Annotated in this window: 53 protein-coding genes, 2 tRNA genes and 1 pseudogene (1 of these 56 running past the window's edge); 38 read left to right on the top strand and 18 right to left on the bottom strand. The window is 59.5% G+C overall.

What is annotated here, in order from left to right; genetic code table 11:
- The 15 genes and pseudogenes from C2846_RS18675 to tal all read left to right on the top strand — a co-directional run.
- Positions 1-651: pseudogene (locus tag C2846_RS18675) on the top strand (hypothetical protein); the annotation flags it as partial.
- 5 nt (positions 652-656) lie between these two features.
- A complete protein-coding gene (locus C2846_RS14830; protein ID WP_165443835.1) occupies positions 657-3,752 on the top strand; it encodes a hypothetical protein in 3,096 nt (1,031 codons plus the stop codon).
- A complete protein-coding gene (locus tag C2846_RS14835; RefSeq protein ID WP_119701820.1) occupies positions 3,752-5,071 on the top strand; it encodes a T6SS immunity protein Tli4 family protein in 1,320 nt (439 codons plus the stop codon). Before C2846_RS14830 ends, C2846_RS14835 begins: the two co-directional genes overlap by 1 nt.
- Positions 5,068-6,414: a T6SS immunity protein Tli4 family protein gene (locus C2846_RS14840; RefSeq protein WP_131038225.1), complete on the top strand. Its 1,347-nt coding sequence runs from the start codon at positions 5,068-5,070 to the stop codon at positions 6,412-6,414. The genes C2846_RS14835 and C2846_RS14840 overlap by 4 nt, the downstream gene beginning before the upstream one ends.
- Positions 6,411-7,328 carry a formylglycine-generating enzyme family protein gene (locus tag C2846_RS14845; RefSeq protein WP_119701822.1) on the top strand — a complete coding sequence of 306 codons (918 nt, stop codon included), beginning with the start codon at positions 6,411-6,413 and terminating at the stop codon, positions 7,326-7,328. The genes C2846_RS14840 and C2846_RS14845 overlap by 4 nt, the downstream gene beginning before the upstream one ends.
- A 107-nt stretch (positions 7,329-7,435) precedes the next feature.
- Positions 7,436-7,558, top strand: coding sequence for a type VI secretion protein (locus C2846_RS14850; RefSeq protein WP_095625696.1), 123 nt, complete (start codon positions 7,436-7,438; stop codon positions 7,556-7,558).
- Between the two features lie 21 nt (positions 7,559-7,579).
- A complete protein-coding gene (gene tagH / locus C2846_RS14855; RefSeq protein ID WP_119701823.1) occupies positions 7,580-8,779 on the top strand; it encodes a type VI secretion system-associated FHA domain protein TagH in 1,200 nt (399 codons plus the stop codon).
- A gap of 5 nt (positions 8,780-8,784) precedes the next feature.
- Positions 8,785-9,264 (top strand): type VI secretion system lipoprotein TssJ, encoded by a 480-nt coding sequence (tssJ, locus tag C2846_RS14860; protein WP_080050236.1) that lies wholly within the window; start codon positions 8,785-8,787, stop codon positions 9,262-9,264.
- Positions 9,265-9,267: 3 nt separating this feature from the next.
- Entirely contained in the window at positions 9,268-10,599 is a 1,332-nt protein-coding gene (gene tssK, locus C2846_RS14865) for a type VI secretion system baseplate subunit TssK (RefSeq protein WP_119701824.1), read from the top strand.
- A 4-nt stretch (positions 10,600-10,603) separates the two neighbouring features.
- A complete protein-coding gene (icmH, locus tag C2846_RS14870; protein WP_080050234.1) occupies positions 10,604-11,488 on the top strand; it encodes a type IVB secretion system protein IcmH/DotU in 885 nt (294 codons plus the stop codon).
- Entirely contained in the window at positions 11,485-14,922 is a 3,438-nt protein-coding gene (tssM, locus tag C2846_RS14875; protein WP_240638211.1) for a type VI secretion system membrane subunit TssM, read from the top strand. The genes icmH and tssM overlap by 4 nt, the downstream gene beginning before the upstream one ends.
- Complete coding sequence (locus tag C2846_RS14880) at positions 14,922-15,650, top strand: PP2C family protein-serine/threonine phosphatase (RefSeq protein ID WP_080050232.1); 729 nt, start codon at positions 14,922-14,924, stop codon at positions 15,648-15,650. Before tssM ends, C2846_RS14880 begins: the two co-directional genes overlap by 1 nt.
- Positions 15,647-16,648 carry a serine/threonine-protein kinase gene (locus C2846_RS14885; RefSeq protein ID WP_420849058.1) on the top strand — a complete coding sequence of 334 codons (1,002 nt, stop codon included), beginning with the start codon at positions 15,647-15,649 and terminating at the stop codon, positions 16,646-16,648. Before C2846_RS14880 ends, C2846_RS14885 begins: the two co-directional genes overlap by 4 nt.
- An 80-nt stretch (positions 16,649-16,728) precedes the next feature.
- Complete coding sequence (dusA, locus tag C2846_RS14890) at positions 16,729-17,754, top strand: tRNA dihydrouridine(20/20a) synthase DusA (protein WP_080050230.1); 1,026 nt, start codon at positions 16,729-16,731, stop codon at positions 17,752-17,754.
- A gap of 197 nt (positions 17,755-17,951) precedes the next feature.
- Positions 17,952-18,899: a transaldolase gene (tal, locus tag C2846_RS14895; RefSeq protein ID WP_080050229.1), complete on the top strand. Its 948-nt coding sequence runs from the start codon at positions 17,952-17,954 to the stop codon at positions 18,897-18,899.
- Positions 18,900-18,972: 73 nt separating this feature from the next.
- Here the strand turns inward: tal and rssC are convergent, their stop codons facing one another.
- Positions 18,973-19,467 carry an anti-sigma factor antagonist RssC gene (gene rssC / locus C2846_RS14900; protein ID WP_080051711.1) on the bottom strand — a complete coding sequence of 165 codons (495 nt, stop codon included), beginning with the start codon at positions 19,465-19,467 and terminating at the stop codon, positions 18,973-18,975.
- A 2-nt stretch (positions 19,468-19,469) separates the two neighbouring features.
- A complete protein-coding gene (locus C2846_RS14905; protein WP_080050228.1) occupies positions 19,470-20,657 on the bottom strand; it encodes a SpoIIE family protein phosphatase in 1,188 nt (395 codons plus the stop codon).
- A gap of 209 nt (positions 20,658-20,866) precedes the next feature.
- Here C2846_RS14905 and C2846_RS14910 point away from each other — a divergent pair, with 209 nt between their 5' ends.
- Positions 20,867-21,172 (top strand): PilZ domain-containing protein, encoded by a 306-nt coding sequence (locus C2846_RS14910; RefSeq protein WP_080050227.1) that lies wholly within the window; start codon positions 20,867-20,869, stop codon positions 21,170-21,172.
- A 6-nt stretch (positions 21,173-21,178) separates the two neighbouring features.
- On the opposite strand, the gene C2846_RS14915 is transcribed toward C2846_RS14910, so the two are convergent.
- A complete protein-coding gene (locus C2846_RS14915) occupies positions 21,179-21,904 on the bottom strand; it encodes an MlaA family lipoprotein (RefSeq protein WP_080050226.1) in 726 nt (241 codons plus the stop codon).
- A gap of 258 nt (positions 21,905-22,162) precedes the next feature.
- Between C2846_RS14915 and C2846_RS14920 the strand changes: the two genes are divergently transcribed.
- Positions 22,163-22,720 carry a hypothetical protein gene (locus tag C2846_RS14920; RefSeq protein WP_119701826.1) on the top strand — a complete coding sequence of 186 codons (558 nt, stop codon included), beginning with the start codon at positions 22,163-22,165 and terminating at the stop codon, positions 22,718-22,720.
- A gap of 61 nt (positions 22,721-22,781) precedes the next feature.
- Positions 22,782-23,063 (top strand): DUF4404 family protein, encoded by a 282-nt coding sequence (locus C2846_RS14925; protein WP_119701827.1) that lies wholly within the window; start codon positions 22,782-22,784, stop codon positions 23,061-23,063.
- A 9-nt stretch (positions 23,064-23,072) separates the two neighbouring features.
- Here the strand turns inward: C2846_RS14925 and queF are convergent, their stop codons facing one another.
- From queF to C2846_RS14940, 3 genes are all read right to left on the bottom strand, one after another.
- The gene (queF, locus tag C2846_RS14930) at positions 23,073-23,909 is read right to left on the bottom strand and encodes an NADPH-dependent 7-cyano-7-deazaguanine reductase QueF (RefSeq protein ID WP_119701828.1); all 837 of its coding nucleotides are present in this window, start codon (positions 23,907-23,909) and stop codon (positions 23,073-23,075) included.
- Between the two features lie 70 nt (positions 23,910-23,979).
- Positions 23,980-24,756 (bottom strand): ABC transporter permease, encoded by a 777-nt coding sequence (locus C2846_RS14935; RefSeq protein WP_080050222.1) that lies wholly within the window; start codon positions 24,754-24,756, stop codon positions 23,980-23,982.
- Positions 24,756-25,688 carry an ABC transporter ATP-binding protein gene (locus tag C2846_RS14940; RefSeq protein ID WP_080050221.1) on the bottom strand — a complete coding sequence of 311 codons (933 nt, stop codon included), beginning with the start codon at positions 25,686-25,688 and terminating at the stop codon, positions 24,756-24,758. Before C2846_RS14940 ends, C2846_RS14935 begins: the two co-directional genes overlap by 1 nt.
- A 205-nt stretch (positions 25,689-25,893) precedes the next feature.
- On the opposite strand from C2846_RS14940, the gene C2846_RS14945 reads away from it, so the two are divergent.
- The 4 genes from C2846_RS14945 (at position 25,894) to soxR (ending at position 31,031) form a co-directional block, all read left to right on the top strand.
- Positions 25,894-27,207: a spinster family MFS transporter gene (locus C2846_RS14945; RefSeq protein ID WP_080050220.1), complete on the top strand. Its 1,314-nt coding sequence runs from the start codon at positions 25,894-25,896 to the stop codon at positions 27,205-27,207.
- A gap of 123 nt (positions 27,208-27,330) precedes the next feature.
- Complete coding sequence (locus C2846_RS14950; RefSeq protein WP_119701882.1) at positions 27,331-29,802, top strand: acyl-CoA dehydrogenase; 2,472 nt, start codon at positions 27,331-27,333, stop codon at positions 29,800-29,802.
- Positions 29,803-29,879: 77 nt separating this feature from the next.
- Positions 29,880-30,278 (top strand): PA2817 family protein, encoded by a 399-nt coding sequence (locus tag C2846_RS14955; RefSeq protein WP_080050219.1) that lies wholly within the window; start codon positions 29,880-29,882, stop codon positions 30,276-30,278.
- 276 nt (positions 30,279-30,554) lie between these two features.
- Positions 30,555-31,031: a redox-sensitive transcriptional activator SoxR gene (soxR, locus tag C2846_RS14960; protein ID WP_119701829.1), complete on the top strand. Its 477-nt coding sequence runs from the start codon at positions 30,555-30,557 to the stop codon at positions 31,029-31,031.
- A gap of 65 nt (positions 31,032-31,096) precedes the next feature.
- On the opposite strand, the gene C2846_RS14965 is transcribed toward soxR, so the two are convergent.
- Positions 31,097-31,172, bottom strand: a tRNA-Gly gene (locus tag C2846_RS14965).
- 16 nt (positions 31,173-31,188) lie between these two features.
- A tRNA-Glu gene (locus tag C2846_RS14970) sits at positions 31,189-31,264 on the bottom strand.
- Between the two features lie 255 nt (positions 31,265-31,519).
- On the opposite strand from C2846_RS14970, the gene C2846_RS14975 reads away from it, so the two are divergent.
- Both C2846_RS14975 and C2846_RS14980 read left to right on the top strand, forming a co-directional pair.
- Entirely contained in the window at positions 31,520-32,290 is a 771-nt protein-coding gene (locus C2846_RS14975; RefSeq protein ID WP_131038226.1) for a hypothetical protein, read from the top strand.
- Positions 32,291-32,492: 202 nt separating this feature from the next.
- Positions 32,493-33,176 (top strand): glutathione S-transferase family protein, encoded by a 684-nt coding sequence (locus C2846_RS14980; RefSeq protein ID WP_080050215.1) that lies wholly within the window; start codon positions 32,493-32,495, stop codon positions 33,174-33,176.
- Here C2846_RS14980 and C2846_RS14985 read toward each other — a convergent pair.
- Positions 33,150-34,049, bottom strand: a complete 900-nt coding sequence (locus C2846_RS14985; protein WP_119701831.1) for an ATP-binding protein — start codon at positions 34,047-34,049, stop codon at positions 33,150-33,152. The genes C2846_RS14980 and C2846_RS14985 overlap by 27 nt on opposite strands.
- Before the next feature lie 134 nt (positions 34,050-34,183).
- Here C2846_RS14985 and C2846_RS14990 point away from each other — a divergent pair, with 134 nt between their 5' ends.
- A complete protein-coding gene (locus C2846_RS14990) occupies positions 34,184-36,526 on the top strand; it encodes an ATP-binding protein (protein ID WP_080050213.1) in 2,343 nt (780 codons plus the stop codon).
- 44 nt (positions 36,527-36,570) lie between these two features.
- Here C2846_RS14990 and C2846_RS14995 read toward each other — a convergent pair whose 3' ends face one another.
- Both C2846_RS14995 and msrB read right to left on the bottom strand, forming a co-directional pair.
- Positions 36,571-37,065 carry a glutathione peroxidase gene (locus C2846_RS14995; RefSeq protein WP_080050212.1) on the bottom strand — a complete coding sequence of 165 codons (495 nt, stop codon included), beginning with the start codon at positions 37,063-37,065 and terminating at the stop codon, positions 36,571-36,573.
- A 44-nt stretch (positions 37,066-37,109) separates the two neighbouring features.
- On the bottom strand, positions 37,110-37,502 hold the full coding sequence (gene msrB / locus C2846_RS15000) for a peptide-methionine (R)-S-oxide reductase MsrB (RefSeq protein ID WP_080050211.1): 393 nt from the start codon (positions 37,500-37,502) through the stop codon (positions 37,110-37,112).
- 110 nt (positions 37,503-37,612) lie between these two features.
- Here msrB and C2846_RS15005 point away from each other — a divergent pair, with 110 nt between their 5' ends.
- The 3 genes from C2846_RS15005 (at position 37,613) to htpX (ending at position 40,283) form a co-directional block, all read left to right on the top strand.
- On the top strand, positions 37,613-38,824 hold the full coding sequence (locus tag C2846_RS15005) for a pyridoxal phosphate-dependent aminotransferase (protein WP_080050210.1): 1,212 nt from the start codon (positions 37,613-37,615) through the stop codon (positions 38,822-38,824).
- 8 nt (positions 38,825-38,832) lie between these two features.
- Positions 38,833-39,276 (top strand): hypothetical protein, encoded by a 444-nt coding sequence (locus tag C2846_RS15010; protein ID WP_119701832.1) that lies wholly within the window; start codon positions 38,833-38,835, stop codon positions 39,274-39,276.
- Positions 39,277-39,392: 116 nt separating this feature from the next.
- Positions 39,393-40,283, top strand: coding sequence for a protease HtpX (gene htpX, locus C2846_RS15015; RefSeq protein WP_080050208.1), 891 nt, complete (start codon positions 39,393-39,395; stop codon positions 40,281-40,283).
- A 101-nt stretch (positions 40,284-40,384) separates the two neighbouring features.
- On the opposite strand, the gene C2846_RS15020 is transcribed toward htpX, so the two are convergent.
- Positions 40,385-41,515 (bottom strand): ATP-NAD kinase family protein, encoded by a 1,131-nt coding sequence (locus C2846_RS15020; RefSeq protein ID WP_119701833.1) that lies wholly within the window; start codon positions 41,513-41,515, stop codon positions 40,385-40,387.
- A gap of 88 nt (positions 41,516-41,603) precedes the next feature.
- Here C2846_RS15020 and C2846_RS15025 point away from each other — a divergent pair, with 88 nt between their 5' ends.
- Positions 41,604-41,819, top strand: a complete 216-nt coding sequence (locus tag C2846_RS15025) for a PA1571 family protein (RefSeq protein ID WP_131038227.1) — start codon at positions 41,604-41,606, stop codon at positions 41,817-41,819.
- Here C2846_RS15025 and pdxB read toward each other — a convergent pair.
- The gene (gene pdxB / locus C2846_RS15030) at positions 41,809-42,957 is read right to left on the bottom strand and encodes a 4-phosphoerythronate dehydrogenase PdxB (protein WP_119701834.1); all 1,149 of its coding nucleotides are present in this window, start codon (positions 42,955-42,957) and stop codon (positions 41,809-41,811) included. The genes C2846_RS15025 and pdxB overlap by 11 nt on opposite strands.
- A gap of 562 nt (positions 42,958-43,519) precedes the next feature.
- Here pdxB and C2846_RS15035 point away from each other — a divergent pair.
- Positions 43,520-44,431, top strand: coding sequence for an alpha/beta fold hydrolase (locus C2846_RS15035; protein WP_119701835.1), 912 nt, complete (start codon positions 43,520-43,522; stop codon positions 44,429-44,431).
- A 1-nt stretch (position 44,432) separates the two neighbouring features.
- Here the strand turns inward: C2846_RS15035 and C2846_RS15040 are convergent, their stop codons facing one another.
- The gene (locus C2846_RS15040; protein ID WP_080050204.1) at positions 44,433-44,969 is read right to left on the bottom strand and encodes an elongation factor P hydroxylase; all 537 of its coding nucleotides are present in this window, start codon (positions 44,967-44,969) and stop codon (positions 44,433-44,435) included.
- A gap of 226 nt (positions 44,970-45,195) precedes the next feature.
- Between C2846_RS15040 and C2846_RS15045 the strand changes: the two genes are divergently transcribed.
- Both C2846_RS15045 and C2846_RS15050 read left to right on the top strand, forming a co-directional pair.
- The gene (locus C2846_RS15045; RefSeq protein WP_080050203.1) at positions 45,196-46,608 is read left to right on the top strand and encodes an MATE family efflux transporter; all 1,413 of its coding nucleotides are present in this window, start codon (positions 45,196-45,198) and stop codon (positions 46,606-46,608) included.
- 65 nt (positions 46,609-46,673) lie between these two features.
- Complete coding sequence (locus C2846_RS15050; protein WP_080050202.1) at positions 46,674-47,747, top strand: DUF3080 family protein; 1,074 nt, start codon at positions 46,674-46,676, stop codon at positions 47,745-47,747.
- A gap of 9 nt (positions 47,748-47,756) precedes the next feature.
- Here C2846_RS15050 and tusA read toward each other — a convergent pair whose 3' ends face one another.
- Complete coding sequence (gene tusA, locus C2846_RS15055) at positions 47,757-47,999, bottom strand: sulfurtransferase TusA (protein WP_080050201.1); 243 nt, start codon at positions 47,997-47,999, stop codon at positions 47,757-47,759.
- 132 nt (positions 48,000-48,131) lie between these two features.
- On the opposite strand from tusA, the gene C2846_RS15060 reads away from it, so the two are divergent.
- A complete protein-coding gene (locus C2846_RS15060) occupies positions 48,132-48,416 on the top strand; it encodes an antibiotic biosynthesis monooxygenase family protein (protein ID WP_080050200.1) in 285 nt (94 codons plus the stop codon).
- 19 nt (positions 48,417-48,435) lie between these two features.
- Here the strand turns inward: C2846_RS15060 and rlmM are convergent, their stop codons facing one another.
- Positions 48,436-49,500, bottom strand: a complete 1,065-nt coding sequence (gene rlmM / locus C2846_RS15065; RefSeq protein WP_080050199.1) for a 23S rRNA (cytidine(2498)-2'-O)-methyltransferase RlmM — start codon at positions 49,498-49,500, stop codon at positions 48,436-48,438.
- A gap of 159 nt (positions 49,501-49,659) precedes the next feature.
- On the opposite strand from rlmM, the gene C2846_RS15070 reads away from it, so the two are divergent.
- The 4 genes from C2846_RS15070 to C2846_RS15085 all read left to right on the top strand — a co-directional run bounded on the left by C2846_RS15070 (position 49,660) and on the right by C2846_RS15085 (position 53,401).
- Positions 49,660-50,598, top strand: a complete 939-nt coding sequence (locus C2846_RS15070) for a LysR family transcriptional regulator (protein ID WP_119701837.1) — start codon at positions 49,660-49,662, stop codon at positions 50,596-50,598.
- A gap of 164 nt (positions 50,599-50,762) precedes the next feature.
- Positions 50,763-51,623 (top strand): poly(ethylene terephthalate) hydrolase family protein, encoded by an 861-nt coding sequence (locus tag C2846_RS15075; protein ID WP_080050197.1) that lies wholly within the window; start codon positions 50,763-50,765, stop codon positions 51,621-51,623.
- Between the two features lie 200 nt (positions 51,624-51,823).
- Positions 51,824-52,582 carry an SDR family oxidoreductase gene (locus C2846_RS15080; RefSeq protein WP_080050196.1) on the top strand — a complete coding sequence of 253 codons (759 nt, stop codon included), beginning with the start codon at positions 51,824-51,826 and terminating at the stop codon, positions 52,580-52,582.
- 195 nt (positions 52,583-52,777) lie between these two features.
- Complete coding sequence (locus tag C2846_RS15085) at positions 52,778-53,401, top strand: QsdR family transcriptional regulator (RefSeq protein ID WP_131038228.1); 624 nt, start codon at positions 52,778-52,780, stop codon at positions 53,399-53,401.
- Between the two features lie 10 nt (positions 53,402-53,411).
- Here the strand turns inward: C2846_RS15085 and C2846_RS15090 are convergent, their stop codons facing one another.
- Positions 53,412-55,010, bottom strand: a complete 1,599-nt coding sequence (locus tag C2846_RS15090; protein ID WP_080050194.1) for an ATP-binding protein — start codon at positions 55,008-55,010, stop codon at positions 53,412-53,414.
- On the bottom strand, positions 55,007-55,723 hold the full coding sequence (locus C2846_RS15095; RefSeq protein WP_080051708.1) for a response regulator: 717 nt from the start codon (positions 55,721-55,723) through the stop codon (positions 55,007-55,009). The genes C2846_RS15090 and C2846_RS15095 overlap by 4 nt, the downstream gene beginning before the upstream one ends.
- 439 nt (positions 55,724-56,162) lie before the next feature.
- On the opposite strand from C2846_RS15095, the gene C2846_RS15100 reads away from it, so the two are divergent.
- On the top strand, positions 56,163-57,671 hold the 5' portion of the coding sequence (locus C2846_RS15100; protein ID WP_080050193.1) for a ribonucleoside-diphosphate reductase subunit alpha. 1,374 nt of this gene lie beyond the right edge of the window; only the first 1,509 of its 2,883 coding nucleotides appear in the window; its start codon is at positions 56,163-56,165; its stop codon lies off the right edge, out of view.

Here is a 57,671-nt window from a genome sequence, read left to right on the forward strand (position 1 = left end):
AGTGGCGTGACCCTGAACGGGCCCGGTATTCGGATCAACTCCGGCGGTGCGGCTGGGCGGGGTTCGGGGCTGGCAATCAAGCTGCCTGAGCGTCCGGGTGAAACGAACGCCAGTCAACATGGGGCTCTTAACGATCCGGCACAGGCCAACCTGGCATTGCTATACCAGTCAGTAGTACCAGAACCACGTGAGATGCGTTTTGACATTCGTCTGAAGGACAAACCCGGCGAAGACGGCTATGCCCTGGCACACACACCCTGGCGTATCGTCCGCGCCAGCAAGCCAGGCTGGCGCACGTTCGGGCGTCTGAGCGACGATGATATTATCGCCCGCGGCGACACTGACGATAACGGTCGCATCATTCTCTCGGACGCAGAACAAGAGTCACTCTCTCTGGCCTATCAACAGACCCCGGGCAATCTATGGCTGCTCTATCCGGGGCAGTACGTTGCCCTGGCGGTGCACGTGGATGCAGGCTGGAGCGACCAACAGCGCGAGGCACTGGCATTGGCCAGTATGGATTTCAGTCATACCCCACACACTGATCCGCAGCACGCAATGGCCTGTCTCGACCAGACCTGTGCCCGTGACACCCTGGAGCTTGACGACAACAGTCCACTATTTGAAAAACTCAAGGCATTCAAGGGATGAGTCAAATGAATGGAATCCGCTCACGCCAACTGGACCAGCTCAATACAGCAGAAGGTGAGCCGCTGTGCGCCACCTCGGCCCCAGACTGGTTTATTCGTCCGGACCCACAGTATGGCGCGCCATACGCCCACAAACGCGCCGGCAACAATGTCAGGTTCTTCACCAACGGCGATGACTATTTCAAAGATGTCGCCGCCGCAATCAGCAATGCCAGGCACTCGATTTACATCAGTGGCTGGCAAATCAACTACGAGGTGTGCCTCGACGGCGACAAGCGCCTGTGGGACTGCCTGGCTGAAGCGCTGCGCAAGAACGAGAAACCTGATATTTACCTGATGCCCTGGCTGTCGCCTAAAGCCGGCGTGGATACCGGTGATCTTGAAACCATGTTGGCCAGTTTTTTGCTCAATGCTGGGCTGGAGCAACGCAAGGTCTGGTGCATGCCGGCCATACAGCAAAGCGATATGGATAGGCTGGCTACCTTTTTCTCGCACCACCAAAAAATGGTCGTGATCGACAACCAGATTGCCTATGTCGGCGGCATCGACCTTGCCTACGGACGCCGTGACGACAACAACTTCCGCCTTGCCGCAGACGGGCGCAGTGAACGTGAGCTGTACAACCCCTGCATCCCCCCGTTGCGAGAAATCCCTGCGCATCAGCAATACCCCTACATGACCACCGCAGAGCTGGTTGGCGCCGCACTGATGGAAGGCGACACCCTCAGCCGAGTGCAACGCTGGATCGGTCTGCGCCTTGATAACGATCACGTTGACGCCGTACGCCAACGCAAACAGGCGGCCCTGAACTGGCTTAAGGATCGGCTCAAGGGAGGCCTGCGCCTGTTCGGCGTTGGCGCCGCCTATACAACAGGGGGAGCTCTAGACATGGCGCGCTTCCTACGTGAGCATCTGGAAGATGAAGAACTCAGACAGCACCTGCCCCCGGAATTCAGCCAGTTGGAGCAAGACCTGCTGGACTGGGCAAACGAAGTTGAGCAGCAGTCAGGCGAATACAGCCAGACGCTGCAGATCAGAGGCAACACGCTATTCAATCAGTGGGTAGAGCAAAGCGGCGCTGGCGCATTCTTTACCTGGTTTAACAACACCCCGCCAGAACGGCTGACAGCCCAGGCACTGGAGCAGTTCGACGCAATCGCCACACCTTTTTTGCTCTACCTGCACAGCACACTCGACCGTATGAGTGATGCGCAGCAAGGCCAGCCCTATTCCTATCTTGCAGACCCGGCAGTACGGTTGCTGCCCCCTGGCGGCCGCACACTCGACCCAGCACGCCAACCCCGCATGCCCTGGCATGATGTACAGGTACGCCTTGAAGGAACGGCAGTAGAAGACTTCTCACGCAATTTCATCGAGCGCTGGAATAGCCTGCAAGCGCGCTTCGAGGGCACCACACAGACCATGCCAGCCTTGCTTGCGGGTGGCCTGGGGCTAGTAAGCCGCAATCTGGCTCCGCAACCATTCCGACCACACTACCTGCCACCGGCACAACCCGTGGCCGCACAGGGCAGCCTGTTTGCCCAGGTATTGCGCAGCACGCCCTACCGCCAATTGCGCGAAGAGCGTCAAGGAGCCCTGCAAGCCCATGCCAGTCGTCTGCCGCAGACCACCGAAGGCTTTGCCTTACCAGACGCCCGTCAGGCCAACTGCCTGCAGGCCATGCTGCAAGCCATCGCCGGCGCACAGCAGTTCATCTACATCGAAAACCAGTTCTTCCAGAGTGATTTCGGTGAGATCGACTACGCCACGCCCCCCAAGGACGAGCACGAGGAAGCAGCCAGGCCAGCCACCCAGGATGAAGAAGACCCATGGCAGGACGGCCCCATGCAAAGCCTGATGGACATTGAGAAGCTGCCCGACTATCCGCGCTATGCCGCACGGCTGGGGCTGGAAGGTCGCTTTGAGGACAATGCCAGCCGCCTGCAGCACCTCAACTACTACGCCCTGGCGGAAATGATCCACAACCGTGATGCGGATGAGTTTGTCAGTGCGCTCTTGAAAGTGCTCAACAACCGCAGCCTGGTACGCGCCATTAACGACATGCAGCGTCCCCAGCCGAAAATTCTGAACACCATTTGCGAGGCCTTGGCTACACGTATAGAAGCCGCCATCGAAATGGGTGAGGACTTCCATGTCTATATGGTCCTGCCGGTTTACCCGGAAGGCCCGCTGAATGACATCACCCTGATGACCCAGATCCACCTGACCATGCAGAGCCTGTCCCTGGGCAGTCACAGCCTCGTGCGTCGAATTCAGCGGGCGATGGCAATGAAGGCACAAATGGACAGTGGAATCCCGGAAGACGTAGCCAGTGATAACATCGACAAACATCAGCGCCGTGGAGAGGCCTGGAAGGTTTTCGAGCGAGAAGACTGGAAACGTTATCTCACCCTGCTCAATTTACGAACCTGGGAAGATTTCAACGGTCATCCGGTGACCGAACAGATTTATGTGCACAGCAAGCTGCTGATTGCTGATGACCGCGTCGCTATTCTCGGTAGCGCCAATATCAATGACCGCAGTCAACTGGGTGACCGCGACTCCGAATTGGCCGTGGTGATCTCAGGCCGCCAGGCCCAGATCAGCCAGCTCAACGGCTGCACACCTCAGCCCATCTGCCGCGAAGTGCAACAACTGCGTATTGCTCTGTGGCGTAAGCTCTTTGCCCTGGACGTCACCCAGGATCAGGTTCCGGTGGCGCCGGCAATGCAACTGGAACCTATGCTGGAGCTGCCTGCCGCACCAGCGACCTGGCAGGCGATTCAACAGCAAGCAATGGACAATGCAACTGCCTATCGAGAAGCATTCATACACATACCTGGAAACCACGCCTCAATCTGGCCAACCTGGCCGGATAACAATTCTGGCTCCATGCCCTTCGAGCCTGCATTCTGGGAAAGCCCTATCGCTGCAAAGCCACCGAAGGATGTCGCCGGCTTCATCACCGAGCTGCCCATCTACTGGACCCGCCGTGAAAATAATGACTCCGGGTTCAACTTAAGTGTTCTGGCCCACCACGACAAAACCGAGCAGAAGACTCTACAAGCGTCTGTTTCAAGCGTTTCCGAAGGAACCACATAATGCGCTATTTGATTGTGCCCGTACTGTTTGGTTTGACATCTGTCAGCTGGGCCGATGCTCCAGACCCAGCCTTGCCAGCCGACTGGCAAACCCAATGCTTCGGCCGGGTGCAATTTTCCATGCCCGCGCACCTGGCCTGGTATAACCAGCAGGCTCAGTCACCTGCATTCTATAAGGGAAGCCAACCCACCCCGGCAATCTGGCGGGGTAACTATGGTCGTGACCCCTTGCATGAAGACAAGGTGCTGGTGCAGATCGCCGTCAGCCGGCTTGCCACGCTTGATTACTGGAAGCGCGACACCTCGTATTTCAAGCCCAGCCGTGGGGAGGCTCAGGAACGTGTCATCCAAAAACAGCTTGATGAGATTAAGGCTCGAAAGGTCGCTTTGCTTTCAGATCAAAGCGAGGAGGCAGATGCTCTTTATTCTCAGCTCCGTGAAAAGGAAAGAGCGTTAGAGCAGGCTCAGCAACACATCGGCAAGGTCAGCACCGATATCTTGTGGGTATCGGAGGCCATCGAAAACTTCAAGGAACAGGGCCGGGACACCGCCCAACTGGAAGCCAAACTCGCCGAACTGCTGATCGAAGACGCCAAGTTTCCTACCGATGATCTGTTCGAGCAGGAGTATTTTGTAGAACTCAACCGCCCCAATGCCCTGGCGATCAGCGGCCCCTTCGACTTTTCCGCCAAGCTCTGGGAAAACGGGCGTATCTATACCTTCCAGTTCGGCATGCAACACAACAAGCCACGCAGCGAACAGGCCAGCCTGGAGCCTGCCGCGCTGGATTTCCTGGCCCGTTTCCGTGCCCGCGCGGAACATGAAATCCCCACCGAACCCGGCGTGTGCATCCCCTTCGGCTTTATCGCCGACAATGGCAATGAGCCCTTCGATTTCGGGTACCGGTGGCACCCGCGCAGCACCCCGGCACTGCTCTATCGGATCGATCAGCCAGCGTCCAGTGAGTTGATGACCCATGCGCTAATGCGCTTTGTTCCCAACCCCTATCCGTCACGGGTACGGATCGATAGCTTCGGCCCGCAGGACGTCGCCTTCGGCTACCAAGGCGGCAGTCTGGTAGGTAGCCAATCGCAACGACGCGACCCGGAAAACCCTGACTGGCAGCCACAGCAGAGCTATCACCTGATCGCCGAGACCGGCGCGCACGGTGCTGTGCCGCCGGTGTCCTTCGAGATGAAGGTGCATGATATCGATGGCGAGTTTCCTCCCTTCGAGCAGGGCGAGGCCGAGTTCAAACAGATTCTGGACACTTTTCGGCCCTTGCCGGGCATGGTCAGAGAAAGCGCAGATCAGCCGTGAGAAGAGTGATAAACAGCCCGATGCTGTGCCTGCTATCGCTGCTGGTGTCAGCCGTCTGGGCCGACAGCCCCGATGCTACGCTGCCAGCCGACTGGCAAACCCAGTGCTTCGGCCGGGTGCAATTTTCCATGCCCGCGCACTTGGCCTGGTATAACCAGCAGGCTCAGCCACCTGCATTCTATAAGGGAAGCCAACCCACCCCGGCAATCTGGCGGGGGAGCTATGGCCGTGATCCGCTGCATGAAGACAAGGTACTGGTGCAGATCGCCGTTAGCCGGCTTGCCACGCTTGATTACTGGAAGCGCGACACTTCGTATTTCAAACCCAGCCGGGGTGAAGCCCAGGAACGAGCTTTGCAGCTTCAAATTGACGCAATAGACAAGCGTATGGACGAGCTGCGTAACCAGTATCCGGACCGCTCTCAAAATCCCGAATACGTAACAGCATACAATAAGCTGAGAGATGAGCAACGGGCCCTGGAACAAGCTAAGCAACACATCGGCAAGGTCAGTACCGATATCTTGTGGGTATCGGAAGCCATCGAAAACTTCAAGGAGCAGGGCCGGGACACCGCCCAACTGGAAGCCAAACTCGCTGAACTGCTGATCGAAGACGCCAAGTTTCCTACCGATGATCTGTTCGAACAGGAATACTTTGTAGAGCTCAATCGCCCCAACGCCCTGGCGATCAGCGGCCCCTTCGACTTTTCCGCCAAGCTCTGGGAAAACGGGCGCATCTATACCTTCCAGTTCGGCATGCAACACAACAAGCCACGCAGCGAACAGGCCAGCCTGGAGCCTGCCGCGCTGGATTTTCTGGCCCGTTTTCGCGCCCGTGCGGAACATGAAATTCCCACCGAACCTGGCGTGTGCATCCCCTTCGGCTTTATCGCCGACAGCGGTAATGAGCCCTTTGACTTCGGCTACCAGTGGCGCCCGCGCAGCACCCCGGCACTGCTCTATCGGATTGATCAGCCAGCGTCCAGTGAGCTTTTCAGCATGGCCATGCGGCGTTTGATACCAAACGCTTACCCCAGCCTGCTGCAGATCAACCGCTTCGGCCCGCAGGATGTCGCATTCGGCTATCAGGCCGGCAGTCTGGTCGGTACCCGCTTCCAACGACGCGACCCGGAAAACCCCGACTGGCAGCCCCCGCAGAGCTATCACCTGATCGCCGAGACCGGCGCTCACGGTGCTGTGCCTGCGGTGTCCTTCGAGATGAAGGTGCATGACATCGACGGCGAATTCCCTCCCTTCGATGAAGGTCAGGCCGAGTTCAAACAAATTCTGGACAGTTTCCGTCCCTTGCCAGGCATGATTGAAGAAGGCACAAGCAATCCGTGAACAAGTCCTTGTTCTTTTTACTGCAGGCTCTCGTCCCTATAAGTTGGGCCGATATCCATACCCGTGTTAACGACCACGGTATACAACCGCACCTGGCCGAATTAACCAGCCGCGCCATAAACAATCTGGTCTTTATCGAAGGCGGCACTTTTATCATGGGTGACTTTGGCGCCGTCGGCGAGGATGGCGTATGGCGGCCCTATTTCCCACCGACCATCGAAGAAGACCAGCCCCATGAAGTCACCCTGTCCAACTACTCGCTGAGTCAACACAAAACAACCTGGGGGGATTTCGATACCTACCTATTGACCAATGGCATTGAGGTTTTTGAACGCAACTACCAGGACAAATGGGCGAGGGAGCCGTTCGAAAAAGACCCTGCCAACGAGTTCTTTATCGATAAACCTGCCCTGGTGACTTGGCAAGAAGCCAAGGACTACTGCCAATGGCTAGGTGCCCAAACCGACCTGCCGCTGGACCTGCCCACCTCTGCCCAGTGGGAGTTTGCCGCACGCAACCGCGGCAGTCAGGAATGGATTTTTTCCACCCATGATGGGAAAGAGACCAGCCGTGACATAAAGGCGCACATGTACGGCAGGGATAAGTATGTCCCTGTTGGCAGCCGCCTGCCCGCCAACCCCCTCGGCCTCTACGACATGGCTGACAATGGCAAGGAATGGGTCAACGACTGGTTCTCTGAAAACTGGTATCGCGACAATCCCCAAGTCACTGACCCGCAAGGCCCCGCCGAAGGTACGCGTAAAGTCATTCGTAACCTGGATTTCAGTTTCTCACGCACGGGAATGTCCGAGTCAGCGCCTAGCCTAGTCAACGATAACTGGGACAGCGTTGCTGAATATACCTTCCGCTGCGCCCTGCAAAGCTCGTCGCCCCTAAGGCAGGCAGAACCATGAAACCCACTATCAGGATCCCCCCATCAGAGCACTTAAGCCTTGATCGGGACCAATACACCAATTTGTGAACCATTACCCAGCAAGCACGTAAATAAGGAAGTCACCTCATGAGAAAATCCATCTGGTCCATCGTTCTGCTGTCTCTGGCCCTGCTGGCTGGGACCGGCTGTACAGGCAACCACAAGGACTACCGCCCGCTGGGCGAGCCGCAGGCCACTCGCGGCAACTGATTCACACAGGAGCAATATTCCATGGAACTGGTTTTCGATATGGTCAGCGCCCCGCAGCAAATTCCAGGCATGGCCGCCACCAAGACCTTCAAGCATGCCGGCGGCATCATCGGCCGTTCGGAGAGCTGTGACTGGGTTATTCCCGACCGCAACCGGGTCATTTCCGGCAAACATGCTCTGGTCAGCTATGACAATGGCGCCTTCTTCCTGACCGACACCAGCAGCAATGGCATTCATCTCAAGGACAGCGGCATGCCTCTGGCCAAGGGACAGCCTGTGCGGGTCGAGCATGGCAACGTTTTTTGCTTAGGTGACTTCGAGATTCGCGCCCGCCTGATCCAGAATCCGGCAGAGTTCGAAACCGGCCTGCACCACAGCCAGCCAACCGGCAGCATCATCCCCGACGATGCGTTTCTGGATCTGGATCCGCTCAATGCCCTGGATCAGCAGGAACAACGGTATTATCAGCCAGAGGACGAACTGTCGCTGCTCGCGCCTCAGCCAGAAGCAGTGCCGTTGCAACCACACGACTATGCCAGGATCGATACCGAAACACTGCCGGTACCGGAATTGGTACCCCCGCCACCGCCCCCAGCAGAGCCCGCGCCAGTAGTGCGTGAAGCCTTGCCGTCGACCTTCTGGGCCAAATATGAACAGGCTCTGGGAGTCAGCCTCGATGGCCTAAGCGAAGACCAGCGAGAAGCCCTGGCAATAGCTGCTGCCGGCTTGCTCAAGCAAAGCATTGGCAACCTGCAACAGACGCTCAAGACCCGCAGCGAACTGAAGGCGGAAATGCGCCTGGCACAAACCACGGTGCAAACCTCTGGCAATAACCCGATCAAGCACACGGCTGACAGCAGCGAGGCCCTGACCGCCCTGCTGCGCCAACAAGAGCCAGGCAAGATGCCCGCCGCCCATGCCGTAAGTCGCGCCTTCCGGGATCTGCAGGCCCATCAGGTAGCACTCAGCGCCGCCAGCCGCAGCGCGGTCAAGGCCATGTTCGAGCACCTGTCACCCGAACAGCTGACCTTGCGTTTTGAGCGCGAGAGCAAATCCCTGCTCAATACCGCCGGCGGCCGCTGGCGTGCCTACACCAAGCTGTACCTGGCGATGCAGAGCAACGACGACTGGAGCAAGCGTCTGTTCGCTCGTGACTTTGCCACTGCCTACGAAGAACAGATTCGTCTAATCGCCACCCTCAATACCGATATCCAAGGATGATCACCATGTTGCGTATTGCCGTAATTTCGCTACTGCTGCCCCTGCTCGCTCTGACCGGTTGTGCTTCGCTGGGCTCGGGCCCAAACACCCGGATCGACCTGACCCTGGAAGGTAGCCGCACACTGAATCCCGATCTGCATGGTCGCCCATCGCCGATCGTGATCCGTCTGTACGAGTTGAAGAACCCGGTGGCGTTCGAGCACGCCGAGTTCTTCGCCCTCTACCAGCAACCGCAGGAAGTGATGGCGCTGGATCTGGTGGCTCATGAAGAGCTGGAACTGCGTCCCGGCGAGCAGCAAACCCTGAAACTGACCACAACGGACCAGGGGCGCTACATTGGCGTTCTGGCAGCCTACCGCAATCTGCCGGAAGCCGACTGGCGCACCGTGATTCCTCTGCGCCAGGGCAACCGCAATCAGGTCACGCTGTATCTCGATGAACTGAGCATCCGCCCCCAGGCTGGCGGTCGCGGTAACGGGAACTGAGCCATGACAACACAGAAAGTAGTCTGGCACGAAGGCATGCTGCTGCGCCCGCAGCATTTCCAGCAAAACGACCGGTATTACGACCACCAGTTCAAGACCCGCACTCAGCAGTTGCATACAGCGGCCTGGGGGTTTTTCGGGCTGGAGATTGATCGCCAGTTCCTGGCCATGGGCAAGCTGGTAGTCAGCCAGGCCAGCGGCATTCTGCCTGATGGCAGCCTGTTCGAACTGGGCGCCGAGCGCGAGCCGCTAGCCCTTGATGTGCCTGCGAACACCAGCAACAGCGCGGTGTACCTGGCCTTGCCCCTGGTTACCGGCAATCATGTCGAGGCCCGGCGTGCGGAGCAGAAGGATGTGCTGGCCCGCTACTTGGCCAGCGAAGAGTCAGTCACCGACTCCAACGCCGGCGACAACACCGTCAGCCAGATCAGTTGCGCCCTGCAGGACTTCCGCCTGCTGATGGGCAACGAGGTGGACGACCCGGCTTTCGTCAAGATCAAGCTGTGTCACATCCTCGATACCACCCCCGATGGCGTGGTCAGTCTGGACGCCGACTTCATACCAACGTTCCTGCACCTGCATGCCAACAGTTTTCTGTTGTCGTGCCTGAAGGAAGTCATCAGCATGCTCACCCACCGGGGCGACATCCTCGCCGAGCGTATCCGCGCCAGTGGCAAGGTCAGCGGAGCTGAGGTTGGCGACTTCATGATGCTGCAACTAATCAATCGCCACGAACCGATCCTGCGCCATCATCTGGCCGCCGAACAACTGCATCCGGAGCTGCTGTACCGCGAGCTGCTCGGCCTGCTCGGTGAACTGTCGACCTTCTCCAGCGAGAGCAAGCGCCCCAAGCTCGACAGCCGCTACCTGCACAGCGACCAGGGCAACAGCTTCCGCAAGCTGATGGACGCAATCCGCCAGGTGCTGTCGATGGTGCTCGAACAGCATGCCGTGGAGCTGGACCTGCAGCAACGCCAGTACGGCATCCAGGTCTCGCCGCTCAAGGATCACAAGCTGCTGGGCACCTCCTCGTTCGTCCTGGCCGCCAGCGCCCAGTGCGACTCCGAGGAACTGCGCCAGCGCTTGCCGGCGCACCTGAAGATTGGCCCGGTCGAGCGTATCCGCCAACTGGTCAACCTGCACCTGCCCGGCATCCGGGTCAAACCGCTGCCGGTGGCGCCACGGCAGATCCCTTTCCATTCGGGCAAAACCTATTTCGCGCTGGAACTCAACTCCGAGGAACTGGCGCAACTGGAGCGCTCGGGCGGCTTCGCCTTCCACGTTTCCGGCGACTTCCCCGAACTGGAGCTGAAATTCTGGGCCATCAGGAACTGAGATCATGATCAAGGAAATGGATTACAGCCAGGACGACCAGACGGTCATCCTCAACCGCAACGGCGACCTGCCGGCGAAGACGCCTCTGACCGACTTCTCCGCACCGCCGAAGCTGGAAAAGATCGACCAGCGGATGATTTACGCCACCCGCCGGCGCGCCAGTGAAGGCGTCAACCTGAGCCTCAACCCGCTGATTGCTGTCGCTGCGGCACTGCTATCGGAAGTGGTACGACTGAAGAACAGCTACCAGGCCGAAGACCTGCACGCCCTCAAGGACCGACTGGTCGCTGAAATCAAGCTGTTCGAGCACCGGGCCCTGCAGGACGGCGGCGACAGCAGTGAAGTCATGGCCGCCCGTTATGTGCTCTGTACCGCGATTGACGAAGCCGTGGTGACCACTCCATGGGGCAACGAAAGCGCCTGGTCGCAGATGAGCCTGCTCAGCAGCTTTCACAATGAAACCTTCGGCGGCGAGAAATTTTTCCAACTGCTGGAGCGTCTGTCGCGCAATCCGGTCAAGCACCTGCACCTACTCGAACTGATGTACCTGTGCCTGTCGCTTGGTTTCGAGGGCAAGTACCGCGTCATGCCACGCGGAACCCTGGAACTGGAGGTGATCCGCGACAGCCTGTATCGGCAGATTCGCCAGTTACGGGGCGACATCCCCCGCGATATCTCGCCACACTGGCAAGGCCTCAAGGATGCCCGCGGCCACTTTGTCCGGGTCGTGCCCTGGTGGGCCATTACCCTGTTCACCCTGCTGTGTCTGGCCATCATGTATGGCGGCTTCAGCTGGGTGCTCAGCGAGCAGCGCCAAAGCATCATGCAGAGCTATGAGAGCCTGCACACCAGCCCCACTGACAGTACCTTCAGGGATGATTTGCAATGAACGTCAAAACCCTTCTTCTCAAAGGCATGGGCCTGTTCAGGCGTGACTGGGTATGGAGCCTGGTACTGGTCCTGGCCCTGGCCAGCCTGGTCTGGTTTGCCGGTCCGGCGCTGGCGATCAATGGCCGCGAGCCCTGGGGCTCGGCGGTCAGTCGACTGCTGACCATCAGCACGCTGTTTCTGATCTGGGGCCTGAGCCTGGTGTTCATCAGTTGGAAGGCCAACAAGCGCAAACAGGCCGAAGAGGATGATGCCGATGCCCAGGAGCGCATTCGCCGTGAAAGCCTGATCGTCGAAGAGCAGCTCGAACTGCACAGCCGCTTCAAGCAGGCCATGCGTACTCTCAGCCGCTCCAGTCTGTACAAAGGCCGCAGCGAGCGCTGGCGCAAGGAGCTGCCGTGGTACCTGCTGATCGGCCCCCAGGCCAGCGGCAAGACCAGTCTGCTGGACTTCTCCGGCCTGGAGTTTCCACTCAACAAGGGTGAGCAACGCCCCAACCGGGAGATTACCGGCACCCGCTACGCCGACTGGTACTTTGCCGAGCATGCGGTACTGATCGATACCACCGGCCGTTACCTGAACCAGCCCGACCCGCAGGTTGACAATATCGGCTGGCAGACCCTGATCGGGCTGCTGCGCAATCGCCGCCCTCGCCCACTCAATGGTGTAGTGGTGAACCTGCCGGTAGAACAACTGCTCAGTGACAACGAACTGGAGCTGGAGAATCTGGCCCGCCAGACCCGCCAGCGGCTGCTCGATGTCAACCAGAAACTCGGCGTCGATGTGCCGGTCTACCTGGTGCTGAGCAAGGCCGACCGCCTGCCTGGTTTTGATGAGTACTTCGACCAACTGTCCAGCGATGAAAGCGACCAGGTACTGGGCGCTACCTTCCGCCAGGAGCAAAACGGCACCGACATTCAGGTGGTACGCCAGGAGTTCGAGGAACTGCTGCGCAGGCTCAACAGCCAGGTAATCATGCGCATGCATCAGGAGCGTGACACCCAGCGTCGCGGCCGCATCCTTGACTTTCCGCACCAGCTCAGCCGGATTGGCGAGTCACTCAACCTGTTCATCGAACTGGCCTTCTCCGGCAACCGCTACCAGCGGGCCAGTCAGTTGCGCGGGTTCTACCTGACCAGTGCGCCGCAACTGCAGGGCGACATCGATCCCATGACCGCCAGCATTGGCCGCAACCTCGGTCCATCAGGCCGCGAACTGCCAACCGTGCGCAGCGGCCGGCCGCGCTTCATCAAGCATCTGTTGAGCCGGGTGATCTTTCCCGAATCAGCCCTGGCCGGTCTTGATCAGCGCGAAATCAAGCGCATCGACTGGCGCCAGCGCATCCTCTACGCCAGTGCCGCCGCCTGCCTGGTCCTGTTTGGCCTGGGTTGGGCCAGCAGCTTCTCCAACAACCATGGCAAACTCGAACAACTGCGCGACCTGTCCCAGAAACTGGACCGCCAGCAACGGCAAGTACCGGCAGGCGACAATATCGACCAGTTACTGGCGACTCTTGATACCCGCTATCAGGCTACTCAGGTCTTCGCCCCGCGTAGCGATACCCGCTGGCGTGAGCGTTACGGACTGTTCCAGGGCGACGAGGTCAACCCGGCGCTGTACGACGATTATCGTCAGGCCCTGGAAAACCTGCTGCTGCAGCGGGTTGGCCAGCGCCTGGAAGCACAAATGCTGTCCAGCCTCCATGATCGCGAAAAGCTGTTCGGCAGCCTGCGCGCCTATCTGATGCTGCACTATGCCGAGCGACGTGACCCGGAGTATCTGAAAGAATGGATGGCCGACGACTGGTCTCAGCGCTACACCGGCAACACCCGTGTCCAGACCGGGCTGAACACCCATTTCGCCCGGCTGCTCGAAGGCCCGTTCCTGCCCTACCAGACTGACCGGGAACTGGTTGCCGAAGCCCGTCAGTACTTACGCAGCGAATCTTTGGCCAGCGTGTTGTATCGCATGCTTCGTGAGCAGGCTGCACGGCTGCCGGAGTACCGCATGATCAATCAACTCGGACCACGTGGTGCCCTGCTGACCAGTGCTCAGAACATCATTCCCGGCTTCTACACCCGCAACGGCTATCAGCAGATGTTCATTGCCCAGGGCGGTGATCTGGTGCAGAACATGCTGCGCGACAACTGGGTACTGGGTGACAGCGATACGCTCAGCGCCCAGGACCTGCGTCGCCTGATGGCAGAAATGGAGCAGCTGTACTTTGCCGATTACGCCAACTACTGGACCGAGGCACTGGCCCTGCTGGCGGTAGACCCCATGGCTGGTGTCAGCGAGGGCGCGCAGCAGCTCAGCAGCCTGACCTCAGCCAACTCACCGATCATCAAGGCGCTTGAAGAGGTGCGTCTGAACACCCAATTGAGCCTGAGCGACAGCAACGACACCAGTACTCGCAGCCCGAGTGCGGCTCAACGAGCATTGGAGCGCCGCTTCGAGGCCCTGCATCAACTGTTGAATCAGGACGGCAACCCAGGCCCAGAGCTGGTCAACGCCCTGCAGGCGCTGGACGCCATGCAGGGACAGCTCAACAGCCTGGCGCACGCCAGCGCTCCCGAGCAGGCGGCTTTCGACATGGCTCGCGCCCGGGTCGCCGGCCAGCAGGACGCCATCAATCAGGTCCGCGCCAGCGCCGCCCGTCTGCCGCAACCGGTCGACAAGTGGTTCAACGCCCTGGCCGCCGATACCTGGTTGCTGGTTCTGAATGATGCCTATCAACACATCAATCAGCGCTATCGTAGCGAACTGCTGGCTGCCTACCGCCGCTCGGTCGGTCAACGCTACCCGTTCAGCACCGAGACCGAGAGCGAAGTGGCGCTGGCGGATTTCCGTGAGTTCTTCAAACCACAAGGTACGGTTGACACCTTCTTCGATCGTTACCTCAAGCCCTTTGTTACCGGCAGCGCTGGCCAGTACCGCCTGCGCCAGGTCGATGGTCGAGGTTTGCCGGTATCACGCGAGTTTCTCGCCCAGATGGGCCGCGCCGAAACTATTCGTCGCAGCTTCTTTGCCGAGAACCCCAATGAGCCACTGGTACAGTTCCGCCTGGAGCCCATCATGCTTGACTCCAACCTGGGCCGGGCCAATTTCAGGCTAGGCAACCAGAGTCTCGAGTACCGCCATGGCCCGATCATCCAGACCGCATTCCGCTGGCCCGCCGATGACAACAGCCGCAGCAGCCTGACGGTCGAAGATCTGGGTGGTCGGCGCATGAGTCTGGATCAGAACAGCGGCGCCTGGTCGCTGTTCCGTCTGCTCGATCAATTGGAGGTTGACCATCACACTGATCGGGATGTGCTTATCCTCAAGGCCAATCTCGGTGGCATGCGGGCCAATTACCTGCTGCACAGCCAACGCTCGCCGAACCCGTTCGACCTGAGTCTGCTGCGCAGATTCAACCTGCCAGCGAGGATCTGATGGATTTGTTGACTCCCTGGCGCAGTTCCGCCCGTACCGACACAGGGAAGGTACGGGCGCGCAATGAAGACGCTTTCCTGGCGCTGCCAGAACGTGGCCTGTGGGTCGTCGCCGATGGTATGGGTGGGCACCAGAACGGCGCCCTGGCCAGCCGCATGATCGTCGAACGACTGGCCGAACTGCCGGGCGGCAGTGACCTTGACCGGCGGGTCAAGGAGCTGCGCCAGGCCCTGCATGACCTCAACCGTCGGCTAGGCAAGGAGCTCACCCTGACCGCGGACAAACCCGACCCGGTAATCGGCAGCACGGTGGTTGCCCTGCTGGTCGAAGGCGACCGCGCCGTCTGTGTCTGGGCCGGTGACAGCCGCTGCTACCTGTGGCGTAGCGGCAATCTGTATCAGATGTCGCGCGATCACTCACTGCTCCAGCAACTGATGCAGGAACAGCAGATGAGCGCCGAACAGGCCGCCAGCCAACCTGGCGCACACGCCCTGACCCGGGCCGTAGGTGCCAGCGAAACGCTGGTTCTGGAAGTAGTGGAGTTCACCGTCTACCCCGGGGACACTCTGCTGCTGTGCAGCGACGGGCTGTACCAAAGCATGTCCAGCACCATGCTGGGCAATGCCCTGAGCCTGCCTTCGACTTCGCTGGCACTCGAACGGATGTTCGAACTGGCACTCGACGGCCCGGCCCGTGACAACATCAGCGCAGTGGTCATTCGCCGATGAACCCGATGGAGGTCCCCGTGACTGCCCCACTCAAGGACGAGGACAACCTGTCCGACCTGACTCATTTCGCCTTCGGACAGAGCGAAGAGGCTCCCGCACCGGAGCCCATCAGCATCGGCCCGTTACCGGATATTCTCAACGGTCGCTATCACATCGAGCGCCTGCTCGGTGTCGGTGGCATGGGCGCGGTCTATCGTGCCCGTGATCTGTTGCGCGAACAGTTCGGCGATCCCGAACCCTTCGTCGCACTCAAGACCCTGACCGACAGCTTCGCCGAATATCCTGATGCCAACGCCCTGCTCTACAGCGAGTTCGCCCTGACCAGCCGACTGCATCATGCCAACGTCATTCAGGTCTACGGCTTTGATGTCGACAGTGACTGTCAACGCGCGTTTATTACCATGGAACTGCTCAAGGGGCCAACCCTGGACCAGTTGATCGAAGCCCACCCGGCCGGCATGGACTGGGAGCAGTTGCGCGGTATCGCCATTCCCTTGCTCCAGGCCCTGAGCTACTCGCACCAGCGCGGCGTACTGCATGGTGATCTCAAGCCCAGTAACGTGATGCTCACCGACGACGGCGTACGGCTGTTCGATTACGGCCTGGGCCAGGCCCGTCAAGGGCTGTTGCCCGGCCTGCCACGCCTGAGCCGAGCCCGCATCGCCGCCTGGACCCCACGTTATGCAGCGCTGGAGTTGCTCAACGGAGAAACGCTCGGTAGCCCCGCTGATGTCTATGCTGTGGCCTGCATTCTTTACGAACTGTGCAGCGGCCACCACCCATTCAGTCGGCTGACCGCACGCCAGGCCAAGGCCATGGAACAGGACAAAACCCTGGAACGCCCGCCCAACCTGCCCAGCCATTGCTGGCCCGCCCTGCGCAGTGCATTGGCTTTCGAGCAACAGCAGCGCATCGACTGCCAGACGCTACTGACAGCCTTCAGCGCCCCGCGCCCAACTGTCCTTCGCCGTTTGTTCCGTGTGCTCGGCCGAAGCTGAGCACAGGTCGCGGTTTATCGGTATTCACAGGCCCGGGTTCTGCTACAATGCCGCCCCTGATCAAAACCTGACCAGTTGCCATGAGCCTACAGCCCCCCACACTACACCGCCCCGGCCCATCCAGACGCTTCTGCGTTGCGCCGATGATGGACTGGACTGATCGTCACTGCCGCTTCTTTCTGCGCCTGATCAGCCGCCAGGCACTGCTGTACAGCGAAATGGTCACCACTGGTGCGGTTATTCATGGTGATCGCACACGTTTTCTCGGCCACAGCCCGCAGGAGCAGCCTCTGGCATTGCAACTGGGCGGCAGCAATCCGGCCGAGCTGGCCACCTGTGCAGCCCTGGCCGAACAGGCCGGGTATGCCGAGGTCAACCTGAATGTAGGCTGTCCCAGCGACCGGGTTCAGAACAACATGATCGGCGCCTGTCTGATGGGCCACCCGGCCCTGGTGGCCGATTGCGTCAAGGCCATGCTCGAGGCCTGCAGCATACCGGTCACAGTCAAGCACCGCATCGGCATCAACGGTCGCGACAGCTACGACGAGCTATGTGATTTCGTCGGCCAGGTGCATGAAGCCGGTTGCGACACCTTCATCGTGCATGCCCGTATCGCCATTCTTGAAGGCCTGTCACCCAAGGAAAACCGCGAGATTCCACCGCTGCGCTACGAGGTGGTCAGACAATTGAAGGCTGACTTCCCACAGCTGGAAATTATCCTCAATGGCGGGCTTGCCAGTCTGGATCAGATGCAGGCGCAACTGGACTGTCTGGATGGCGTCATGGTGGGCCGTGAGGCTTACCACAACCCCTACCTGCTGGCCGAGGTCGACCGCCGTTTCTATGCCGACGAGCAACCGGTCCGGAGCCGGATTGAGGTGCTGGAGGCGCTACGTCCCTACATCGTCGCCCACTTGGAACAGGGCGGCCTGATGAACCATGTCACCCGCCACATTCTCGGGCTGTTCCAGGGCCTACCCGGCGCACGTCACTTCCGCCGCCAACTGAGCAGTGAAATCCACCGCTGTGAAGATCCTCTGGCGCTTTATGACGAGCTGCTGAGCGACATGACTCGGCGGATGCAGCCACGGGATTGCCCGGTGTAACAGGCTTGCGGTAAGGTCAACCAAGGACTTCAGGAATCTCTAAAAAACGTAGGCGAGGCCGGCAAGACAAGGCAAAAACAGCCGAAAAAGCGCAGTTTACGTGGTGTAAATGAGCATTTTGAGGCTGTTTTTAACGCCGTATTGCCAACGCAGGTAGTTTTTCAGAGGTTCCTTCACGCTTTCGTTCAGGACCTACCATGACCAGCAAACTCGACAGCCTCAAGCAACACACCATCATCGTCGCCGATACCGGCGACATTCAGGCCATTCGTGCCCTGCAGCCGGTCGATGCGACGACCAACCCGTCCCTGCTGCTCAAGGCCGCCGAGCAACCGGAGTACCGCGCTCTGCTCGACCAAGCCCTGCGCCAGGCCGCCGGCAGTCTCGACCCGATCAGCGAAGCCTGTGACCGGTTTGCCATTGCCCTGGGCAGTGAAATCGTCAAACTGGTGCCCGGGCGCGTCTCTACCGAGGTCGATGCGCGCCTGTCGTTTGACCGCGACGCCACCATTGCCAAGGCCCACCGGCTGATTGAAGGCTATGAAGAGCTCGGAATCACCCGCGACCGGGTGCTGATCAAGATCGCCGCTACCTGGGAAGGCATCCAGGCGGCTGCGGCGCTGGAGCGCGAAGGCATTCAGTGCAACCTGACTCTGCTGTTCTCCTTCGCCCAGGCCCAGGCCTGTGCCGATGCAGGGGTCTTTCTGATCTCCCCGTTCGTTGGGCGGATCTACGACTGGTACAAGCGTCAGGAAGGTCGGGATTTCAGCGGTCTGGACGACCCAGGAGTGCAATCAGTTGCGCGGATTTTCCGCTACTACAAGGAACATCTGTACGCCACCGTGGTGATGGGCGCCAGCTTCCGCAATATTGGCCAGATCGAAGCCCTGACCGGATGCGACCGGCTGACCATCAGCCCCGCCCTGCTCCAGCAACTGGCCGGCGAACCCGGTGAACTGGAGCTGTCCCCTGCGCTAAGGGGTACGGCCGACTCGCGAACAGTGCTGGACGAACGGGCATTCCGCTGGAGCCATAACGAAGATGCCATGGCCACCGAAAAGCTGGCCGAAGGCATCCGCGCTTTCGCAGCCGACCAGCTCAAACTGGAACGCCTTCTGGCTGCCCGGGCCGCCTCAGCAGCCTGAGCCCAAACTCGGGACAGCAGACCAGGGCCTCGGATCGGGGCCCATCCAAAAAAGGGCGGAACGGGGTTGCCAGTCAGCGATGCTGCTGGTCTGACTCGAGCGCACTAACCAGATCACGAAACGCATCGCGGTTATGCGCATTCAGGCTCATCAGGATCCGATGAGCCTCGAGCACCTTGGCCTTGACCATCTCTTCAGACAAGGTTTGCCCCGGCAGGTCCTGCAGTTCGGTCTCACTCGGTGTCGCTTCCGAGACGATATTGAATACCTGATCAAACCCCATGCTTTGCAACAGGCGATTCATGTCGTCGTGATTGGAGACCAGCGTCGGCAGGAAACCAACCTTCTCTTTCGACAGAATCGACAGCTTGGCCAGCAATCCTAGTGAGGTACTGTCGATGCCCTCGGTTTCAGTCAGATCAATCACGATCGACTGAAAGTTCAGAGCGCAAAAAATCTTTTCAATATAGGCATCCAGCGCCGCGCACAGAGTCAGGCGCACATCCCCGATAAACTTGAGGACAAAGGCACCCTCACATTCGGCGAACTGGATCTTGCCGGTGGTCATCATCAGGGATTCCTGCTCAACAGCAACACAGATATATCGTCCGGCATGGCCGTTTTACGGTCCATGCCCAGCAGTTTCAGCAGATTCTGCATTCCGCCGTCAGCCTGCTCCATCAATTCCGGCAGCCGCGCTTCCTTCTCCCTCAGAGTAGTACCCTCGATACAGTCGAGCACCCCATCCGAGCACAGCATCAGGGTGAAACACTCCGGCAGCTTGAGTTCATGATCCTCATACTCAGCATCCTCGAACAAACCGACCGGGCGGCCCTTGCCGGGCAGGTAGCTGGCCTTTCCTTCACTATAGAGCACCGGCAAAGGCAGATGCCCGCCGATACTGTAAGTCAATGTTCCGCTGGTTTCGTCGATCACACCGCCCAGCATGGTCACATGCTTGCCCAGCTTGCAACTGATCAGACTACGGTTGATGTGACCCAGCACATCCGAAGGCTTGAAGTGAATAGGTCCTTCACTTTCCTGCCGGCGCTGCTCATAAAGTAGCCGCGTGCTCATGAACTTGAGCAACACAGTCACAAACGCCGAGGATGAGCCATGACCGGACACATCGGCCAGATAGAACGCCACCTGAGTGTCAGACACGCGGAAGTAGTCAACAAAATCCCCTGAAAGGTACAGGGACGGAAAAATGCGGTGTTCGCACAGATAGGCGCCACTTTGCCAGGGGCTTGGTGGCAGCATGTTGAGCTGCACCTGATGGCCTGCCGCCTGATCATCCTTGAGCACTTTCAGGTGGTTTTCCAGTTCACGGTTGGCCTGCTCAAGGCGCTCGCGGATGCGCTGGTTCTCCAACCGCAAACGGGCCCGGTCGAGCGAGCGGCGTACCGCGTGCTCAAGCACTCGCATATCTTTGAGGGGTTTGATCAGGTAATCACTCGCACCTACTCGCAGCGCTTCGACCACATCGGTCATGACGCTGTCGGCGGAGATGACGATGACCGGGGTTTCCGGTGCTCTGTCAGTGATCTGCCGGACCAGCTCGAAGCCACTGATATCGGACATGTGCAGATCGCACAATACCAGTTCGGGTCGTTGGCTAGTGAACAGGTCGAGCCCTTGCTGGGCGTTGCCTGCCTGGAGCACATCGAAACCGCATGTTTCCAGATGTTTGCCGATGTTCTGACGCACGGAATCGTCATCATCGATTACCAGCAATGTCGTGCCAGGAAGCTGCATAGAGTCCCTACGCCAATGCCCCGAAACCGTCAGGTTGCGGGGCCACAGGGGTATTTATCTGTCTGATCAGGGTAACCTGACGCTTTCAAGGGGCAAACACTACTCTTATCCGCCGTCCCAGGCAACCTTTGCCGTACCGAACTCCTTGTCCGCCAGCCCCGGGCCGACTAGGATGACGAAAAAACCGCTCAATCGGCCAAGGAGCTGCCATGTCGTTTCACGACCAGCACTACAGTGAAAAGCGTGATTTCATTCGCATGCAAATCGAAAGCGAAGGGCAACTGACCCTGACCGATAGTGGCGAAAGCTTTCATGTTCACTGTCAGGACCTGTCCAGCCAGGGAGCACAGGTGATCTTGCCCCGAGCGGTGGCCGAAGGGGTTGCCGTGCGTTTCAGCCTGGCCTCGCCAACCCCTGGGCTCCCCGGACTCGAGGCTCTGGGGCGGGTGGTCCGCTGCAGTGCCGATGAAGCCCAGGGGTTTCGGGTAGGTATTCAGTTCGACAGTGTCGGCTAGGAAACCTCAGAAGTCGTCGTCAACCATTCCGTCGCGTACCTTGAACTCGCGATTCTGCAGATAGGCATTGCGAATGAAGGTATAGCGATCACCCCGGATCAGCCGCTCCTGACCAAGTAAGGCAGCGCGGGTATCGACCATTTCGGTGGCCATCGTACTGTTACGCGTGCGGATATGATCCAGGTGGTTGTAATAGTTGTAGCCTGAGTAGGCTTCCACACCACGGGCAGGAGCGTCACGCAGTGTGCTCGGGCCCAGGAACGGCAGCATGACGTACGGCCCGCTGTTCACCCCCCAAACCCCGAGCGTCTGGCCGAAATCTTCGTCATTGCGCTGCAACCCCATACGGGTAGCGACATCGAACACCCCGACCACCCCCAGGGTGGTATTGAGCAGAAAGCGCGCGGTGTCTACCCCGGCGTCATGGAACTTGCCCTGCAGCAGGTTGTTGACCAGGTTCTTCGGCTCACCCAGGTTGTTGAAGACATTGCTGACCCCGTCATTCAGCGGCTTAGGCATCAGTCGGTCATAGGTCCGGGCTACCGGGCGCAGGGTGTAAGTGTCCAGCGTGTCATTGAAACGAAAGACGGCCCGGTTAACCGGCTCCCAAGGGTCGGGATTGCGGTATTCAGCCTCATCGTCGTAATCATAATCGGCCCAAGCCGGAGTCAGCCCCAGCCAACTCAATGCGGCCACCAGTACGGAGCCAACCGACAACTTGTTCAGGTTCATGGAGTTGCTCTCCCTTTTCGACTCATCACGCGAAGCGGAATCCTTGGCACCGCCCCGAAAAACGCGCAGTTTAATCCAAACCGGCACACAACTCAGTGTTTTTCGTGCTAAACCGCATCGTTAAAGCGCATCTTGATGTTGCTACAGCCCCCGCCCACCGTAGCACTGAAGTCTCAGACCTGACATCCGCTTGTCATCTCTCTGTCATGGGATCAGGCGATCATGACCGGTGCCCACAGCCGACACAGGATCCCCATCATGCTCTCTTCTCCAATTCAGGCCCTGGTTTTCGAGTATGCGGGCACACTGATCGAAAGCCGCTGCACTGAGCACCCCGAGTTGCTGCCGGGGCACCAAGCGCTGGAAAACTGCCTGGCCCGCCGAGGCATTCCCGTGGCGGTCCTGTTCGACGATGAACTCCCCGCCACCGCACGCCTGCTCCCGGAAACCTGGCTGTGCCTGCCCGCACAACCACAGCGGCGCTTCCCCGCGCCTGACCCACTGCTGAAGGCAGCCACGCACCTGGCAGTCGACCAATTGCGTCGAGGAGTTCTGGTCAGCGGGACCGTGGCTGGTGTGCAGGCCGGGCTGAATGCCGGCTGGTGGACGATCGGTACGGCCATGAGCGGTCCGCTGCCAAGTGTCGGGCTGAATCTGTGGCGCGACATGGAGCCGGCGGACCAGGACCGGGTCCGCATGCAGGCCACCCTGGGACTGATGAATGCCGGCGCCCACTATGTGATAGACACCATTGCCGATCTGAACGAATGCCTGCTCGACATCCAGACCAGGCTGGAACGCAACGAGCGCCCCTGACGCAATCGCCCAAGCCGGGTTATAGTTGGGGTAAAGGTAAACCCCAAGGAGTTGTTTCGCTATGCCCACCAAGCGCCTGAAATCCCAACTCGAGTCACTGCAGCAGACCCTCAACCAGGCCGACGGACCGCTATCCGAGGAAGAACGCGAGGCGCTGCAGACGCTGGCGGACAACATCGAAGCCAAGCTGACCCTGATGGAGGCCGAAGAGGCTATGACCGAGGCCGACCCCACCCTGGTGGATGGCGTCAACCTGCTGATCGAGCGCCTTGAAGCTCGTCATCCGACACTGGTCGGCACTCTGCGCAGCGTAGCGCAGAGCCTATCAGACATGGGGATCTGACGTTAGACGTTACTGGCGCGCCAGGCGCCAGTTCTCAGGCAAGCCCGCCTGGGTCGAGCGATAGGGGTTGATATCCAGCCCGCCACGACGCACATAGCGTGCGTAGACTGTCAGTTGTGAACGCTCCCCCAACAGCCGACGCAGATCGACGAAGATCCGCTCCACACACTGCTCGTGGAAGTCCGAGTGCTGGCGGAACGAAACCAGGTATCGCAGTAACGCAGCGCGATCGAGTGCCCGACCGCTGTAACTGATCAGGACCGAGCCCCAGTCAGGCTGCCCGGTGACCGGGCAGTTGGACTTGAGCAGATGGCTGTGCAGGGTCTCACTGACCTCCCCCGCAGTTCCGGCCAACGCCAGCAGTCCGGCGTCGTAGTCGTAGCGATCAATAGTCACATCCAGTTCATCCAGACACTCGCCAGGCATCTGGAACAGTCCGAACTGGTTAAGCTGGTTCATCCCCATCAGGCGCACCATGACCGGCCCCTGAGCGGCCACCGACAGGTCCGACTCCAGGGTCCGCAACACCTCCCCCCTATCACTGAACACCGTCTGATTGAAGGAGTTCAGATACAGCTTGAATGACTTGGATTCAACGATCCGCGCCGCCTTCACTGGAAACACGAACTCGGCGGCAGCTACCTCGGGCTTGCCGGATGGATTCAACCAGGACAACTCGTAACAGTTCCAGACATCGGCACCATGAAAGGGCAATGCATCGGCGCGCAGCCCCAACTCTTCCCATTTCGGTGCCCGGGGAATGGGGAACAACAGCGAGGGGGTGTAGACACTGACATAGGCGCTGGATTTGCCCAGCGGCGACTGTTCAGCCGGGTGCTGCTTCATGCTGAAGACTCTCTCGTTGCATTGTCGGGCGGCTCTGGACAGGCCAGCCCGACGCGTGGATCAGACGGGATTACTGGCGCAGGCCGGTGCCACGCACCAGCAACCAGTAACTGTAGCCATACAGGATAACGGTAAACAGTGCCATCAATGCCAGGGCCGTGCCAATACCTATATCCGAAACGCCCAAAATGCCATAGCGAAACGCATTGACCATATGCAGAATCGGATTGATCAGCGAGACCTTCTGCCAGAACTCCGGCAACAGATGAATGGAGTAAAACACCCCTCCCAGATAGGTCAGCGGTGTCAGCACAAAAGTCGGGATGATCGAAATATCATCAAAGGTGCGGGCAAATACCGCATTGATGAAACCGCCCAGAGAAAACACCAGCGAGGTGAAAAACACCACCGCGATGGTCAGCCACACATGCTCGACCTGCAGACGGGTGAAGAACAGCGACATCAGGGTCACGATCAGCCCCACCGCCAGCCCCCGAGCCACGCCACCCAGGGTATAACCCAGCAGGATCACATGCGGCGAGACCGGCGCCACCATCAACTCCTCGATCGAGCGCTGAAACTTAGTGCTAAAGAAGCTCGACACCACGTTGGAGTAGCTGTTGGTGATCACCGACATCATGATCAGCCCGGGCACGATGTAGTCGATATAACGCAAACCACCCATCTCACCGATACGACTACCGATCAGGTTGCCGAAAATCACGAAATACAGCGCCATAGTGATGGCCGGCGGCAGCAGGGTCTGAGGCCAGATGCGGGTAAAACGGCGAATTTCCTTGGTCAGGATGGTACCCAAGGCAATCCAGCTAGTGTGCCAATGCTGCATCAGGCGGCTCCTTTCTCGGCGTTTTCATCCACCAGAGTCAGGAACAATTCCTCCAGGCGGTTGCTCTTGTTGCGCAGGCTGAGTACTTCGATACCCGCCGAGGCCAAGGCGGCAAACAGCGCATTCATGCCCTGAGACTTGTCGACCTGAACCTCCAGCGTGTGCTCATCGACCAGCAGGCATGGGTAATCGCTCAGCACCGGAGCGACGCTCAGCGTCTCGCGCACATCAAGCAGGAAGGTCTCTACATGCAGCTCCTTGAGCAGCCGACGCATGCTGGTGTTGTGAATGATCCGGCCACGGTCGATGATCGCGATATGCCGACACAACTGCTCGGCCTCCTCAAGGTAGTGGGTGGTCAGCACAATGGTCACACCCTGAGCGTTGATGTCCTGCAGAAACTGCCACATCGAACGTCGAATCTCGATATCCACCCCGGCGGTCGGCTCATCCAGAATCAGCAGCCGGGGCTCATGAATCAGGGCCCGGGCGATCATCAGCCGGCGCTTCATCCCCCCCGACAGCATCCGCGAAGGCACATCGCGCTTGTCCCACAGGTTCAGGCGCTTGAGGTAGTCCTCCGCGCGCTCGCGGGCCTGACCCAGCGGGATTCCGTAGTAACCGGCCTGATTGACCAGGATATCCATGACCTTTTCAAACTGGCTGAAGTTGAATTCCTGAGGAACCACGCCGATGCAGCGCTTGGCGGCCATCAGATCGGTATCGATATCGTGACCGAAAATCTCGACCTTGCCGGCGCTCTTGTTCACCAGTGACGAGAGAATACCGATGGTGGTTGATTTGCCGGCGCCATTGGGGCCCAGCAGCGCAAAAAAATCCCCCTCACGCACCTCCAGATCAATCCCCTGGAGTGCCTGGTGACCATTAGCGTAGGTCTTCTCCAGCCCGCGAATGCTGATAGCTGCGGTCATGTGCTGATTCCTGCCAGTGTCTAGACGAATCGCACACTATGGGGGCAGGAACAGGAAAATCAACCCTGCCCTACATGGGGTCTCTGCCGTGCGGCGATTACAAAAGTTCTACAAATGTGACCGGCCGGTCGATTGTGGGGCGCCCCCGCGCCACCTTATGCTCGATGCACTAGACAACAACAATTCCCCCAGCGGAGACACCCCCATGGCACTCGTGCCCGATACCCCGGCCACGGTCAACGATGACCCGGCCAGTCGCATTACTCCGGCCTATCGTCGCTACGCCCTGATCATTCTGGTCCTGGCCTACACTTCCAGCCATGTCGACCGCAATATCGTCGGCATTCTGATCGAACCACTCAAGGCCGACCTGCTCCTGTCAGACACCCAGCTCGGTTTTCTGTCCGGCATTGCCTTTGCCTTGTTCTACGCCACACTCGGCATTCCGATCGCCATCTGGGCCGACCGCTCCAACCGACGCAACATCATTGCCTGGTCCATCGCCATCTGGAGCGCCATGACCGCACTCTGCGGACTGGCCCAGAACTTCTGGCAACTGGCTGCAGCCCGGATTGGGGTCGGGATTGGCGAGGCTGGCTCCAGTCCGCCATCACACTCGATGATTTCCGACCTGTATCCCAAAGAACAGCGCTCCAGCGCCATGTCGATCTACGCCCTGGGTGTTTACTTCGGCATCATGATTGGCTTCATGGTCGGTGGCTTCGTCGCTGAATGGTGGGGCTGGCGAGCAGCCTTCTTCGTCGTCGGACTACCCGGCCTGCTGATTGCCCTGCTGGTGCGCTACACCCTGATCGAACCACCGCGCGGCCATGCCGACGGTGTCAAACCAGCTGCTCTGGGCAAGGTCAATGTTCGCGCCGGGTTTGCCTCACTGTGGCAGGTGCGCACTACCCGGCACGTCGTGATCGGCGTGACTCTTACTGCACTGGTCGGTTATGGCAGCATCGTCTGGGGGCCGGCCTTTCTGATTCGCAGCCACGGCCTTACCCCCGGCCAGGTAGGCCTGTTTCTCGGTCCGGTCATGGGCATCGTCGGCGGCCTGGGTGCCTTCATCGGCGGCCTTCTGGCCGACCGTCTGGCGGCCCGCAACCAGAGCTGGAACGCCTGGATCGTCGGTCTGGCCAAAATCCTGGCCATCCCCTTCATCGTGGCTTTCTATCTGGTCGACAGCACCTTCTGGGCATTGGTGATCTATATGCCGGCCGCATTCCTCGGCGCCTTCTACCTAGGCCCCAGCTTCGCCATGATCCAGAGCCTGACCCCGCTGCGCAGCCGGGCCCTGGCATCGGCCATCATGCTGTTCATCCTGAACCTGGTCGGCCTCGGCTTTGGTCCGCAACTGATCGGCATAGCCAGTGACCTGATGCGCACCCTGTTTGAAAACGACAGTCTGCGTTATGCCCTGCTCGGTGCCGCCTTCATCAACATCTGGGCATCTTTCCACTACTATCTGGCCGGCCGCACCCTGCCTGCCGATCTCAGCCGCGTAGAGCATTGAAAGCTCTTGTTGGCGGGCGTTCCAACGCCCGCCAACACCCTGCAACAGCCTTCCTTTCGATATCACCCGGCAAACCGGCTATGCTGAGTTCTGGCATAGGCAACTGGAAAGGAGCGCTAAATGTTGACCCTGCTATGGCTGATCGGCCTGGTACTCTGGATCGCTGCATTGGCTTATATGCGCAGCGGCCTGCTCAATGGCTGCATCGCCACCGCGGCATATCTGCTGATAATGACCGTTTTCGGACCTGTCCACTGGCTGCTGGACCTGCTGCTCTGGGCCGCCTTCCTGGGTATCGCCATCCCTCTGAACATGACAGACTGGCGCCGCACCAGCATCAGCACGCCACTGTTCAACTGGTTTCGCAAGGTACTCCCACCGTTATCCGACACCGAGCGTGAAGCACTCGACGCAGGGACCGTCTGGTGGGACGGCGAGCTATTCAGCGGCAAGCCGGATTGGAACAAGCTGCATAACTTCCCCAAACCGACCCTGAGCGACGAGGAAAAAGCCTTCCTTGACGGCCCGGTGGAAGAACTTTGCCGCATGACCGACGAATGGGACATCACCACCCATCGTCAGGACCTGCCCCCGACAATCTGGGACTTCATCAAAAGCAACGGCTTTTTCGGCCTGATCATTCCCAAACAGTACGGCGGCAAAGGTTTTTCCGCCTACGCCCACTCCCAAATAGCCATGAAGCTGGCCAGCCGCAGCGGCGATCTGGGCAGCACCGTCATGGTGCCAAACTCGCTGGGGCCGGCCGAACTGCTTATGCACTACGGCACCGATGCCCAAAAGGACCACTACCTGCCGCGCCTGGCCAGTGGCGAAGATATTCCCTGCTTTGCCCTCACCTCGCCCGAGGCCGGCTCAGATGCCGGCTCGATGCCGGATAAGGGCATCGTCTGCAAGGGCCAGTGGCAAGGCCAGGAAGTACTGGGGCTCAGACTCACCTGGGAGAAGCGCTACATCACCCTGGGCCCGGTCGCCACCCTGCTCGGCCTGGCCTTCAAGGTCTACGACCCTGATCAATTACTTGGCGAACAACATGAACTTGGCATAACCCTGGCCCTGATCCCAACCGACACCCCCGGCGTCGAGATCGGCCGCCGCCACTTCCCGCTCAACGCTGCCTTCATGAACGGCCCGAACTCCGGCAAGGACGTATTCATTCCCATGGACTACCTGATCGGTGGGCAGGGCATGATCGGCCAAGGCTGGAAAATGCTGATGAACTGTCTGTCGGTCGGTCGCTCTATTTCACTACCGGCCGGCAGTACCGGTGCCGCCAAGATGGCCAGCATGACCACCGGCGCCTATGCCCGGATCCGCCGCCAGTTCAACCTGCCGATTGGCGAGTTCGAAGGCATCCAGGAAGCTCTTGCCCGGATCGGCGGCAACACCTATGTAATGGATGCCGCCCGCACCATGACCGTTGGCGCAGTCGATCTCGGCGAGAAGCCCTCGGTTCTCTCGGCGGTCGTCAAATACCACCTGACCGAACGTATGCGCCAATGCCTCAACGACGCCATGGATGTACACGGCGGCAAAGGCATCTGTATGGGACCGAAGAACTATCTGGGTCGCGGCTATCAGTCAGTGCCGATTTCCATTACTGTCGAAGGCGCCAATATCCTGACCCGCAACATGATGATCTTTGGTCAAGGCGCGATCCGCTGCCACCCCTTCGTGCTCAAGGAGATGGCCGCCACCCAGGAAAGCGACCAGCACAAAGCCATAGAGCGCTTCGATAGCCTGCTGTTCGAACATATCGGCTTTGCCTTGGGCAATGCGGCAGGCAGCTTGCTACTGGGCCTGAGCGGCGGACGTATCGGGAAAGCCCCCGGCAACACCGAAACCCGCCCCTACTACCGCCAGCTCAACCGTCTGGCGGCGGCCTTCGCAACCCTGACCGACATCAGCATGCTGATGCTCGGCGGTGAACTCAAACGTCGTGAACGTCTGTCCGCCCGCCTCGGCGACGTACTCAGCAATCTCTACCTGGCCAGTGCCACCCTCAAGCACTATCAGGATCAGGGCTCGCCGGAAGAGGACCTGCCCTTTGTACAGTGGGGTGTTGAAGACCTGCTGGCCAAGACCGAGCAGGCCATGCATGAAATTCTGCTCAACTTCCCCGACCGCCGCCTGGGCATCGCCCTGCGGGCCATTATCTTCCCGCTCGGACGCCGGCTCAAACCACCGGCCGACAAGACCGGAGCCGAAGTCGCTCGCCGGCTAATGACCCCAGGCGCCGCCCGCGACCGGTTACTGGCCGGCTGTTATCGCAGCAATGATCCAGAAGACGTCACCGGGCTGCTCAACTACACCCTGGAAAAGGTCATCGCGGCCGACCCGCTGGAAACCAAACTGGCCCGGGCCGTGGCCAACGGCGATATTCCTGCAGGTGACGCCGAGGCTCAGCTTGATGCAGCCGTCACCAGCGGCCTTTTCAGTGCCGAAGAGGCTGACCTGATGCGTATCGCTCGCGATGCGCGGCGCGCGGTAATCGAGGTTGATGACTTCACCAAGGAAGAAATGAGCCCTGTTAAACCCAAGCCCCGCAAGAGCAAGACTCAAGCTACCACTGAGTAACTCAGTGTCAGCTCACTGGACCGCCGAGTGCAGTATTTTGCTACACTCGCGCGGTTCAAGCCTGTCTGGAGTCCCCGATGTCTACCCCATTGAGCTACCACACCTACCATCTGGCCCTGCTGCACAGCCTATACGATACCCTGCGTGCGCAAGCGGTGCTGATGGAACAGGTTCCCGAGGAAAGCAACCTGCTGTTTCTCGAGCGCTTCGCTGAGCTGGTAGACGCCATGGAACGCCAGGAGCACGATAGCCAGTACCTGGGCCAGGAACTGCTTTGCCAGATCATCAGCCGCTACCCGCAGATTGCCCACCTGATCCCCCGCGACCTGCTGTGGTACTTCGGTGGCGACTGTCTGCATTTCATGCCCGACGAGGAAATTGCCCAGTATCAGCTTCTCGACGAACACCGAGCGGAGGCCGAAGCCCGCGGCGAAACCTTCGACTGGGCCCAGGCCAAACAACTGCTGCAAAGCTGAATCCACGCGCGAGAGGGACTCGCGACTCTCAAGTCCGCGGCTTCCACTCATCAATCAGGCGTAGCTCCCGGCGGGCGTGACTTGCCACTGCAACGGCGATCAGCCCACCCATCACCGACACATGCTCAAGGGCAAAGCCCAGAAACGGTGGACTATCAGGATCGTCAGCAGTAAAAAAACCTGACAAAGCCGCAGCAGCCAGAGTATTTAAACGGTTGCCAAACCTGGCGCGACGCACTACAAAACCTCAAGCAAACTTGAGGTCAATAACCAGTAATGAGAAAAAATACGCCCGACTCCACACGCCTGCTAAGCATCGGCGAACTGGCCAAACGTAGCGGGGTCGCCATTTCGACACTGCACTTCTATGAATCCAAAGGACTGATCAAAAGTCTGCGCACAGCCGGTAACCAGCGCCGGTTCCAGGCCGTCGTACTCCGGCATATCGCGATCATCAAGGTGGCCCAACGCACCGGCATCTCCCTGGAAGAAATCAAAACAGCCTTTGCCAACTACACAGCAGGCAACAAACTGGACGCAGAGCAATGGCGCAAACTTTCTTCAGACTGGAGAGCCAACCTCAACGAGCGAATCCAGAAACTGACCCGTCTTCGTGATGAACTCGATAGCTGCATAGGTTGTGGCTGCTTGTCACTGGCTGACTGCCCGCTACGCAATCCTGATGACGTACTTGCCGAGCAGGGTTCCGGCCCCAGGATTCTGGAGCGCCCCAGCGACGAATCGCAATCATGACCCAGGCAGCCCGGCCGAAAAACAGACACAAAAAAGCCGCCTGAAAGGCGGCTTTTTTGATAATTTGGAGCGGGAAACGAGACTCGAACTCGCGACCCCGACCTTGGCAAGGTCGTGCTCTACCAACTGAGCTATTCCCGCAAATCTGACGCCGAAGTGGCGTCCCCTAGGGGACTCGAACCCCTGTTACCGCCGTGAAAGGGCGGTGTCCTAGGCCACTAGACGAAGGGGACACATATCCGGTCTTCACCTGCCAAAGCCTTGACTTTGACTACTTGCTGCTTCCGCGTTGCCGTGTTCGCTGCAAGTGGCGCGCATTTTATGCACCCCCTCCAACACCGTCAACCCCTCAACTCAATATTTTTTCAGGTTTTTTTCCAACCCCTGATTTTTCGGGGAATTGCGTCCCGACGCAAAAGGCACTTGCATGTCAGAGTATTAAGTTGGAAGCTTGCCATAAGCTCCAAGCGACATAAGAGAGATAAACCGTGTCCCCATTACTGATTGGTGCATTGGTCATAGGTGGTCTGCTGATTCTGATCAGCATCGGCTTCATCAATCACAGTCTGGAACGTGCCCGGCTTGAACGCGCGCGCCAGGTAGCCGACCTCAATGCCCGACTCAACGTTTGCGATACCGTCAGCATACAGTTGCCGGGGCAGTTCATGAGTCCCGAACTGAAAAGTCTGCTGCTGCGTCTGGAAGTTCAGTTGCTCGAGCAACTGGTCAAGGTTGACCGTAAAAACGACAGCCCTGGCAAACGCCTGGACAGTGCCCGCCAACAATTGAGCAGCGCAGAGCCGGAAGTCAACAACCCTCCGCTTAAGGTCACCAGCGAAGCCCAGGCCAAAGACGTGCGCCTGATGCTTGAAAACCTGCACAAACTATTGACCCAGGCCCACAAGGACGGGCTGATCGACAAGCCCGCCCTGCAACGCTGGTCCGCCCAGATCCGCCAGTTCCTGATCAATACCGCCTTGGAACTGTTCCAGAGCCTGGCCGAGCAGGCCATGCGCCAGGGCAAGCCACGCCTGGCGAAACTGCAGTACGAGCGTGCCATCAGTTACCTGCAAAAGCACAACAATCCCGCCTACACCGAACATTTGCAGCGACTCAAACACCAGCATCAACAGGCTGAGCAACTGGCAGCCCAGCATGAGCACACCAGCAGTGATGACAATACCGAGCTGGCTGCCGGCCTTAAGGCAATGGAAGAAAGCGACGAAGCCTGGAAGAAAAAGGCCGTTTACGACGACTGACTAAGAAAGCAGCGATTAATTGCACACAATCTGAGTAGCCCTATTGTCGCTGACCTGTTATGGACCGTTAGATGCCAGGGATGGCATCTACGAGCCTACATGGATGTATTCACGGCGTGTCCAGAACAGGTCAGCGACAATTGGGCCAACACTGAAACTGATTTAATCGCTACTTCCCTAACCCGTATTGGAACCCGCACATATGCCCCTGACACTCTACGGTGCCATCCTCTCCCCGTTTGTCCGCAAAGTCCGCATCGTACTGGCCGAACACGACATCGCCCACGAGCACGTCCCAGTGCCGCCCTTCCAACAACCGGACTGGTATCGGGATATCAGCCCCCTTGGCCGTATCCCGGCGATCCGTGACGGCGAACTGAACCTGGCCGATTCAGCCGTGATTGCCCAGTACCTGGAGGACACCTACGGCCAGACCAGCCTGTACGGCGACAACCCACAACAGGCAGCCCAGGTACGCTGGCTGGAAAAATACGCCGATTATGAACTGGCCCCCTGGGCCACCTTTGCAGTATTTCGCAACCGTATCGTCAAGCCGGTGATAGGCCAGCACTGTGATGAGACCCAGGTCCGTGAGGCACTGGACGATCGGCTGCCGCCGCTGTTCGATTATCTGGAAGGGCTGCTCGATGGCCGCCGCTACTTTGTCGGCGAGCGCCTGACACTGGCTGATATCGCCGTAACCTGCCAGTTGATCAACCTCGCCCATGCCGGCGAGTTGATCGACGAGCTGCGCTGGCCCAACCTGTCATCCCTGCTGAGTCAGGTCAGCGCTCGCTCAACTGTCAGCGCCCTCTTGCCCGCCGAGCATCAACTGGTGGGCAAGATGAAGGAAAAGGCCTCAGGTAGCCTCACTCAGCCCCAGTAACGCCTTACCCACCCAGGCCCTGGCAAACTGGTAAGCGCAGCGCCCGTTGCGATTGCCACGCGCCAGGGCCCAGCGCAGCGCCTCCTGCTGCAAGTCTTCGGACCAGCTCCAGTTCAGCCCATACTGTCTACTCAACTGCGTCAACCAATGGCGCACCACATTCAGGTAATGTTCCTGACTGAACGGGTAGAACGAAACCCACAGCCCAAAGCGATCCGACAACGCGATCTTTTCCTCGATCGCCTCGCCCGGATGCAATTCACCATCGACCATGCTGGAACCCAGATTGTCGCTGTTGTGCTCCGGCAACAGGTGTCGGCGGTTGGAGGTGGCATAGAGCAGCAAGTTATCCGGACTGGCTTCAACACTGCCATCCAGCACGGTTTTCAAGCTCTTGTAGGCCTGATCGTCTGACTCGAAGGCCAGATCATCACAGAACAGCAGAAACCGCCACGGCTCCGTTCGAATATGCTCAACCAGGGCCGGCAGATGCAAAAGATCGGCCTTGTCGATCTCGATCAGGCGCAGCCCCTGCCCGGCATAGGCAGCCAACAGGGCCCTTACCAACGATGACTTACCAGTCCCGCGAGCGCCCCAGAGCAGGGCGTTATTGGCTGGCAGCCCGGCCACGAACTGCTCGGTATTGGCTTGCAGCAACTGTTTCTGGCGATCCACCCCAACCAGATCATCCAGCCCGGTATCCAGCTTGACCTCCAGCGCCCGCAAACGCCCGCCCTCACCTTCAGCCACCCAGCGCGCCGCCAACACCGTGTTCCAGTCCACCGCTTGCGGCTGAGACGGCATGCCCTGCTCCATACGCTCCAGAAAATCCACCACCCGTTGCATAAAGCGGGTCTGGGTGATTTCACTCATGACAGAATCTCCTAGCTAACAACTGACCAAGAATGCCATGCGCGCGCATTGGGCACCACAACACGGACTGCGATCCAAAGACAAACTAAGCTAAGCTCAACAGCATAACGACGGCAGGATGCTCCCCAAAACTGATGAACATACGCTTTACCGATCGACTCTCGTTCAAACAGGCGCGCCTGGGGGTTCTGGCCGCATTCATTCTGGGCATCCTACTGGGGCTGATTCAGGTGCTGGTGGACTACCACTCCGAGGATGCGGCCATCGACCGCGAGGTTCAGGCCCAGATCAACGTCAGCCTCGGACCCGCCTCGCGGATTGCCTACAACATTGACGCCGAACTGGCTCTGGAACTGGTCAACGGTCTGCTTCAGGCGCCACCAGTAGTGCGTGCCGAGATCATCGACAGCAACGGCGTTGCCCTGGCCAGCGTCAGTCGGCCCATGGCTTCGAGCCGTTATCGCGCGGTCAGTGACGCGCTATTCGAGCGCCGCCGCGACTACTCCCAGCCGCTGTTCGTCGAGCATGTCACCGATGAATTACTAGGCCATCTGGTCATCGAAGTCGACACCTTCCACCAAGGCGCCAGCTTCCTGCGTCGCGCCGGACTGACCATGCTGTCTGGATTCATCCTCAGTCTGGTGCTGTCACTTATCCTGATGGTGCTGTTCTACGCCATGCTGACCAAGCCGTTGGTCCGCCTGATCATCGACCTGCTGAACATGAAGGCCGAAGAAGAACGCAGCCGCCTGCCCTGCCCCGACGGCCACGAGCGCGACGAAATCGGCGCCCTGGTTGAAGTGATCAACCACCAGTTGCAGAGCATTGATGTCAGCATGCGCCAGAAACTGCGGGCCGAAGAACGCCTGCGCCAGTACCTTGAGGAGCTGGAAAGTATCGTCGAGGCCCGCACCACCGAATTACAAGAAACCAACGCCCAACTACGACTATCCAACCAGGAGCTGGAGCTGTCGCGCGAAGAAGCGCTGGATATGGCCCGGGCCCGCTCGGTGTTTCTGGCCAACATGAGCCACGAGATTCGCACACCGATCAACGGACTGCTGGGAATGATCGGCCTGACCCTGGACAGCCCGCTCAATGACGAACAACGCCAGCAACTTTCGATAGCCTACGACTCAGGCAAGGTACTGGTCGAACTGCTCAACGATATTCTCGACCTGTCCAAATTCGAGGCTGGCAAATTACAACTCGAGCATATCGCCTTCGACCTCGGGGCCCTGCTTGAGGATACCGCCAGCCTGCTGTCGCAAAACGCCGGCAAACAGGATATAGAACTGACCTGCCAGATCGACCCGCAATTGCCTGGCCAAATGTATGGCGACCCAACCCGGATTCGCCAGATCGCCAGCAACCTGCTGTCCAACGCGTTGAAGTTCACCGAAAACGGCCATGTCAGCCTTAGGTTGCGACTGGACACCAGTGACAGCCGGCAGCAGTGGGTCCATATCAGCGTGGCCGATACCGGCATCGGCATTGCCGAACATGCGCTGGACAGCATTTTCTCCCCCTTCACCCAGGCCGATGTACACATATCGCGCCGGTTCGGCGGCACAGGTCTTGGACTGGCGCTGTGCAAGAGCCTGAGCGACGCCATGGGGGGGCGACTGCAGGTCATCTCGGTCCCCGAACAGGGCAGCACCTTCACCGTCAGCCTGCCTCTGGAAACCGCCCAGAACGAGCCCAGCTACGCCTACCCCACCGCGCGCAAGGTAGTGGTCTGGAATCAGCAGGGACGCCGCCAGGGCAGCATCCTCAAAGAGCTGCTGTGTCACTGGGGCATGAACTGTGAACTGCTGACTTACACGCCCGATGATGAACCACCACAACACCCCTGCCTGCAGGCCGACGTCTGGTTGCTCGACAGCCCGATACTGGCCAGGCGCTTGGGGGAAATGAGCATCGAAATACCGCGAATGTTGATCTGCCCTTATCCGCTGCTGCTGCCCAGCGATGAAGCCAAATCGCTCAATGTGCAGCTTCAGGTCGCCAGCCCTCCTGCTCGCGCTCGCCTGGCTCGAGCCATTGACGAACTGTTCGATAACACCCGCGCAGGAGTCGAACAGGAGCGCAACCGGGCCCAAGAGACCGGCCAGCACATCCTGCTGGTGGAAGACAACATGGTTAACCAGATGGTCGCTCGCGGCATGCTGAGCCGGCTGGGTTATCAGGTCGATGTCGCTGAGCATGGCGAAGCCGCACTGAACCGTCTGGAACAGCAGGGCTATGATCTGGTACTGATGGACTGCAACATGCCGGTTCTGGATGGCTATGAAACCAGCCGCCGGATGCGTACCGACCCACGCTGGCAAAAAATCCCGGTGATCGCCCTGACCGCCAACGCCCTGCAGGAAGACCGTCAGCGCTGTGAAGCCGCCGGCATGAACGACTATCTGGCCAAACCGTTCAAACGTGAAGACCTACAGGCGTTGCTGGAGAAGTGGCTGGGGAGGCACTAGCCTCCCCAAGGATATTTTAAGGGGCCTCTGAAAACGTAGGTTCCTTAACGTTTGAGCAGCGCCTCAATATCCCCCTTAAGCTGCTCCGGCGCGGTAGTCGGCGCGTAGCGCTTGATCACCCGACCATTGGCATCGAGCAGAAACTTGGTGAAATTCCACTTGATCCGCTCACTGCCCAACAGCCCTGGTGCAGCTTTCTTCAACTGCACATACAGCGGATGGGCATTGGCGCCGTTGACTTCAACCTTGCTGAACATGGGGAAACTCACCCCATAGTTGAGTTCACAGAACTCGGCGATCTGTCCCTCATCACCCGGCTCCTGGGCGCCAAACTGGTTGCAGGGAAAACCCACCACCCGCAAGCCCTGCTCCCCATACTCCTGAGCCAAGGCCTCCAGCCCCTTGTACTGCGGCGTAAAGCCGCACTTGCTGGCGGTATTGACCACCAGATAAGCCTTGCCACCCAACTCCGCCAGGGTGATCTCACGGTTGTCGATGGTGGTACAGGGGATATGCAGCGGATTATCGTATGTTGTCATGCTGGCTCCATTGGCTCGGCTGGTTCAGGGGTGACGATTTGGGACTAACGCGGCTCAAGGCGCAATGCCACCGAATTGATACAATAGCGCAATCCGGTCGGCGGCGGACCATCGGGAAACACATGCCCCAGATGTGCGTCACAGCGCGCACAGAGCACCTCAATCCGGTGCATGCCATGACTGAAATCCTCGGCAGTGGCGATAGCCTGCTCACTCACCGGCGCGTAGTAACTAGGCCAGCCACAGCCGGCATCGAACTGGGTTTCGGTATCGAACAGCTCGGCATCGCAACAGATGCAGTGATAACGCCCTGGAACCGTATTGTGGTAATACGCCCCGGTAAACGGGCGCTCGGTCCCCTTCAACCGGCACACGTGGTACTGCGCTTCATCAAGCTGATCTCGCCAGGCCTGTTCGGACTTGGTCACTTTCTCCATACCGGTCTCCTCGGGATGTTGATAACGGGCTTTCCCAGTCAGTGTCGCACAACGTATGATGCGTGTTTTACTCCGCCGGTACAGCCCCCAGGGATCACAAGGTAAGCACCATGCAGGTTAGCAAATCAAATAAACTGGCCAACGTTTGTTATGACATTCGCGGACCGGTTCTGCGCCACGCCAAGCGCCTCGAGGAAGAAGGTCATCGGATCCTCAAACTGAACATCGGCAACCCTGCACCCTTTGGCTTCGAAGCACCGGAGGAAATCCTCCAGGACGTGATCCTCAACCTGCCTACTGCCCAGGGTTACAGCGACTCCAAAGGCCTGTTCTCGGCACGCAAGGCGGTCATGCATTACACCCAGACCAAGGGCATTCCCGGCGTCACCATCGAAGACATTTACCTGGGCAACGGTGTATCCGAACTGATCGTGATGGCCATGCAGGGGCTGCTCAACAACGGTGATGAAGTGCTGATTCCAGCCCCCGACTACCCGCTTTGGACTGCCGCCGTGAGCCTGTCCGGCGGTAAACCGGTACATTACCTATGCGACGAGCAGGCCGACTGGTATCCGGATATCGAAGATATTCGCAGCAAGATCACCCCCAACACCCGGGCCATGGTCGTAATCAACCCGAACAACCCGACCGGCGCGGTGTACTCGCGTGACATGCTCGAACAACTGGCTCAGGTAGCTCGTGAGCACAACCTGATTCTGTTCGCCGACGAAATCTACGACAAGATTCTCTACGACGGCGCTGAGCACGAATCGCTGGCCGCCGTTGCCCCGGATGTGCTGTGCCTGACCTTCAACGGACTGTCCAAGTCCTATCGGGTCGCCGGTTTCCGCTCCGGCTGGATGATCATCAGCGGCCCTAAACAGCGCGCCCAGAGCTACATCGAAGGCATCGATATCCTTGCCTCCATGCGCCTGTGTGCCAACGTACCGTCGCAGCACGCCATCCAGACCGCGCTGGGCGGCTATCAGAGCATCAACGATCTGGTATTGCCGGGTGGCCGCCTGCTGGAGCAACGTGACACCGCCTGGGAACTGCTGAACGAGATTCCCGGTGTAACCTGCACCAAGCCCAAGGGCGCCCTGTATCTGTTCCCGCGCCTGGACCCCAAGGTCTATTCGATTCACAACGATGAAAAGATGGTCCTTGATCTGCTGTTGCAGGAAAAAATCCTGGTGGTGCAAGGTACCGCCTTCAACTGGCCGTGGCCCGACCACTTCCGCATCGTCTCGCTGCCACGCAAGGACGATCTGGAAATGGCCATCGGCCGGATCGCCAACTTCCTCAAGGATTACCGGCAGTAACCGGCGCCATGGCGGACCTGCACATCGAGGACTTTTACCGCGACGTCGCCGGCATACTGCTGAGTCTGTACAGCAGTTTTCCCCGGCCGACGACGCTGTTCGTCGTCGATCTGATCGGCGAGCACGAACCGGACCCTTTCGGCGTGCCCGCCCCTCGCCACATGGCCTGTTTCAGCGCCATGCTCTGGCTCGCCGAAGAAGGCTTCCTGCGCCATACCGGCAGCATTCGCCAGGAAGGTCTGGATCAGTGCTGTCTGAGCGAACGCGGCTTTGTCCTGCTGTCTACTCCGCGCCTCGACTGGCAACAGCCTGAACTGCCTGCCAGTGTCGCCCATCAGCGCGCAACCCTGGCGCAGAAACTGCGCGAAGCACTACATAGCGGCTCATCCAGTCAACTGGCCGAAGCGGTACGCCACTGCTTCAAATCCGGCAGCGCTTACGATTTGAAATAGACTGACAATTGAAAGCCAGCAGGAATCACCCAATATAACCACACAAAGGACCATGGCTTGCCTGCGAAGGCGCTGGCCAGGCCGTAGATTTTACTTTCGATGGGAGCTACAACCGTATGATGCGCATACTTTTATTCCTGGCAACCAACCTGGCGATTGTGTTGGTAGCCAGCATTACCCTGAGCATCTTGGGGCTCGGCATCCATGATGGTCAGGGCGGAATGGACCTGACTGGCCTGCTGGTCTTCTGCGCCATCATCGGTTTTGCCGGCTCCTTTATCTCGCTGTTCCTGTCCAAATGGATGGCCAAGCGTAGCACCGGAGCCCGGGTCATCACCCAGCCACAAACCCGCCAGGAGCAGTGGCTGGTCGAGACTGTCACCGAACTGGCCCGCGAAGCCGGCATCGGCATGCCTGAAGTGGCCATTTTCCCCTCCCGCGCCGCCAACGCCTTCGCTACCGGCTGGAACCGCAACGACTCGCTGGTTGCGGTATCCGACGGTATGCTGCAACGCTTCAGTCCCAACGAAGTACGCGCGGTCATGGCCCATGAGATCGGTCACGTTGCCAATGGCGACATGGTCACCCTTAGCCTGATTCAAGGCGTGGTCAACACCTTCGTGATGTTCTTCGCCCGCATCATCGGCAACTTCGTTGACCGGGCGGTATTCAAGAACGAAAGTGGTCGTCCGGGGATCGGCTACTTCATCGCCACCATTTTTGCCGAAGTGATTCTAGGCATCCTCGCCAGCATCATCGTCATGTGGTTCTCGCGCCAGCGTGAATACCGCGCTGATGCCGCCGGTGCCCAACTGGCCGGAGCCGGCAACATGATCGCGGCGCTGGAGCGCCTGCGTGCCGAGCAGGGTATTCCGGTGGAAATGCCTGGCGAACTGACTGCCTTCGGCATCAACGCCAATCTCAAGCACGGCCTGGCTGGCTTGCTGATGAGCCACCCGCCGCTGGAGCAGCGGATTGCGGCGCTGCGGGCCGGCAACTACCGCTAAGGGAACACTGATTAAATCAGTTTCGGTGCTGACCCAATTGGCGCTGAGCTTGCGTGCAATTAATAAGCGTTCCCACGCTTCGTGTGGGAACGCTGCTCAGGCTACTCCGCCTTCCAGCTCGCTGGATACAGCATCTCTTCGCGATAGCCACTAAGCACCCGGCGCAGCCCGGTTAACTGTTGATCCAGTTCGGGGTCACCGCTATCAATCAGAAACGGCCGGCCATGCAGAGTCTTGAGCTTGGTCTTGGTCGCCACCACCAACAGATTATCGAGCCCGGCAGCACGCACCACCCGGGATGAAATCTGCTGATTCCCGCGCCCGAGGATGTGGCCCTGACCACCAATTGCGGTCACCAGAATGCGCCACTCTCCCCCCCGCTGCATCAGCTCCCAGAGCTGCGGCTCGCTGACATCGGTAGCGATCAGTCCGCCATCACAGAGCACATCCACACCCAGCAAGGTACCCTCCAGCCCCATGGTCTCGAGCAAGCCCAGCGTGGTCGAGCCCGGCCCCATGATCCAGAACCGGTCTGAGGCCTGCTCCTCCTGCAACCAGGCGCCGATATCATCGAGCACCAGGGTTTCCAGCTCGCGCCCGCCTTGCTTGACCTGCTGAACGAAGCGCCCTTCCTGGGGCACTGCCAACTCACCGTAGTGCCGGGTGCGCACACTGCCCTGGCGGAAGGCCTCCTCGTCGATATCGCGGACATCCGCCTCGGCCAGACGCACCAGATCCCCCTGCACCAGCAGACTGACCAGTTCACCCGCCGCACGCGGATTGACCGCATAAACCCCAGAGTGGATCTTGACCCCGGCAGGTACGCCCAATACCAGTTGCCCCGGACGGGCGCTGTGGCAGATATTGCGCGCCGTGCCATCGCCGCCGGCAAACAGCAGCAGATCAACCCCCTGGGCCTGGATCTGGGCGGCAATGCGCTCGGTATCCGCAGCACTGGTATGTGCTCCAGCCAGTTCACCAATCTGCTCGAAGTCGAACCCCATCTCGCCAAGCAGGTCCGCCCCCATCGGGCCGGGTGCGCTCAGAATCTGGATTCGCTCACGCAGCGGCAGCAAGGCCTCCAGAGCCACCCGCACACGGGCCTGGGCTCGAGGCTCGATACCCATAGCCAGAGCTTGTTCGGCCACGCCATCGCTCCCCTTAAGCCCCGCCTGCCCACCCAGACCCGCCAGCGGATTGATGATCAGTCCAAGTCGGAACGGTGTTTGCATTACAACCCCTGTCAGTGCCATGTGTCACAAAGTCGTCATTGTGGTGCCATATCCTGCGCCCGTAAGCACGAAAGCAGGCAACCAAGCCATGACTGAAAAGAGAGAGCATTCCGTGAACCTGAACGCCCTGCACAATATCGCCAACACCCCTGCTGCCCATCAGCCCTCGGTGCAATCGACCGGTGGCTGGCTGATTGATGAGCAGGGACGGGAAATCGCCATTACCGAGCAAATGGTTCAGCAAGCCTGCCGGGCACTTGAATGCAGCAGCATGGCCGCCCGCCAGGCTCAGATCAGACGCTGAACCCCAGTTCGCTGAACAGCCGCGCCAGCTCGGCCGACAGCCCTGCATCCGCGCTCAGGCGCAGATGGGCGCATTCGCGCCGCAGCGGATAATCCTTGCGCAGCCGGTCAAAGCCGGCGCGCAAAGCCGCATCATCCACAGCCTCGGCCAACATCCGACGAAACCGGGCATCGTCATCGCGCACATCATAGACCCAGCGCAGCGCCCGGCTCAGCATCCAGTCCGTTGGCGTTGTCGCGCTCAACTGCAACTCAGCCAACCCATCCTGCGGCGCCAGTTGCTCCAGCGACAACTCGGGATCAATACCCAGAAACCGGCAAAACGCCTGATAGATCTGCTCGGTGCCGCGCAACTTGCCATCCAGGCTGTAGCCAGCGATGTGCGGAGTGGCCAACTCACAGCGGGCCGCCAGTGAACGGGCAACCCAGGGCTCGTGCTCCCAGACATCCAGCGCCAACGCCAGATCCTGACGCTCAGTCATAACCTGTTCCAGCGCGGCATTGTCGATCACCGGGCCACGACTGCTGTTGATCAGCCAGGCGTTCGGACGCAAAGCCTGCAGCCGAGCCTGATCGAACAGATGCCAGGTCGGGTGAGCACCCTCACGACTCAGCGGCACATGCAGACTGATCACATCAGCCTGGGCGATCAGCTCATCCAGCCCGACAAAACCTGTTTCGCCCCGCGCCGCCCGAGGTGGATCACACAGCAGGCATTCAACACCCAGCGTGGCCAAAACCCGGACCAAGCGGGTACCGACCTCCCCCACCCCGACAATCCCGACTCGCTGCTGGCGCCAGTCGGTAGCGCGGCGCTCGGCCAGCGTCAGCAGGCAACTGAGCACATACTCCACCACCCCCCGGGCATTGCAACCCGGCGCACTGGCCAGGCTGACTCCGGACCCGCGCAAACCATCAAGATCCAGGTGGTCGGTGCCTATGGTGCAAGTGCCAACAAACCGTACCGGCGTATCCCTGAGCAGCGCCTGATCGACCCGGGTCACCGAGCGCACCAACAGTGCATCAGCCTGACGCAAGGCAGCACGATCTATGGCCCGACCAGGCAAGCGGGTAATACTTCCAAGCCCGGCAAAGAACTCATCGAGCAGAGGGATGTTTTCATCGGCAACAATATGCATCTAAGCGTCTCCATTAGCCTGGACACAGTAGCTCGGTTGCTGTTGGGCTGCTCTGGACCGTTAGATGCTATGGATGGCATCTACGAGCGCCCATGGATGGGTTCACAGCGTGTCCATAACAGCCCACCAGCAACCGAGTGAACATGGCGTATCGCGATTGTCCCGGCTGCCACCCGGCCCGTCCAGTATTGCCGTTCATCCGGAGCCAATAGGCGCCCGCTTGCATCATCAGCAAGACACTGCTTAACTGAGCCCATAAAGTCTTTTTGTGACCTGAAAGTTTCGAGAACACTCTAAGACGCCACGATACGACCGGGTGCTCGCCACCCTTTTTTGTTGAAGGACCTGCCTGAACACCTGTGCATACACGGTAACGACCCATTACCAGCACAGGTGCTGTCCTTCCCACCCGCAAGCCCACCAATAACAAACCCCTCGATCCTGCCGATCGTCCAAGGGCCCACCTTGTGCTTTTCATGGCCTGTTGCCAACTGCCCAGCAATGCAATCGCATGCGGCGCTTGTCGTATGCCTTTCAATTCAGGCATGCCGGGAGATGTACAATGAAAGCAACTCACTCACTGGTCAGCAGTCAAGGGCTGTTCCGCGTTCATACCGCCTATTACGCCAGCCCGGCCCCGCAAGGCACCATTATTCTGGTCAACGGCTCCTTGGCGACTACCGCCTCGTTTGCCCAGACCGTGCGCTATCTGCAGCCCTGCTTCAACGTGGTCTGTTTCGATGAGCCCTATGCCGGCCAATCCAAACCCCACAACGACCACAGCCAACCAGTGACCAAGGAGCAGGAAGCCCGGATTCTGCTCGATTTGATCGACTACTTCGAAGCCGATCACCTGCTGTCATTCTCCTGGGGCGGAGCTTCTACCCTGCTGGCTCTGGCCCAACGCCCCCGTGCCATCCGCAAGGCAGTCATCATGGCCTTCTCCCCGGTCATCAACCCGGCCATGAGCGATTACCTGGAAACCGGCGTGCAACGCCTGATCGCCTGCGACCGCACAGGCGTCGCCGACCTGATCAACGAGACCATCGGCCAGCACCTGCCCTCACTCTACAAACGCTACAACTTCCGCCACATCAGTAGCCTGGACGACCATGAGTACCTGCAAATGGCTTTTCATGTGAATCAGGTGCTTAAGCAAGATACCAACTGCTATATGACCAACGCCGAGCGCATCGATGTTCCGGTACTGTTCATCAACGGCGACAAGGACATCTACACCACCCCCGATGACGCCCATGGCTTTGGTCGCTATATCGAACGTTCACGATTTGCCACGATACGCGGCGCCGGACACTTCCTTGATCTGGAGAGCAAGGCCACCTGGCAGCAGACCCGTGATGAAATCATGAGTTTCCTGCGTCTGGCACCGACCCGCAGCAGCCAGCCCCGTTTCAGCCTGCTGAGCAGCGATGAACCACTGTTTGATATCGGCCGGGCCGGTGCTCCAGGCTGAGCTACAACTGCTCGAGGCTGAAGTCCGCAGCTTGCAGCCGGACTCCCGGGCGGTAGAACGCCAGCAGGGCCTGGACAAATCGGGCTGGACGCTCGGGTAGTCCGGCGTTCAGAAAGTGCAGAGTCTGCTCCAGCACCCGCTGCTTGAATAAGCTGGAATCGGTAGGCTCACCATTGAGATTGTCCAGGCTGACCCGGAACTTGTGACCGGCAGCCTGACAGAACAGCCATTCGTAGGCCTGTGGCTTGACTTCAACCTGCTCAAACGCCTGCTGCTGCTCGGCGCTGCGCCCGTCGGGAGCATACCAATAGCCAAAATCGGCCAGCAAACGCCGCTGCGGCCCAGCAACGCACCAATGGGCCACCTCATGCAGGGCGCTGCGAAAGAAACCATGGGCAAAAATAATCCGATGACGCGGATGCTCGGCATCGGCCGGCAGATACTCAGGCTCGTCAGCACCAGCCACCAGTACCGTGTTGTACTCGGCTTCGAAGCACTCGGAGAAAATACGGACAAGATCCTGGTAGTCGTGGTTCATCAGCGAGCGAGGGAACCTCTGAAAAACGTAGGCGAGACAGGCAAGACAAGGCCGATGGCGGCCCCGAAAAAACAGCCGAAAAAGCGCAGTTTACGTGGTGTAAATGAGCATTTTGAGGCTGTTTTTAACGCAGTATTGCCAACGCAGGTAGTTTTTCATAGGTTCCCTAGACAATAGTGAGTAACTTGATACGATGAGCCGCTTTTGTCGAGCCCATCCCTGCCCCATGACTTCAGGACAGACCAACCCCACTCGGTGGCGGCGCAGTGTAACAGAATTGCGTAGCCTGATCTGGCTTGCCTTGCCGATTATCGCCGCCCAAACCGCCCATACCCTGCTCGGTTTTGTCGACACCGCCATGGCCGGACGCTTCAGCGCCCAGGCGCTGGCTGCCGTGGCGCTGGGCAACGCTTTCTGGGTGCCAACCTTTCTGTTTCTGACCGGCACTCTGATGATCCTGACCTCCAAGGTCGCTGCCAGCCACGGCGCTGGCCGTCTGGCTGATACCGGTACGCTGATACGCCAGGGGCTATGGCTTGGCCTGCTCCTGGGCTGTCTGTGCGGATTGTTTCTCAGCGCCATGGAGCCCGTCCTGATCCTGATGGAGGTGGAGCCGAGCCTGATCGACCCGACCATGGCCTACCTGCGGGCCGTCGCCATGGGCTTTCCGGCCGTCGCCTTGTTCCAGGCCCTGCGCGCTCTGAGCGATGGCATGTCACGTACCATGCCGACCATGCTGATTGGCTTTGCCGGCCTGCTACTCAACATCCCTGCCAACTACGTGCTGGTCTACGGCAAGCTGGGCTTTCCGGCCCTGGGCGCACTGGGCTGCGGGATAGCGACGGCCCTGGTGATGTGGTTCATGCTGTTGTGCATGGTGATCTATCTGAAGCGCTCACCACACTTTGCTCCCAGCGGCCTGTTCGCCCGTTTTGACTGGCCAAGCTGGCTCACCCAGCGCCAGTTGCTCGGGCTGGGCCTGCCGATCGGCATCGCGCTGTTTGCTGAAACCAGCATGTTCGGGGTTATCGCACTACTGATCGGCTCACTGGGGGAGATTGTGGTCGCCAGCCACCAACTGGCCCTGAACTTCACCTCACTGCTGTTCATGGTGCCCTTCAGCCTGGGTCTGGCGATCACCGTGCGGGTCAGCCACAACCTCAACGCCCATGGCGCCCGGGCCGGGCTGTTCGCCGCCAAGGTCGGTATCGTCAGTTCATTGTTCTATGCACTGTTTTCCGCTGCGCTGGTGTTGTGGCTGGCTGATCGCATTCCGTTGATCTACACCAACAATCAGCAAATCATCGCCCTGGCCGCCAGCCTGCTGTTCTACGCCGCGCTGTATCAGTTTTCCGATGCCCTGCAAGTGGCCTGTGCCGGCGCCCTGCGAGGCTATCAGGACACTCGTCGGCCCATGCTGCTGACCATCATCGCCTACTGGCTGGTCGGCATGCCATGCGGTTATGTACTGGGGCTGACCGATCTGCTCGGCCCAGCCCGCGGGCCGGCCGGTTTCTGGCAGGGGCTGATCATCGGCCTGAGCGCCGCAGCGTTGTTTCTGTCGATTCGCCTGGCACGGGTTGGTGCCCGCCGCAAACGTCATGAGGCCAAACGCAGGCAGCCCCGACACTCGCCGTAATCTACGATTTGGCAGTAGTTATTAACCGCGTGGCATACTGAAAGCAGCCCTGTTGGAGTTCGACGATGAAGTCTCTCATCGCACTGCTCAGTCTTGCCCTGCTGCTGACCGGTTGTGACGTTGGTGCGCCGGCCAGCCGCCAGATGGACAACTATCTGACTCGTCTGGGCCGAGTACTTGAGCAGCCCGTCAGTCACTTTGACTCACGTCATTTGAGTCATTACCGAATGCCCGAGCGACGTGAACGGGTACAGACGGTGGCCGAGCAACGCTTGAGCCTGCTGGATCTGGTGGTGGAGTCACGACACTGCCACGCCTTGCAGCAGCGCATCAGCGAACGCAACAGCAGCCTCGGCCGATTGATGCCGGCCAGCCACCGACTGGCGCATGAAGGGCAGTTGTTACAGGCGCTCGACGAGTGCCTGCTGGTGATTGCCGACGACCCCAGACGCAGCGAATTGAAAACCCAGCTCGAAGACATCGGTGCCGCCAAGCGGGCCAGCCTGCCAGCGGTATTCTGGAATGCCCTGAACGCCAGCAGCGAATTCGAATACTACCTGCGCTTTGCCGACCAGCCACTACCGCCAGATCCGAGCATCTCTGACACCCTGGCTCTGCAGGCGCTGGCTGAGCTCAGCGGCATTGGCCAGGCGCTGCCCGAGCAATTACCCCCCAGCCGTGAGGTGCTTGACCCGTTATTTCAAGCATTGCAGCGCAGCTCACGCAGCGGCCAGCTGATCCACAGCCTGGCCCGTCTGAACCACACGCTGAATCAAGCCAGCACCATGCTGGAAAGCCCCAGAGCCGCCCGGCTCTGCCCGCTGGGCCAACCTACCCCGCAATCACGAATTCTGTTCAACGTCTTCGTGACCTATTATGCCGGCGAGATCCAGCCGCTGCTGGCCCAGGCCCAACGGCTCGGCCAGCCCTGGCAGCAGCAGTTGACGCACCTGCGCGAGGTGCCCGAAATACCACCGGCAACCGCGGCTTATCTGCAGCGCCTGAGTGGTCATGAACAGGCTTTGTGGGAAAGTTTTCAGGCCAGCGTACAGCGCCATAACCAGGCCTGGCTGCAGGTACTGGAACGCTGTCAGCTGCAGCCAGGCCAGCCTGGCTGGGAAGCTGCTCGCAACGAGTAATGCGGAGAGTCAACCCGCCTTGCGGATCAGGTAATGGAAAATTCCAGCCTCTTCACGCTGCTCAAGCAAGGCATGACCAAGAAATCCGCAGAACTTGGGGATATCACGCTGGGTCGAGGGGTCAGTCGCCAACACTTCCAGCAATTCGCCAGCAGCCAGGTCGCGCACGGCATTGTGCAGCATCATGACCGGCTCGGGGCAGGTCAGACCACAGGTATCGAGTTGACGGTGTTCGTTCGCAAAATCAGTCATGCCATTGATCCACAGGGTACGGACCGATTATCCGGTAAATACCCGCCACTTGCCAGCCGAGCGAAGCCGACCGACACTATAGACAGGAGTCTGAAAAGCTCCGGTTTTATCTGCCTGTTTTAAGGAAATTCCATGATCAAAGTAATGATCGAACGTGTCATTGCCGAAGGCCTCGAGCAACCCTACGAAGAAGTGGCGCGCCAGGTGCTGCAGAAAGCCATCCAATCCCCCGGCTTCATTTCCGGTGAGTCATACCGTGATCTGGAGCGCCCCAATCACCGGGTCGTGGTTGTGACCTGGCTGAACCGCCATTCCTGGGAACGCTGGGAAAACTCGCCCGAGCGCCAGGAAAGCATCGGCCCGTTCTCCGCCATGCTGCAGGAGCAGGAAAAAATCACCCTGCTCGAGCCACTGTAGGAGGCGAGTCTGCGTCGGGTTACCTGTGACCACGCACAATCCGGGCGTGGCAGGTAACCTCTTCGCGGTCGGTATAAAGTTGTTTGCAAGCCAGCGTGGCTTCCAGCCCAGCCTCATCCAAAGCATCCTGGACATGGGCCATGCACTGCATGACTTCCTGATAACGCCGTTTCATCGGCAGTTTGAAGTTGATGATCGCCTCCCGGCACCAGCCCCGGGACAGCCAGGTTGCCAGCAGCGCACTGCTGCGGGCAGGCTTGTCGACGATATCACAGACCATCCAATGGACCGGGCGCTTGGGCCGAAACAGATAGCCGTCGGCCTGCACATGCTCAACCTGTCCACTCTCCATCAACTTGCGATTCATCGGCCCATTGTCTACGGCAATCACTTTCATGTGCCGGTTGACCAGTTGCCAGGTCCAGCCACCAGGCGCTGCACCCAGATCCACTGCTGTCATACCGGGGGCCAGACGGCTATCCCATTGCTCGCGGGGAATAAAATGATGCCAGGCCTCTTCGAGCTTGAGCGTCGAACGGCTAGGCGCCTCACGAGGCACTCGCAACCGCGGAATACCCATCGGCCAGGGCGCGGCATTGTTGGCCCAGGACCAACCGACGAACAGCCGCTCACCACTCTCGAATACCAGATGCAGGCGCGGCAGTTCTGTCTTGTTCGGACGCAGGAACCGGGTTTTGCCTAAAGCACTCTCGAGCGGCTTGCGCAGCTTCTTAAGCAGTGCCGCCAAAGCCTTGCCATCGTTGGTATCGGCGGTCTCCAACCATAGCAAAGAGGCCAGCGGCCCCTTGGCGCAAGCCTGAATGACTGGGGTGATACGGTCCTCGGGGTCGACATCAAGCCAGTCGCCCAGGGCCCATTGACGGGTAAAGATCAGACTCTGGAAGTCCAGTTTGCGCATCAGCCGTCCGGCATCGCCCTCAGCCGGGCAGACAAAACGCACGATAGCCGCCCCCTCACGGGTGACCGGATAACCGGCCAACCCACAGGCATTGGCCAACTCCTGCATTTCCGCTGCAGCCTCGGACTCGAACCCCGGACGACAGTGCAACAACAATTCCTGCATGGGTTACCCCAGTCAAATCAATGGGGGGCTACTCTACCGCTGGATGCCAGCGATGACCAGCACGCCTGGTCGATATGGCTCGTCGCAACAAGTCGTGAATAAAACTCATCAGACCAATGCTAAACTTAAATTTCCCTCATAATGAGTAGTAACCCGACCATGCTTGAAATCCGCCATCTGCGCACCCTGGCCACCCTGCGCGAAGCCGACAGTCTGGTGGAAGCCGCCGAACGCCTGCATCTGACCCAATCGGCGCTGTCGCATCAACTCAAGGATCTTGAAGAGCGCCTGGGCCTGCCACTGTTCGTACGCAAGACCAAGCCGGTGCGCTTCACCAGCGCCGGTCTGCGACTATTGCGTCTGGCCGACAACCTGCTGCCGCAGTTGCGCCAAGCCGAGCGCGACCTGCAGCGACTGGCTGGCGGCCAGGCCGGGCGCCTGCACATGGCAATCGAATGTCACAGCTGTTTCCAGTGGTTGATGCCAACCATCGACCAGTTCCGCAACGCCTGGCCGGAGGTCGAAGTCGACTTCGCCTCGGGCTTCTTCTTCGCCCCGCTGCCAGCGCTGGCACGCGGCGACCTGGATCTGGTGGTGACCTCCGACCCTCAGGATATTCCGGGCCTGAGTTACGTACCGCTGTTCACCTATGAAGCCCTGCTGGCAGTCAGCAACCAGCATCCACTGGCCAGCCGCGCCTATATTGAACCCGCCGACCTGGCGGACGAGACCCTGATCACTTACCCGGTAGACCGTGATCGACTAGACATTTTCAAACAATTTCTCGACCCGGCCGGCATCGACCCCCAGGCCATCCGCACGGCCGAACTGACCGTAATGATGCTGCAACTGGTGGCCTCTGGACGCGGTGTCAGTTGCCTGCCCAACTGGGCCCTGGCCGAATACCTGCAACGCGGTTACGTCAGTGCCAGACCGCTGGGTCCAGACGGTCTGTTCGGCACGCTCTACGCCGCTGTACGCGAAGATATGCTGGAGATGTCCTACCTGCAGGACTTTCTGCTCACCGCCAAAGACACCTCATTTGCCACCCTGGAAGGCGTCAGCGCCAGGATTGAACAGCGCGCAAACAAGCTCTAAGCCAGGCCGTTCGCGGCCTGGCGCGACCTTGCCATTAACCCGAATAGGCGACTTTCATCAGCCGCCGACAGTGTTACCGTTCAGCCGCTCGAGCTCTGCAGTTGGTGCGGACCCGGCCATAGCGCTCAACAACCTTGAATAACAACAGTTGAACGGTAACCGATATGAAAACACCTGCATTGAAGCTTTCCACTCTCGCTCTGGGCCTGGCGCTGGCCTCCAGCGCCTGGGCTACCAACCCCGACCCAGGCCCTGGTGGCGATACCGGCACCGGCTTCCCCGGCGTCTCCGACTTCGCCGCCAGCGGCCCATTCAGCACCACCAGCGAAAGCGCCGGACTCAGTTGTACCGCCTACCGGCCACGCACTCTGGGACAAAACGGTGTGCAACACCCGATCATCATCTGGGGCAATGGCACCGGTGCTTCGCCAAGCACCTACAGCAGCCTGCTCAATCACTGGGCCAGCCACGGCTTCGTAGTCGTTGCCGCCAACACCAGCAATGCCGGCACCGGCCAGGCCATGCTCAGCTGCCTGAGCTACATCATCCAGCAACATAACCGCACTACCGGCACCTACGCCGGCCGCCTGGATATCAACCGGGTTGGCGCTGCCGGGCACTCACAGGGTGGCGGCGGTACCATCATGGCCGGCCAGGACAGCCGCATCAGCGTCACAGCGCCATTCCAGCCCTACACCCTGGGTCTGGGCCATAGCAGTTCATCGCAAAGTAACCAGAACGGCCCGATGTTCCTGATGACCGGTGGACGCGACACCATTGCATCACCCACCCTCAACGCCCTGCCGGTCTACAACCGCGCCAATGTTCCGGTGTTCTGGGGTGAGCTGAACTCGGCCGGGCACTTCGAGCCGGTTGGCAGCGCCGGTGGCTATCGTGGCCCATCAACCGCCTGGTTCCGCTATCACCTGATGGAAGACAACAACGCCGAGGGCACCTTCTACGGCAACAACTGCGGTCTGTGCAATGACCGTGGCTGGACCGTACGGCGCAAAGGGATCAACTAAGAGAGTTGCTTGATCGTTCCCACGCTATGCGTGGGAACGCCCTAATCCCCTGAAAGTGTCCGAAACTGATTTAATCAGCTTTAATCAGCACTTCCCTTATAGTGCGACATTTCCACAATCCGTCCCCTGCCCCCTGCCTGACCTGGCATGCTACCTTTTGAACCATTATCCATTTGCCCGGACACTCGATTGGAGCCGCCATGAACTCAGCCAGCAAAGTAGCCATTGTCACTGGAGCCGGTAGCGGCATCGGCAAAGCCACCAGCCTTGCCCTGCTGCGGGCCGGTTATTGTGTTGTCCTGGCAGGACGCCGCCAGGAAACACTGGACGCTGTACTCGAGAGCGCCGGTGAACTGGCCGCCAATGGCCTGGCCCAAGTGACCGACGTGCGTGCCCCGGAGTCAGTCCAGGCCCTGTTCAACGCCACTCGGGAGCGCTTCGGCCGGCTTGACCTGCTATTCAACAATGCCGGAACCGGAGCCCCACCCGTGCCCTTGGAGGATCTGTCATTCGCCCACTGGCAGGCCACCGTCGAGACCAACCTGACTGGTGCCTTTCTCTGTACCCAGCAAGCCTTCAAAATGATGAAAAGCCAGGATCCCATGGGTGGACGGATCATCAACAATGGCTCGATTTCCGCCCATGCACCGCGACCCAACTCGGCCCCTTATACCTCGACCAAGCACGCCATGACCGGCCTGACCAAATCGACCTCACTCGATGGCCGACGCTACAACATCGCCTGCGGCCAGATCGATATCGGCAACGCGGCTACCGACATGGCCATTCCGATGCAGCGCGGCGTGCCGCAGGCCAATGGCGAAATTGCTGCCGAGCCGGTGATGGATGTCGAGCATGTCGCCCAGGCAGTAGTGCAGATGGCCGAACTGCCGCTGGCAACCAACGTGCAGTTCATGACCATCATGGCTACCAAAATGCCCTTTATCGGGCGCGGTTGAACCCTGCCGAGACAACAGCGAATTCCGTTCAGCGACCAAATAAGACCAAAAGTGCATTCATTGTGTGACTCAAGATCATGCCGAAGGCATCAAACCTGGCATGGATCACACCTGGTACACTTTTACTCATGGTATCGTTGTTGCTACCATAGAAAGTGACAATACACTCTGAACACTTGAACAGGCCACCACATCATGAGCATCTCCCCCACCCCGCTAGCCCTTGCTCTGTCCCAGCGAAAGTCGGATGAACGGGCAACGCCCATTACCGCCTTCCGCATGGCCCGGCGCTGGTGGCTGGAGGGGCGGCGGCTGAACCTGTCGCTGCTGGCGGAAGAACTGGGCATCGGACGTGCCACCTTGATGCGCTGGGTCGGCAACAAGGATCTGTTGATGGGTGAAATCCTCTGGTCTCTGTATAAGGGTATCTACGATCAGGCCATTGAGCGTGCCGAAGCCACACCCGAGCTCAAGGGCATCGATTTTCTGACCCAGATCTATACTGACATCAATGTCGCCCTGATCGACGCCAAGCCGCTGCACGACTTCCTGCATAACGAACCGCAATGGGCGCTGCAACTGCTCACCTCGCACATTTCCGGACTGCAGCAACGGTTGATCGATACCTGGACTGAGCTGTTCGAACAGCAGATCGCCGCAGGCCTGATCAAACCGGAAATGGATGCCGAAAGCCTGGCGTTCTACATCATCAAAATTGGTGAAGGGGCGATCTACTGTGACCTGGTTTGTGGTCGCGAACCCAACCCAGGGCCAGCCAGTACGGCCTTTCGTCTGCTGGTAAACGGCCACAGCAACTAAAGCCAGAACCTTACACGGGCCTGGTCGCCGGCCAGTCCAGCACGAAACAGGCCCCCCCAAGATCAGCCGAGCTTTCCACATGGGCTCGGCCCTGATGCCAGTAGATGACCCGCCGCACAATCGACAACCCCAACCCATAGCCACCGGATGAGCGTGTACGGCTGTCATCCAGACGCAGGAACGGGGTAAAAATACGCTCGCGGTAAGCTTCGGGAATCCCGGGGCCATCATCCTCGACCATCACCCGGCAGCGTCCCGACTGCACCAGCGTGGTCACTCGAACCCGGGTACTCGCATGCCTGAGAGCATTGCTGGCCAGGTTGATCACCGCCCGCTGCAGGTAGCGTCGCTCGGCATCAACTGCATATCCGGCCCCATGAGTCAGATCCCGATGCTCAAGTCGAATGTCAGGCTTGAGTGGCGCTAACTCTGCTATCACCCGGTCAACCAGGGCAGGCAGATCTGTCGCCTCGAGCACCAGCGCAGGAGCCCCCTGCTCCAGCCGGGCGTAGGTCAGAATCTCGTCCACCAGCTTGTCCAGTTCAGTCAGATCAGCATCCATACCCTCAAGATAACGCTGCAAATCCGCTTCACTACCCGCGGTTTCAACCATTTCCAGACCAAAGCGCAAACGCGCCACCGGGGTCCGCAACTCATGCGATACGGCACCGATCATTTCCCGCTGAATGCGCATCAGACGCTGTAGATGGTTGGCCATATCATTAAAGGTTTTACCCAGTTGTCCCACTGCATCGTTGCCGCGCGGCTCCACCCGCGCCTCAAGCTTGCCTCGAGCCAGATCGGTAGCCGCCGCCTCCAGGCTCATCAGCCGCTGCTCAAGTTGGCGCACCAGCAGATAGATCAGCAGACCGCTCAGGGTTAGAACCAGAACCCCGGTGATCAGCAGCATCTCTGGCGGGTAGTCACGCATCTGGTACAGCGGTCCCAGACTAAGCACCCACTGGGTATCAGGAATTTTCAGATACAGCAGCACCGAGTCCCCTTCCGGCCCCAGGGCCATGACGGTATCACTCTCATCGAGCCGGCGAATCTGATCCAGATCCAGATCCGCCTCGTGCATCCGGGTAAGCTGTAGCGGGTAACCAAACCCTTTCTCGCGGCGCAGCCGCTGCAGCCGCGCAGGCATATCGGCTTCCGGATGCCTGACCAGTTCATCGGCGATCAAAAATAACGTAGCCCGGCCCAACTGTTCGGAAATGCGTTGAATATCGGTGGTCAACACCACCTCTTCTGACAAATCAACCAGACTATAGACTCGCACCTGTTGGGGACCGGTTGGCCTTACCAGCACCTGCCCCCGGATCAACCGGGCCCAGGCACTCGACTCCAACCCCAGATCGGACAACGGCTTCAGTTCAAGCGGTACCCCGATCAACCGGGTCCAGACCGCCAGGGCCTTGAGCCGCTCGGCGGTATCCATGGGCTCCAGGTTGTCCGCCATCAGCCGAAAGGTACCGCTGGCGATCCGTTCACGGTAATCCTCAACCCGCACATCATTGATCATGCGAATACTGAGCAAAGCCAGCAGCGAAACGGCGACCAGTACCAGCAGCATGCCGCCATAAATCCGCAGAAAGATCGAGTTCACGCGGGACCGGACTCGGGCACGACGAACAGGTACCCCTTGCTGCGCACAGTCTTGATCATCCGCGGCATATCCGGGTCATCACCGATTTTTGGCCGGATGCGGGAAATGCGCACATCGATGGAACGGTCCTGACCGTCATACTCAATGCCACGCAGGGCGATGAAGGTTTCTTCGCGGCTGAGGATGCGACCAGCGTTGCTGGCCAGCAACCAGAGCAGATCGAACTCGGCACCAGTCAGGTCGATCAGTTCACCAGCCAGCCAGGCCTCACGGCGCACATGATCGATCACCAACTTGCCAAACTCCAGGCGACTCGGTGCCCCTGCAGGTTCGGCGTCCTGACGGCGGCGCAGCAGTGCCCGAATCCGAGCCAGCAACACCTGCGGGCGGACGGGCTTGTTGACGTAATCATCCGCCCCCAACTCCAGCCCCTTGATGTGGTCCTCATCCTCACTGCGCGCAGTCAGCATCAGAATGGCACCAGCATAGCCGCCTTCACGAACCTGCCGACATACCTCCAGGCCATCCATGCCTGGCAGCATGATATCCAGTACGACCAGCGCCGGAGGGCTGGTTTGAATACGCCCCACAGCCTGCCGCCCATCCGCCTCAATGGCCACCTGCAAACCATTGGTCTGCAGAAACTCGGCGATCAGCGCAGCCAGCTTGTGGTCATCTTCGACAATCAGAATGTGTTCGCTATCAGTCGCCATACCCATATCCAACGCCATCGTCATCGCCACAAGAGCGGCGATTGTAGCAACGCCGTAGCCAAATACCCACAACCCGACCAGGCAGAAAGCGGTACGTTCATTGCCAAAACCGGAACACTACATGTAGTGAACAGCCGGCCAGGGCTACAACCCGCGTACTTACTGCCGCCACGCCACCAAACCTGCCACAGCCCCCGGGACATGCCATAAATCCGACGCAAATCCCAGACTTGCGCAGAGTAAAAATACACACTATCTTGTGTCGAAACGCGCAACCAGCCCCATATATTGACCAAAAACCTAAAAAACCAGGTCTTGTCAATAGCCTGGAGCAACATCTCTTCAATACGTTCAGCGCGCCCGTTTCAAGCCCGCCGGCTAAAACCGTAGGGCTACTCCAAACCAGATATAGTGTTACAGGCCAAGCCAAGGAGACGCCATGCACACCTCGACCTCGACCACCAGCCAGACACCCGGTCAGCCAGGCCTCGAACAGCAGAGCGGCGAAGACGTTCTTCTGACGGCTCCCGGCCAACTACGTGTAATCAAGCGCAACGGCACCCTGGTGGCCTATACCGACGACAAGATCAAGATCGCCATGACCAAGGCGTTTCTCGCCGTTGAGGGCGGCCAGGCCGCCGCTTCATCGCGCATCCGCGCTACCGTCGATGAACTCTCCGAAGCTATCAGTGCCACTTTCCGTCGCCGCATGCCTTCCGGCGGCACCCTGCACATCGAAGAAATTCAGGATCAGGTTGAATTGGCGCTGATGCGCTCTGGCGAGCAAAAGGTTGCTCGCGCCTACGTTCTGTACCGTGAAGAGCACGCCCGCCAGCGTCAGGCCCGTCAACACGAGCAGCCGGTCGAGGCACACCCGAGCATCCGCGTAACCCTGGATGACGGTAGCCAGGCACCACTGGACATGGGCCGCCTGCGCACCCTGATCAGCGAAGCTTGCGAAGGTCTGGCCGAAGTCGATGCCGCCCTGATCGAACGCGACACCCTGAAAAACCTGTACGACGGCGTCACCCTCAAGGACGTCAACACCGCACTGGTGATGACCGCCCGCACACTGGTCGAACGCGAGCCGAACTACAGCCAGGTCACCGCCCGCCTGCTACTCGATACCCTGCGTGCCGAAGCTCTGGGCTTCCTCGGCGTAGCCGAACGCGCCACCCACCATGAAATGGCCGAACTCTACGCCCCGGCACTCAAAGCTTACGTTGCCAAAGGCGTCGAGTTCGAACTGCTCGATCCGCAACTGGCCGAGTTCGATCTTGAGCAACTGGGCGCCGCCATCGACCACGAGCGCGACCAGCAGTTCGCCTACCTGGGCCTGCAGACCCTGTACGACCGCTACTTCATTCACAAGGACGGCACCCGCTTCGAACTGCCGCAGATTTTCTTCATGCGCGTGGCCATGGGCCTGGCCATCGAAGAGCCGCAGAAGAACGAGCGCGCCATCGAGTTCTACCGACTGCTGTCGAGCTTCGACTACATGGCCTCGACCCCGACCCTGTTCAACGCCGGCACCCTGCGTTCACAGCTGTCGTCCTGCTACCTGACCACCGTTCCCGACGACCTGGGCGGCATCTACGACGCCCTGCGCGACAACGCCCTGCTGTCCAAATTCGCTGGCGGCCTGGGTAACGACTGGACCCCGGTGCGCGCGCTGGGCTCCTACATCAAGGGCACCAACGGCAAATCCCAGGGCGTTGTTCCCTTCCTGAAAGTGGTCAACGACACCGCCGTAGCCGTCAACCAGGGCGGCAAGCGCAAGGGCGCCGTGTGTGCCTACCTGGAAACCTGGCACCTGGACATCGAGGAATTCCTCGAACTGCGCAAGAACACCGGTGACGACCGCCGCCGTACCCACGACATGAACACCGCCAACTGGATTCCCGACCTGTTCATGAAGCGAGTGTTCGATGACGGCCAGTGGACCCTG

The organism is Pseudomonas jilinensis (assembly GCF_003586265.1).
Taxonomy (GTDB): Bacteria; Pseudomonadota; Gammaproteobacteria; order Pseudomonadales; family Pseudomonadaceae; genus Halopseudomonas; species Halopseudomonas phragmitis.

Bases quoted from the DNA above. Each gene is read 5' to 3' on its own strand.
- C2846_RS14945 (WP_080050220.1), top strand. From the start codon at position 25,894: ATGGCACTCGTGCCCGATACCCCGGCCACGGTCAACGATGACCCGGCC.
- C2846_RS14940 (WP_080050221.1), bottom strand. From the start codon at position 25,688: ATGACCGCAGCTATCAGCATTCGCGGGCTGGAGAAGACCTACGCTAAT.
- C2846_RS15085 (WP_131038228.1), top strand. From the start codon at position 52,778: ATGAGCATCTCCCCCACCCCGCTAGCCCTTGCTCTGTCCCAGCGAAAG.
- tusA (WP_080050201.1), bottom strand. From the start codon at position 47,999: ATGACTGATTTTGCGAACGAACACCGTCAACTCGATACCTGTGGTCTG.
- C2846_RS15020 (WP_119701833.1), bottom strand. From the start codon at position 41,515: ATGCAAACACCGTTCCGACTTGGACTGATCATCAATCCGCTGGCGGGT.
- C2846_RS14920 (WP_119701826.1), top strand. From the start codon at position 22,163: ATGCTCTCTTCTCCAATTCAGGCCCTGGTTTTCGAGTATGCGGGCACA.
- C2846_RS14910 (WP_080050227.1), top strand. From the start codon at position 20,867: ATGTCGTTTCACGACCAGCACTACAGTGAAAAGCGTGATTTCATTCGC.
- C2846_RS14985 (WP_119701831.1), bottom strand. From the start codon at position 34,049: ATGAGTGAAATCACCCAGACCCGCTTTATGCAACGGGTGGTGGATTTT.
- C2846_RS14835 (WP_119701820.1), top strand. From the start codon at position 3,752: ATGCGCTATTTGATTGTGCCCGTACTGTTTGGTTTGACATCTGTCAGC.
- C2846_RS14935 (WP_080050222.1), bottom strand. From the start codon at position 24,756: ATGCAGCATTGGCACACTAGCTGGATTGCCTTGGGTACCATCCTGACC.
- C2846_RS14880 (WP_080050232.1), top strand. From the start codon at position 14,922: ATGGATTTGTTGACTCCCTGGCGCAGTTCCGCCCGTACCGACACAGGG.
- msrB (WP_080050211.1), bottom strand. From the start codon at position 37,502: ATGGAGAAAGTGACCAAGTCCGAACAGGCCTGGCGAGATCAGCTTGAT.
- pdxB (WP_119701834.1), bottom strand. From the start codon at position 42,957: ATGCATATTGTTGCCGATGAAAACATCCCTCTGCTCGATGAGTTCTTT.
- C2846_RS14915 (WP_080050226.1), bottom strand. From the start codon at position 21,904: ATGAACCTGAACAAGTTGTCGGTTGGCTCCGTACTGGTGGCCGCATTG.
- tssM (WP_240638211.1), top strand. From the start codon at position 11,485: ATGAACGTCAAAACCCTTCTTCTCAAAGGCATGGGCCTGTTCAGGCGT.
- C2846_RS14830 (WP_165443835.1), top strand. From the start codon at position 657: ATGAATGGAATCCGCTCACGCCAACTGGACCAGCTCAATACAGCAGAA.
- rssC (WP_080051711.1), bottom strand. From the start codon at position 19,467: ATGACCACCGGCAAGATCCAGTTCGCCGAATGTGAGGGTGCCTTTGTC.
- C2846_RS14990 (WP_080050213.1), top strand. From the start codon at position 34,184: ATGAACATACGCTTTACCGATCGACTCTCGTTCAAACAGGCGCGCCTG.
- tssJ (WP_080050236.1), top strand. From the start codon at position 8,785: ATGTTGCGTATTGCCGTAATTTCGCTACTGCTGCCCCTGCTCGCTCTG.
- tssK (WP_119701824.1), top strand. From the start codon at position 9,268: ATGACAACACAGAAAGTAGTCTGGCACGAAGGCATGCTGCTGCGCCCG.
- C2846_RS15060 (WP_080050200.1), top strand. From the start codon at position 48,132: ATGATCAAAGTAATGATCGAACGTGTCATTGCCGAAGGCCTCGAGCAA.
- C2846_RS14925 (WP_119701827.1), top strand. From the start codon at position 22,782: ATGCCCACCAAGCGCCTGAAATCCCAACTCGAGTCACTGCAGCAGACC.
- C2846_RS15045 (WP_080050203.1), top strand. From the start codon at position 45,196: ATGACTTCAGGACAGACCAACCCCACTCGGTGGCGGCGCAGTGTAACA.
- rlmM (WP_080050199.1), bottom strand. From the start codon at position 49,500: ATGCAGGAATTGTTGTTGCACTGTCGTCCGGGGTTCGAGTCCGAGGCT.
- C2846_RS15025 (WP_131038227.1), top strand. From the start codon at position 41,604: ATGACTGAAAAGAGAGAGCATTCCGTGAACCTGAACGCCCTGCACAAT.
- C2846_RS14995 (WP_080050212.1), bottom strand. From the start codon at position 37,065: ATGACAACATACGATAATCCGCTGCATATCCCCTGTACCACCATCGAC.
- C2846_RS15080 (WP_080050196.1), top strand. From the start codon at position 51,824: ATGAACTCAGCCAGCAAAGTAGCCATTGTCACTGGAGCCGGTAGCGGC.
- tagH (WP_119701823.1), top strand. From the start codon at position 7,580: ATGGAACTGGTTTTCGATATGGTCAGCGCCCCGCAGCAAATTCCAGGC.
- C2846_RS15050 (WP_080050202.1), top strand. From the start codon at position 46,674: ATGAAGTCTCTCATCGCACTGCTCAGTCTTGCCCTGCTGCTGACCGGT.
- C2846_RS15010 (WP_119701832.1), top strand. From the start codon at position 38,833: ATGGCGGACCTGCACATCGAGGACTTTTACCGCGACGTCGCCGGCATA.
- dusA (WP_080050230.1), top strand. From the start codon at position 16,729: ATGAGCCTACAGCCCCCCACACTACACCGCCCCGGCCCATCCAGACGC.
- C2846_RS15035 (WP_119701835.1), top strand. From the start codon at position 43,520: ATGAAAGCAACTCACTCACTGGTCAGCAGTCAAGGGCTGTTCCGCGTT.
- C2846_RS14955 (WP_080050219.1), top strand. From the start codon at position 29,880: ATGTCTACCCCATTGAGCTACCACACCTACCATCTGGCCCTGCTGCAC.
- C2846_RS14980 (WP_080050215.1), top strand. From the start codon at position 32,493: ATGCCCCTGACACTCTACGGTGCCATCCTCTCCCCGTTTGTCCGCAAA.
- tal (WP_080050229.1), top strand. From the start codon at position 17,952: ATGACCAGCAAACTCGACAGCCTCAAGCAACACACCATCATCGTCGCC.
- C2846_RS15040 (WP_080050204.1), bottom strand. From the start codon at position 44,969: ATGAACCACGACTACCAGGATCTTGTCCGTATTTTCTCCGAGTGCTTC.
- C2846_RS14885 (WP_420849058.1), top strand. From the start codon at position 15,647: ATGAACCCGATGGAGGTCCCCGTGACTGCCCCACTCAAGGACGAGGAC.
- C2846_RS15005 (WP_080050210.1), top strand. From the start codon at position 37,613: ATGCAGGTTAGCAAATCAAATAAACTGGCCAACGTTTGTTATGACATT.
- htpX (WP_080050208.1), top strand. From the start codon at position 39,393: ATGATGCGCATACTTTTATTCCTGGCAACCAACCTGGCGATTGTGTTG.
- C2846_RS15095 (WP_080051708.1), bottom strand. From the start codon at position 55,723: ATGGCGACTGATAGCGAACACATTCTGATTGTCGAAGATGACCACAAG.
- C2846_RS14850 (WP_095625696.1), top strand. From the start codon at position 7,436: ATGAGAAAATCCATCTGGTCCATCGTTCTGCTGTCTCTGGCCCTGCTG.
- C2846_RS14905 (WP_080050228.1), bottom strand. From the start codon at position 20,657: ATGCAGCTTCCTGGCACGACATTGCTGGTAATCGATGATGACGATTCC.
- soxR (WP_119701829.1), top strand. From the start codon at position 30,555: ATGAGAAAAAATACGCCCGACTCCACACGCCTGCTAAGCATCGGCGAA.
- icmH (WP_080050234.1), top strand. From the start codon at position 10,604: ATGATCAAGGAAATGGATTACAGCCAGGACGACCAGACGGTCATCCTC.
- C2846_RS15075 (WP_080050197.1), top strand. From the start codon at position 50,763: ATGAAAACACCTGCATTGAAGCTTTCCACTCTCGCTCTGGGCCTGGCG.
- queF (WP_119701828.1), bottom strand. From the start codon at position 23,909: ATGAAGCAGCACCCGGCTGAACAGTCGCCGCTGGGCAAATCCAGCGCC.
- C2846_RS15070 (WP_119701837.1), top strand. From the start codon at position 49,660: ATGCTTGAAATCCGCCATCTGCGCACCCTGGCCACCCTGCGCGAAGCC.